The sequence below is a fragment of the Streptomyces sp. 2A115 genome (assembly GCF_052245575.1).
Classification (GTDB): Bacteria; Actinomycetota; Actinomycetes; order Streptomycetales; family Streptomycetaceae; genus Streptomyces.
The window spans coordinates 286,207-336,066 of record NZ_JBQQCG010000002.1 but is presented as its reverse complement, the minus strand read 5'-3'; the positions used below and the strand labels follow the sequence as shown (position 1 = coordinate 336,066).

At 69.4% G+C, this 49,860-nt stretch carries 46 protein-coding genes and 4 pseudogenes (1 of these 50 only partly in view); 34 read left to right on the top strand and 16 right to left on the bottom strand.

The features are described 5' to 3' along the window. Window positions 1-783 precede the first annotated feature (783 nt). From ACTWQR_RS03085 to ACTWQR_RS03075, 3 genes are all read left to right on the top strand, one after another. Window positions 784-1,833, top strand: coding sequence for a sugar ABC transporter substrate-binding protein (locus tag ACTWQR_RS03085; RefSeq protein ID WP_443225288.1), 1,050 nt, complete (start codon window positions 784-786; stop codon window positions 1,831-1,833). 91 nt (window positions 1,834-1,924) lie between these two features. Beyond that, window positions 1,925-3,040, top strand: coding sequence for an ABC transporter permease (locus tag ACTWQR_RS03080; protein WP_443225287.1), 1,116 nt, complete (start codon window positions 1,925-1,927; stop codon window positions 3,038-3,040). 47 nt (window positions 3,041-3,087) lie between these two features. Then, window positions 3,088-3,891, top strand: a complete 804-nt coding sequence (locus ACTWQR_RS03075; RefSeq protein ID WP_443225286.1) for an ATP-binding cassette domain-containing protein — start codon at window positions 3,088-3,090, stop codon at window positions 3,889-3,891. A 48-nt stretch (window positions 3,892-3,939) separates the two neighbouring features. Here the strand turns inward: ACTWQR_RS03075 and ACTWQR_RS03070 are convergent, their stop codons facing one another. Further along, window positions 3,940-4,935, bottom strand: coding sequence for a LacI family DNA-binding transcriptional regulator (locus tag ACTWQR_RS03070; protein ID WP_443225301.1), 996 nt, complete (start codon window positions 4,933-4,935; stop codon window positions 3,940-3,942). Window positions 4,936-5,166: 231 nt separating this feature from the next. On the opposite strand from ACTWQR_RS03070, the pseudogene ACTWQR_RS03065 reads away from it, so the two are divergent. From ACTWQR_RS03065 to ACTWQR_RS03035, 7 genes and pseudogenes are all read left to right on the top strand, one after another. Beyond that, window positions 5,167-5,353, top strand: a pseudogene (locus ACTWQR_RS03065) (PfkB family carbohydrate kinase); the annotation flags it as partial. A 192-nt stretch (window positions 5,354-5,545) separates the two neighbouring features. Next, on the top strand, window positions 5,546-6,418 hold the full coding sequence (locus ACTWQR_RS03060; protein ID WP_443225300.1) for a Cgl0159 family (beta/alpha)8-fold protein: 873 nt from the start codon (window positions 5,546-5,548) through the stop codon (window positions 6,416-6,418). Next, window positions 6,415-6,612 carry a 5-deoxy-glucuronate isomerase gene (locus ACTWQR_RS03055; RefSeq protein ID WP_443225285.1) on the top strand — a complete coding sequence of 66 codons (198 nt, stop codon included), beginning with the start codon at window positions 6,415-6,417 and terminating at the stop codon, window positions 6,610-6,612. Before ACTWQR_RS03060 ends, ACTWQR_RS03055 begins: the two co-directional genes overlap by 4 nt. 92 nt (window positions 6,613-6,704) lie before the next feature. Beyond that, entirely contained in the window at window positions 6,705-7,655 is a 951-nt protein-coding gene (locus ACTWQR_RS03050) for a TIM barrel protein (protein ID WP_443225284.1), read from the top strand. A 9-nt stretch (window positions 7,656-7,664) separates the two neighbouring features. After that, window positions 7,665-9,098 (top strand): sugar porter family MFS transporter, encoded by a 1,434-nt coding sequence (locus ACTWQR_RS03045; RefSeq protein WP_443225283.1) that lies wholly within the window; start codon window positions 7,665-7,667, stop codon window positions 9,096-9,098. 72 nt (window positions 9,099-9,170) lie between these two features. Then, window positions 9,171-10,208: a Gfo/Idh/MocA family oxidoreductase gene (locus ACTWQR_RS03040; protein WP_443225282.1), complete on the top strand. Its 1,038-nt coding sequence runs from the start codon at window positions 9,171-9,173 to the stop codon at window positions 10,206-10,208. Beyond that, on the top strand, window positions 10,205-11,074 hold the full coding sequence (locus ACTWQR_RS03035) for a sugar phosphate isomerase/epimerase family protein (protein ID WP_443225281.1): 870 nt from the start codon (window positions 10,205-10,207) through the stop codon (window positions 11,072-11,074). The genes ACTWQR_RS03040 and ACTWQR_RS03035 overlap by 4 nt, the downstream gene beginning before the upstream one ends. Window positions 11,075-11,512: 438 nt before the next feature. On the opposite strand, the gene ACTWQR_RS03030 is transcribed toward ACTWQR_RS03035, so the two are convergent. After that, window positions 11,513-12,364: a LysR family transcriptional regulator gene (locus ACTWQR_RS03030; RefSeq protein WP_443225280.1), complete on the bottom strand. Its 852-nt coding sequence runs from the start codon at window positions 12,362-12,364 to the stop codon at window positions 11,513-11,515. A gap of 82 nt (window positions 12,365-12,446) precedes the next feature. Between ACTWQR_RS03030 and ACTWQR_RS03025 the strand changes: the two genes are divergently transcribed. Further along, window positions 12,447-12,941, top strand: coding sequence for a cupin domain-containing protein (locus ACTWQR_RS03025; protein ID WP_443225279.1), 495 nt, complete (start codon window positions 12,447-12,449; stop codon window positions 12,939-12,941). A 174-nt stretch (window positions 12,942-13,115) separates the two neighbouring features. Beyond that, window positions 13,116-13,484, top strand: coding sequence for a DoxX family protein (locus ACTWQR_RS03020; protein WP_443225278.1), 369 nt, complete (start codon window positions 13,116-13,118; stop codon window positions 13,482-13,484). A 245-nt stretch (window positions 13,485-13,729) separates the two neighbouring features. Here the strand turns inward: ACTWQR_RS03020 and ACTWQR_RS03015 are convergent, their stop codons facing one another. The 3 genes from ACTWQR_RS03015 to ACTWQR_RS03005 are packed head-to-tail and all read right to left on the bottom strand — an operon-like array spanning window position 13,730 to window position 16,316. Next, window positions 13,730-14,422 carry a 3-oxoacid CoA-transferase subunit B gene (locus ACTWQR_RS03015; protein ID WP_443225277.1) on the bottom strand — a complete coding sequence of 231 codons (693 nt, stop codon included), beginning with the start codon at window positions 14,420-14,422 and terminating at the stop codon, window positions 13,730-13,732. Further along, complete coding sequence (locus ACTWQR_RS03010) at window positions 14,419-15,114, bottom strand: 3-oxoacid CoA-transferase subunit A (protein ID WP_443225276.1); 696 nt, start codon at window positions 15,112-15,114, stop codon at window positions 14,419-14,421. The genes ACTWQR_RS03015 and ACTWQR_RS03010 overlap by 4 nt, the downstream gene beginning before the upstream one ends. Continuing rightward, window positions 15,111-16,316, bottom strand: a complete 1,206-nt coding sequence (locus ACTWQR_RS03005) for a thiolase family protein (protein WP_443225275.1) — start codon at window positions 16,314-16,316, stop codon at window positions 15,111-15,113. The genes ACTWQR_RS03010 and ACTWQR_RS03005 overlap by 4 nt, the downstream gene beginning before the upstream one ends. 71 nt (window positions 16,317-16,387) lie before the next feature. On the opposite strand from ACTWQR_RS03005, the gene ACTWQR_RS03000 reads away from it, so the two are divergent. Then, complete coding sequence (locus ACTWQR_RS03000; RefSeq protein WP_443225274.1) at window positions 16,388-17,269, top strand: LysR substrate-binding domain-containing protein; 882 nt, start codon at window positions 16,388-16,390, stop codon at window positions 17,267-17,269. A 378-nt stretch (window positions 17,270-17,647) separates the two neighbouring features. Here ACTWQR_RS03000 and dgoD read toward each other — a convergent pair whose 3' ends face one another. The 3 genes from dgoD to ACTWQR_RS02985 all read right to left on the bottom strand — a co-directional run bounded on the left by dgoD (window position 17,648) and on the right by ACTWQR_RS02985 (window position 20,808). After that, window positions 17,648-18,793: a galactonate dehydratase gene (gene dgoD / locus ACTWQR_RS02995; RefSeq protein ID WP_443225273.1), complete on the bottom strand. Its 1,146-nt coding sequence runs from the start codon at window positions 18,791-18,793 to the stop codon at window positions 17,648-17,650. A 213-nt stretch (window positions 18,794-19,006) separates the two neighbouring features. After that, complete coding sequence (locus ACTWQR_RS02990; RefSeq protein WP_443225272.1) at window positions 19,007-19,771, bottom strand: SDR family NAD(P)-dependent oxidoreductase; 765 nt, start codon at window positions 19,769-19,771, stop codon at window positions 19,007-19,009. Further along, entirely contained in the window at window positions 19,768-20,808 is a 1,041-nt protein-coding gene (locus tag ACTWQR_RS02985) for a LacI family DNA-binding transcriptional regulator (protein ID WP_443225271.1), read from the bottom strand. Before ACTWQR_RS02985 ends, ACTWQR_RS02990 begins: the two co-directional genes overlap by 4 nt. 554 nt (window positions 20,809-21,362) lie before the next feature. Here ACTWQR_RS02985 and ACTWQR_RS02980 point away from each other — a divergent pair. The 8 genes from ACTWQR_RS02980 to ACTWQR_RS02945 all read left to right on the top strand — a co-directional run bounded on the left by ACTWQR_RS02980 (window position 21,363) and on the right by ACTWQR_RS02945 (window position 30,390). Continuing rightward, window positions 21,363-22,715 carry an extracellular solute-binding protein gene (locus ACTWQR_RS02980; protein WP_443225270.1) on the top strand — a complete coding sequence of 451 codons (1,353 nt, stop codon included), beginning with the start codon at window positions 21,363-21,365 and terminating at the stop codon, window positions 22,713-22,715. Beyond that, window positions 22,712-23,755 (top strand): carbohydrate ABC transporter permease, encoded by a 1,044-nt coding sequence (locus ACTWQR_RS02975; protein ID WP_443225269.1) that lies wholly within the window; start codon window positions 22,712-22,714, stop codon window positions 23,753-23,755. The genes ACTWQR_RS02980 and ACTWQR_RS02975 overlap by 4 nt, the downstream gene beginning before the upstream one ends. Beyond that, a complete protein-coding gene (locus ACTWQR_RS02970; protein ID WP_443225268.1) occupies window positions 23,755-24,576 on the top strand; it encodes a carbohydrate ABC transporter permease in 822 nt (273 codons plus the stop codon). Before ACTWQR_RS02975 ends, ACTWQR_RS02970 begins: the two co-directional genes overlap by 1 nt. 156 nt (window positions 24,577-24,732) lie before the next feature. Next, window positions 24,733-25,428 carry a bifunctional 4-hydroxy-2-oxoglutarate aldolase/2-dehydro-3-deoxy-phosphogluconate aldolase gene (locus tag ACTWQR_RS02965; protein ID WP_443225267.1) on the top strand — a complete coding sequence of 232 codons (696 nt, stop codon included), beginning with the start codon at window positions 24,733-24,735 and terminating at the stop codon, window positions 25,426-25,428. Further along, on the top strand, window positions 25,425-26,384 hold the full coding sequence (locus ACTWQR_RS02960) for a sugar kinase (RefSeq protein ID WP_443225266.1): 960 nt from the start codon (window positions 25,425-25,427) through the stop codon (window positions 26,382-26,384). The genes ACTWQR_RS02965 and ACTWQR_RS02960 overlap by 4 nt, the downstream gene beginning before the upstream one ends. A gap of 262 nt (window positions 26,385-26,646) precedes the next feature. Next, the gene (locus tag ACTWQR_RS02955; RefSeq protein ID WP_443225265.1) at window positions 26,647-27,720 is read left to right on the top strand and encodes a lactonase family protein; all 1,074 of its coding nucleotides are present in this window, start codon (window positions 26,647-26,649) and stop codon (window positions 27,718-27,720) included. A 69-nt stretch (window positions 27,721-27,789) separates the two neighbouring features. After that, window positions 27,790-29,322: an arabinosylfuranosidase ArfA gene (arfA, locus tag ACTWQR_RS02950; protein WP_443225264.1), complete on the top strand. Its 1,533-nt coding sequence runs from the start codon at window positions 27,790-27,792 to the stop codon at window positions 29,320-29,322. A gap of 114 nt (window positions 29,323-29,436) precedes the next feature. Continuing rightward, window positions 29,437-30,390, top strand: a complete 954-nt coding sequence (locus ACTWQR_RS02945; RefSeq protein ID WP_443225263.1) for a glycosyl hydrolase — start codon at window positions 29,437-29,439, stop codon at window positions 30,388-30,390. A gap of 264 nt (window positions 30,391-30,654) precedes the next feature. Here ACTWQR_RS02945 and ACTWQR_RS02940 read toward each other — a convergent pair whose 3' ends face one another. After that, window positions 30,655-31,875, bottom strand: coding sequence for an alginate lyase family protein (locus tag ACTWQR_RS02940; RefSeq protein WP_443225262.1), 1,221 nt, complete (start codon window positions 31,873-31,875; stop codon window positions 30,655-30,657). A 361-nt stretch (window positions 31,876-32,236) separates the two neighbouring features. Between ACTWQR_RS02940 and ACTWQR_RS02935 the strand changes: the two genes are divergently transcribed. Next, window positions 32,237-33,088: a maleylpyruvate isomerase family mycothiol-dependent enzyme gene (locus tag ACTWQR_RS02935; RefSeq protein WP_443225261.1), complete on the top strand. Its 852-nt coding sequence runs from the start codon at window positions 32,237-32,239 to the stop codon at window positions 33,086-33,088. A gap of 263 nt (window positions 33,089-33,351) precedes the next feature. Continuing rightward, window positions 33,352-33,654, top strand: coding sequence for a hypothetical protein (locus ACTWQR_RS02930; protein ID WP_443225260.1), 303 nt, complete (start codon window positions 33,352-33,354; stop codon window positions 33,652-33,654). A gap of 267 nt (window positions 33,655-33,921) precedes the next feature. Here ACTWQR_RS02930 and ACTWQR_RS02925 read toward each other — a convergent pair whose 3' ends face one another. Together ACTWQR_RS02925 and ACTWQR_RS02920 are read right to left on the bottom strand one after the other, a co-directional pair. Further along, window positions 33,922-34,515: a hypothetical protein gene (locus ACTWQR_RS02925; protein WP_443225259.1), complete on the bottom strand. Its 594-nt coding sequence runs from the start codon at window positions 34,513-34,515 to the stop codon at window positions 33,922-33,924. Window positions 34,516-35,050: 535 nt separating this feature from the next. Next, entirely contained in the window at window positions 35,051-35,551 is a 501-nt protein-coding gene (locus ACTWQR_RS02920; protein ID WP_443225258.1) for a cytochrome P450, read from the bottom strand. Window positions 35,552-35,906: 355 nt separating this feature from the next. Here ACTWQR_RS02920 and ACTWQR_RS02915 point away from each other — a divergent pair, with 355 nt between their 5' ends. Both ACTWQR_RS02915 and ACTWQR_RS02910 read left to right on the top strand, forming a co-directional pair. Then, window positions 35,907-36,314 (top strand): YciI family protein, encoded by a 408-nt coding sequence (locus tag ACTWQR_RS02915; RefSeq protein ID WP_443225257.1) that lies wholly within the window; start codon window positions 35,907-35,909, stop codon window positions 36,312-36,314. A gap of 17 nt (window positions 36,315-36,331) precedes the next feature. Next, the gene (locus ACTWQR_RS02910; protein ID WP_443225299.1) at window positions 36,332-37,477 is read left to right on the top strand and encodes an RNA polymerase sigma factor; all 1,146 of its coding nucleotides are present in this window, start codon (window positions 36,332-36,334) and stop codon (window positions 37,475-37,477) included. A 218-nt stretch (window positions 37,478-37,695) separates the two neighbouring features. On the opposite strand, the gene ACTWQR_RS02905 is transcribed toward ACTWQR_RS02910, so the two are convergent. Together ACTWQR_RS02905 and ACTWQR_RS02900 are read right to left on the bottom strand one after the other, a co-directional pair. Beyond that, complete coding sequence (locus ACTWQR_RS02905) at window positions 37,696-37,821, bottom strand: hypothetical protein (protein WP_443225256.1); 126 nt, start codon at window positions 37,819-37,821, stop codon at window positions 37,696-37,698. Window positions 37,822-37,825: 4 nt separating this feature from the next. Next, window positions 37,826-38,425, bottom strand: a complete 600-nt coding sequence (locus ACTWQR_RS02900) for a helix-turn-helix domain-containing protein (protein WP_443225255.1) — start codon at window positions 38,423-38,425, stop codon at window positions 37,826-37,828. Between the two features lie 96 nt (window positions 38,426-38,521). Here ACTWQR_RS02900 and ACTWQR_RS02895 point away from each other — a divergent pair, with 96 nt between their 5' ends. Together ACTWQR_RS02895 and ACTWQR_RS02890 are read left to right on the top strand one after the other, a co-directional pair. Next, window positions 38,522-39,574: an NAD(P)/FAD-dependent oxidoreductase gene (locus ACTWQR_RS02895; protein WP_443225254.1), complete on the top strand. Its 1,053-nt coding sequence runs from the start codon at window positions 38,522-38,524 to the stop codon at window positions 39,572-39,574. Between the two features lie 133 nt (window positions 39,575-39,707). Then, window positions 39,708-41,309, top strand: a complete 1,602-nt coding sequence (locus tag ACTWQR_RS02890; RefSeq protein WP_443225253.1) for an MFS transporter — start codon at window positions 39,708-39,710, stop codon at window positions 41,307-41,309. Between the two features lie 273 nt (window positions 41,310-41,582). Here the strand turns inward: ACTWQR_RS02890 and ACTWQR_RS02885 are convergent, their stop codons facing one another. Continuing rightward, complete coding sequence (locus ACTWQR_RS02885) at window positions 41,583-41,879, bottom strand: hypothetical protein (protein ID WP_443225252.1); 297 nt, start codon at window positions 41,877-41,879, stop codon at window positions 41,583-41,585. 1,247 nt (window positions 41,880-43,126) lie between these two features. Between ACTWQR_RS02885 and ACTWQR_RS02880 the strand changes: the two are divergent. From ACTWQR_RS02880 to ACTWQR_RS02865, 4 genes and pseudogenes are all read left to right on the top strand, one after another. After that, window positions 43,127-43,565, top strand: a pseudogene (locus tag ACTWQR_RS02880) (beta-galactosidase); the annotation flags it as partial. A 173-nt stretch (window positions 43,566-43,738) separates the two neighbouring features. Beyond that, window positions 43,739-44,944 carry an MFS transporter gene (locus tag ACTWQR_RS02875; protein ID WP_443225251.1) on the top strand — a complete coding sequence of 402 codons (1,206 nt, stop codon included), beginning with the start codon at window positions 43,739-43,741 and terminating at the stop codon, window positions 44,942-44,944. 337 nt (window positions 44,945-45,281) lie between these two features. Next, window positions 45,282-46,136: pseudogene (locus tag ACTWQR_RS02870) on the top strand (FAD-dependent monooxygenase); the annotation flags it as partial. Further along, a pseudogene (locus ACTWQR_RS02865) lies at window positions 46,121-46,441 on the top strand (short-chain dehydrogenase/reductase); the annotation flags it as partial. The pseudogenes ACTWQR_RS02870 and ACTWQR_RS02865, both read left to right, overlap by 16 nt. Before the next feature lie 106 nt (window positions 46,442-46,547). Here ACTWQR_RS02865 and ACTWQR_RS02860 read toward each other — a convergent pair. After that, window positions 46,548-46,790 carry a DUF5302 domain-containing protein gene (locus ACTWQR_RS02860; RefSeq protein WP_443225250.1) on the bottom strand — a complete coding sequence of 81 codons (243 nt, stop codon included), beginning with the start codon at window positions 46,788-46,790 and terminating at the stop codon, window positions 46,548-46,550. Between the two features lie 433 nt (window positions 46,791-47,223). Then, a complete protein-coding gene (locus tag ACTWQR_RS02855; RefSeq protein ID WP_443225249.1) occupies window positions 47,224-47,919 on the bottom strand; it encodes an alpha/beta fold hydrolase in 696 nt (231 codons plus the stop codon). Window positions 47,920-48,015: 96 nt separating this feature from the next. Between ACTWQR_RS02855 and ACTWQR_RS02850 the strand changes: the two genes are divergently transcribed. From ACTWQR_RS02850 to ACTWQR_RS02840, 3 genes are all read left to right on the top strand, one after another. Beyond that, window positions 48,016-48,441 carry a hypothetical protein gene (locus ACTWQR_RS02850; protein ID WP_443225248.1) on the top strand — a complete coding sequence of 142 codons (426 nt, stop codon included), beginning with the start codon at window positions 48,016-48,018 and terminating at the stop codon, window positions 48,439-48,441. A gap of 404 nt (window positions 48,442-48,845) precedes the next feature. Next, window positions 48,846-49,013, top strand: a complete 168-nt coding sequence (locus ACTWQR_RS02845; RefSeq protein WP_443225247.1) for a hypothetical protein — start codon at window positions 48,846-48,848, stop codon at window positions 49,011-49,013. Between the two features lie 221 nt (window positions 49,014-49,234). After that, a protein-coding gene (locus ACTWQR_RS02840) for a methyltransferase (protein ID WP_443225246.1) crosses the window boundary here: on the top strand, window positions 49,235-49,860 show its 5' portion. Its footprint extends 37 nt past the window's final position; only the first 626 of its 663 coding nucleotides appear in the window; the start codon lies at window positions 49,235-49,237; its stop codon lies beyond the right edge, outside the window.

Genomic DNA, 49,860 nt, shown 5'->3' with positions numbered 1-49,860 from the left:
GCCCTCTGCGGAGCCGCTGCTGCTGTGTGCGGAGAAAAAGTTGGGTGGCCGGGGTGAGTTGAACTCTCCTGTGTGCCTCGCCCCGACCCATGGGCCTGGCCTCTCACGCATTCGGCAACCGTGCCGAAGTCGGACACCAGGAGTGAGCCGTCCGGAACGTCCGTACGCAGGTCGCGCGCCAAGCCCCTGGGATTGAGACGTTCGGGCTCCTCACGGGCGACCTCATGCCGGTCGCGTCGTCGGCGGGCCCGGCATGCACGGCAGGGCAACAGCACGCATCCACCGTCGCGACGCCGCGGGCGGTCGCAAGGAGGAAGCTAGAGCGCTCTACACGATTCCGTCACTACTGGAAGGTAGAGCGCTCTAGGCGACCAAGTCAAGAGGCATGGTAGAGCGCTCTACTTGCGGGATTTCGTGGATTTTCTAGAGCGCTCCAGATCAACTGCCAAAAGAGTGCGAGATGCAACTATCTCCCGAGGATAGACAGCCATTGACCTGCAGAAACAGCGCTTCCCTTGGCTCTCGAGGAAGGGATTCCCATGCGCTCTCAGCAGGTCGTGCCCGTGCACGTTCGGCATTGCATTGGCCTCGGACCGAAGATGATGTCTGGACATTCTATTGACACCTCCCGTCATGCGGGCGTTACATCTGCGCCACGAGGTCGGCCGCCCGCGCCGATCGGAGGCCCCAGGCCTCATCCGTCCCACACCGCTCGAGGACTCCTCGGCCGATCCCGCATGCCTTGATGCGGGTCCGCGGTGCCCTCGAAGGAGAGGTAAGACCGTGCCGCATGCAACGCCTTCGCCCCGAAGAGCCCGCCGGGTCACCGGCTGGCGCGCCCTCGCTCTCGTCCCCGCCCTGGCTCTGGTCGCGGTCGGCTGCTCCAACAGCACCGACGACTCGTCCTCGGGATCCTCGAAGGGGACCTCGCTGAAGTCCGGCCTCGGTAGTGAGGCCAAGGACCGCAAGCTCACGTTTCTGCTGGCCCAGGACCCCGGCGACCCGTTCTGGACCACCATCGCGCAGGGCGCCAAGGATGCCGCGCATCTGCTCCACATCGACCTGAACATGCAGACCAGTTCGGGCGACCAGAGCAAGTACAACGACCTGATCGGCAGCGCCGTCGCCGACAAGCCGGCCGCGCTGGCCGTCGTACTCGACGACCCGAACAAGTACACCGAGAACGTCTGCGCCGCCAAGAAGGCCGGCATCCCCGTGATGACCTACAACATCACCCAGGCGGGCAAGGCCGGTGACTGCGTCCTCGGCTTCGTCGGGCAGGACTTCGAGCAGGTCGGCTTCCTGCTCGGCCAACGCCTCCTCGCCGACAACCCCGACATCGGCAAGGACGACACCGTCCTCACGCCTGTCGAGTTCCCGGACCAGGTCTACGCGGTGCAGCGCCACGCCGGTGTGAAGCGCGCGCTGGACGAGGTGGGTGCGAAGACCGAGCTTCTCGGTACGGGCATCGAGGACTCCGCGGCACTGGACAAGATCACGCAGTACCTGCTCGGCCACAAGGACACCGCTGCCATCGTCCCCCTCGGCGGGACCCCGCACCGCAACGTGGTCAAGGCCATGGAGGACTCCGGTGCGAAGGTTCCCGTCGTGGGCTTCGACCTGGCTCCGCAGATCATCTCCGGCATCAAGTCCGGCGCCATCACGGCCGCGGCCGACCAGCAGGGTTACGTCCAGGGATTCCAGACGGTCATGCAGCTGGGCATGCTCCTGGACTTCGGTCTCAGCCCGGCCAGCATCAACTCCGGTGGCAGCGGTCTGGTCGACAAGGACAACGTCGGTGTCGCCGAAAAGCTTGCGGGCAAGGTTCGCTGACGCTCCGTCATATTGCGTCCACCGATGACCGGTTCGGGGCGGCCCGCCGACTGCGGGCCGTCCCGCCCCACCGAAGAAAGGCAGTACGACCATGAGTGAGCGGAGCGGTCAGGTGACCGCCGAGAGCGCCACGACGGAAGGCGCCGCAGTCGCCGTGGAGGACGACGCGGCCGCGGGCGGCGCCACTGTCCACAAGCACACACTGGCGGACTCGGCGCCGGCCACCGCCGCAGGCCGGCTGGCCGAGCGGCTGCGCCAGCTGCGTGGGCGCGGCGCGCTGGAGATCGGCATCATCTTCGTCCTGATGCAGATCGGCTGCATCACCTACTACCTGATCGACCCGAACGCCTTTCCCTACCTGGAGAAGGCCAACTTCAACGTCCTCAGCCAGAGCATCCCGGTACTGGCGATCCTGGCCATCGGAGCCGGAATCCTCATCATCGCCGGCGAGTTCGACCTCTCGCTGGGCGCCAACTTCACCTTCTGCGCGCTGGTGTTCACCCGGTGGTATGCCGACGGCTCGAGCCCTTGGATGGCCACGGGCATGGCCATGCTCACCGGTGTCTCGATCGCGCTGGTCAACGGCATCCTCACCACCAAGGCCAAGATTCCCTCGTTCATCGTGACGCTCGGCATGATGATGTTCTGGGAAGGCGCCGCGCTCTTCTACAACGGCACCACGGCCACCCTGATGGTGCCGAGCGAGACGATGAAACAGGTCTTCACCGGCGACCTCGGCTTCTTCCGCGGCCAGGTGCTGTGGATGCTCGGCCTGGGAGTCGTCTTCTGGCTCCTGATCCACCGCCACCGCGTGGGCAACCACATCTTCGCCGTCGGCGGCAATCCCGCCGCCGCCCGCGCCATCTCCATCAACCCGGTCCGGGTCAAGCTCATCGCGTTCGGCATCCTCGGCTTCTGCGTGGCTCTCGCCGCCATCCTCACCGCCGTCCGTACCGGTTCCGTGCAGCCCGGCTCCGGCCGCGGTCTGGAGCTGCGGGCGATCGCGGCGGCCGTCGTCGGCGGCGTCGCCCTGTCCGGCGGACGCGGCAGCGTGCTCGGCATGGTCCTCGGTGCGGCCCTCATCCTCACCGTGCAGGACATCCTGCTCCTCGGCGGCGCCCCGGGCTTCTACCTGGACCTCTTCGTGGGCCTGATCATCGTCGGCGCGGCCATCTTCAACCGCATGTTCGAGGGGAAGGCGGAATGAGCGCCGCCCCGCCCGCCGCCCAGCCCGCCGGAAACGGAGCAACCGCCATGTCCCCCACCGCCACCAACGAGCGCACCGGCGAGGTCCTGCTGGAACTGTCCGGCATCACCAAGCGGTACGGCCCGAACACCGTCCTCGACGACGTCAGCTTCACCATCCACCAGGGCGAGGTCGTCGGGCTGCTCGGTGACAACGGCGCCGGCAAGTCGACGCTGGTCAAGACCATGTCCGGGGTCGTGCTCGCCGAGGAGGGCGAGTACCGCTGGCGCGGCGAGAAGCTGGGCACGATCAACCGCCAGGAGACCGAGAAGCGCGGCGTCGAAACGATCTTCCAGGACTCCGCCCTGGTGCCGTCGATGACGATCACCCGCAACATCTTCATGGGCCGCGAGATCACCAACCCGATCGGGCTGATGAGGCTCCGGAAGATGGACGAGATCGCCGCGCAGATCCTCGACAGTGTGGTCACCATCGAGGGCATCAAGAGCCCCAACCAGCTGGTCGGTTCGCTCTCCGGCGGTCAGCAGCAGGCGGTGGCGATCGCCCGTGCGGTGCACTTCAAGCGCAGTCTGCTGATCCTCGACGAGCCGACCAGCGCCCTGGCCGTACGCGCGACCGAGGCGCTGCTCAACTACCTTCTGCAGCTCAAGCAGGAGGGCGTCAGCTCGGTGCTGGTCACGCACAACCTGCACCACGCCTTCCAGGTCTGCGACCGGCACATCGTGATGAACCACGGTCGCAAGATCCTCGATGTACGCCGCGAGGACACCAGCGTCGAGGAACTCACCGCGGCCGTGGTCGAGGGCCCCGAAGGGCTGCGTCGATACAGCGAGGGCAAGCCTCTGGCCTGAGGCAGTCCGCCACCGCCCGACCGGGCTCCCGGGAACGTCCGAGCCCGATCACTCGCCCCTTGGCGGTCCACTGGTCCCTCGTACGACCAGTTTCGGATCCAACACCGCCTCCCGCGGCTCCAACTCCGGGTTCTCCAGGCGCTCCACGGCGAACCGCACCGCGTACTCGGCGATGAGTACCGCGTCCTGACGGACCGTCGTCAGGCCGATCGGCATCACATGGGAGAGGTGACTGTCGTCGTAGCCGACGACGGACACCTCGCCGGGGATGTCGATGCCCGCCCGGGTGAAGGTCATCAACAGGCCCATCGCGCAACGGTCGTTGCCCGCGAGGACCGCCGTGGGCGGAGGCAGCCCCCGGTCGCACTCGGCGAGCAGCAGACGGCCCGCCTCGATGCCGGCGTCCTCGTCGTGGGCGCCCGGGATCACCCGGATCTCGTCGGCGAGGCCGTGCCGGCGCATCGCGTCGCGGTAGGCGCGGCGACGCTCCACCGACCCGGGCTGCCGGCCACCGTCGATGTGCACGATGCGCCGGTGGCCCAGTTCGACGAGGTGGTCCATGGCCTGTCGTACGCCCTTGTTCTCGGCCGAGTGGACACTGTCGACGTAGGCGCCCGTCACCCGGCGGCCCACCGAGACGGCGACCGTGCGGTGCCCGAGGGCGTCCAGCTCGGCGGCGTCGGATCCCGGGCCCAGCAGGATCAGCGCCCCGCAGCGGTGGCTGAGCAATGCCTCGATCGACTTGGCCTCGTCGCGGCCGGGGGCGTTGGCGGAGAGCAGGACCTCGTAGCCGAGGCGCTCGGCCTCCGGGTAGATGCCCTCGACGAGGTCCGCCTGAAAGGTCTGGTGCACGGTGAGCATCACGCCGAGCGTGCGGCTGCGTCCGCGGGCGAGAAGTCTGGCCGCGCTGTCGGGGCTGTAGCCGATCTCGGCTGCGACGCGCAGTACCCGGTCCCGGGTGTCCTGGCTCGCTCCCGGTTTGTTCCGGAAGATGATCGACACCAGAGCCCGGGACACCCCTGCCCGTGCGGCCACATCCGCCATGGTGGGCCGCTGCTTGCCCGACACATCCACCTGTGAACCCGTCCTCCCGCGCCTGCCCCGGCCCAACGGACGGCCAGGAAATCTTTCGGCAACAACCTATTGACATGACATTTGGACAGGGGTCATCGTACTCGCACTAGAGCGCGCTAGTAGAGCGCAACAGCGATCATCGGTTCGTAACAGTTCTTCTGTCGTCTCCTGGATCTCCGGAGTGAAGGGAAAACCAGCGTGATGCCGTTCGAAGTGCTGACCCTGGGCCGCGTGGGAGTGGACATCTATCCGCTCCAGACAGGCGTGGGCCTGGCGGACGTCACCTCGTTCGGGCAAGTACCTGGGTGGCAGTCCGACCAACGTCGCTGTCGCCGCCGCCCGCCACGGACACAGCTCGGCCATGATCACCAAGACCGGCGCGGACCCCTGTCCGGCTGGGACACCCGCCGCACGGTGTCCTTCGCCCACGCGGCCGGTGCTCTGGTCGCGGGACTGCTGGCGTGCTCCAACGCGATGCCGACCGAGGCCGAGGCCGAGGTCGAGGTCGAGGCCAAGCTCCGCGAGGCCGTGGGCCGCCCGCCCCACGACGACGAATCTGCCCCGAAGCGAGAGGTGCGACGTGCAGTCTGACAAGGTGAGCCGGATCGTGGGCACCAGGGTCACGGACCCCGGTGCCATCGCGACGGCGGCTGCCCGGCGGATCAGGGCGACGTCGCCCCTCGGCGAACACGGCAAGGCGATGATCATCGCCGCCGACCACCCGGCGCGCGGCGCCAACACGGTGGGCTCCGACTCCTCCGCGATGGCCGACCGCTTCGAGCTGCTCGACCGCATGTGCACCGCGCTGGAGCGCCCGGGCGTCACCGGCGTCCTCGCCACCGCCGACATCCTCGAAGACCTGCTCCTGCTGGGCGTCCTCGACGGCAAGAGCGTCTTCGGCTCCATGAACCGGGCCGGGCTCGCGGGCTCGGTCTTCGAGATCGACGACCGGTTCACCGCCTACGACGCCGCGACCATCGCCGCGATGGGCTTCGACGGCGGCAAGATGCTCACCCGCATCGCACTCGACGACCCGGCGACCCCGTCGATCCTGGAGAACACCGCCCGGGCGGTGGACGAGCTGAACGACCGGCAGCTCATCGCGATGATCGAGCCATTCCTGTCCTCCTGGCAGGACGGGAAGATCCGCAACGACCTCTCCCCCGACGCCGTCATCAAGTCCATCACCATCGCCTCAGGCCTCGGCCGGCGCACCGCCTACACCTGGCTCAAGCTGCCGGTCGTCAACGACATGGAGCGAGTTCTCGCCTCCTCGACCCTGCCGGCGCTGCTCCTCGGCGGCGAAGTGAAGGACCCGGCGGCGGCGTTCGCATCCTGGGCCAAGGCCCTCAAGCAGCCCACCGCGCAGGGGCTGGTCGTCGGCCGCTCCCTGCTCTACCCCTCGGACGGTGACGTGGCCGGCGCCGTGGACCGGGCGGTGAGCCTGCTGTGAGCAAGTACCACCTGCCGACGGCTCCGCCCTACTTCGACATCGCCACTCCGAACGAGAACGCGCACGACGGCTTCGCCCACCAACGCGTGTACGGCACGCAGAACCGTCCCATCGACGTCCTCGCCGAGGTCCGCTCCGATGATGCCGTTCTCATCCCGCACGGCTGCCACTTCAACTTATCGACCTCCAGCTGAACCCCCGCAAAGGCAGTAACAGCCCCCACCCCACGCAGAAGAACTCCGCCGGCAAAGGGCATCTCCGTCCCCGTCTTCGAAGGATTTTGACCATGGCAATGGCGCCATCCCCACTCCGCACCGTCGCTGGCAACCTGTGCCTGGGCTCGGCCCCCGATTCCTGGGGCATCTGGTTCCCCGAGGACGAGCACCAGGTGCCGTACACCCGCTTCCTCGACGAGCTCGCGCAGGCCGGCTATGAGTGGCTGGAACTCGGACCGTACGGCTATCTCCCCACCGAACCGTCCGTACTGGCCGAGGAGTTGGCCGTACGCGGCCTGAAGGTCTCCGGCGGCACCGCCTTCGGCGCGCTGCACCGTCCCGAGGCCTGGGACGGGATGCTCGCGCATGTCCGGCAGGTCGCCGAGCTGACCGCCGCCGCGGGCGCCCACCATCTCGTTCTCATCCCGCCCATGTACCGGGACGAGAAGACCGGCGCGTTCACCGAGTCTCCTGAGCTGACCGCCCCGCAGTGGGCGGGCTTCGGACAGGCCGCCGACCGCCTCGGGAAGCTGCTGCTCGACGAGTACGACGTACGGCTCGTCCTCCACCCGCACGCCGACAGCCACATCCAGACGCAGCCGGAGATCGAGCGGCTGCTCAACGAGTCGGACAGCCGCTACACGAACCTCTGCCTGGACACGGGACATGTCGCGTACGGCGGCGGTGACAACCTCGATCTGATCCGCCGGTTCGGCGAGCGCGTCGGATACGTCCACATCAAGCAGATGGACCCGATGGTGCTGGCCCAGGTCGCCGCCGAGAACCTGTCGTTCGGCGAGGCCGTCAAGCGCGGCGTGTGCGTGACACCTCCCGCCGGGGTGCCCGACCCCGCCTCCGTGGTCGACGAACTCGCCCGCCTCGAAGCCGAGTTGTTCGTGATCGTCGAGCAGGACCTGTACCCGTGCGCTCCCGACGTGCCGCTCCCCATCGCCGTACGGACGCGTGAGCACCTGGCCGGCTGCGGCCTCTCCGGGACCCGACGCCCCCACAACCACCGGTAGGAGGCGGCCATGGACGTCAGGGACGACGCGGCACAGCCACGCACCGCTCCATCCACGCTGATCGACGACGCGCCTCCGGCGGTCTCGCGGCGGCTGCGGCTCATCACGATCATCGCCACCTTCGGCGGTCTGCTCTTCGGCTACGACACCGGGGTCATCAACGGCGCGCTGCCGTACATGACCGACGACCTGGGCCTGACCCCCTTCACGGAGGGGATGGTCACCAGCTCCCTGCTGCTCGGCGCCGCGCTCGGCGCGGTCGTCGGCGGCCGCCTCTCGGACGCCCGCGGCAGGCGGCGCAACATCCTGCTGCTGGCGGTGCTGTTCTTCATCGGCGCTCTCGGCTGCACGCTCGCCCCGACCACCGCGGTGATGGTGGTGGCGCGGTTCGTGCTCGGCCTCGCGGTCGGCGGCGCTTCGGTGACCGTGCCCGTCTACCTCGCGGAGATCTCGCCCGCCGAGCGGCGCGGCGCGCTGGTCACCCGCAACGAACTCATGATCGTCAGCGGACAGTTGCTGGCCTTCACCTCCAACGCGATCATCGCCGACGTGGGCGGCGAGTCCGGCGGCGTCTGGCGCTACATGCTGGTCATCGCGACCATCCCGGCCGTCGTCCTGTGGTTCGGCATGCTGGTGATGCCGGAGAGCCCTCGCTGGCTGGCCTCCAAGGGCCGGTTCAACGAGGCCTTCGAGGTGCTGAAGCAGGTCAGGTCCCAGCAGCGGGCCGAGGCCGAGCTGAGCGAGGTCTCCGCGCTCGCCGTCAAGGACGATCAGGCGAAGCTCGGCGGCTGGCACGACATGAGGTCCACGCCATGGGTGCGCAGGCTGATGTTCATCGGCTTCGGCATCGCGATCGTGCAGCAGATCACCGGCGTCAACACGATCATGTACTACGGCACGCAGATCCTCACCGACGCCGGGTTCGCCGCGGACAGCGCGCTGACGGCGAACATCGCGAACGGTGTGATCTCGGTCCTCGCCACCTTCGTCGGTATCTGGCTGCTCGGCCGGGTCAACCGCCGACCGATGCTGATGACCGGTCAGATCGGTACCACCAGCGCCCTGTTGATGATCGGCATCTTCTCGCTGGCGCTGCCCTCGGGCGACGGCCGCGCCTACGCCGTACTCGCCATGACCGTCACCTTCCTCGCCTTCCAGCAGGGCGCGATCTCGCCGGTCACCTGGCTCATGCTGTCGGAGATCTTCCCGATGCGGATGCGTGCCTTCGGGATGGGCGTCGCGGCGGTGGTGCTGTGGCTGACCAACTTCGCGATCGGGCTGGTCTTCCCCTCGCTGGTCGACGGGATCGGTATCTCCGCCACGTTCTTCCTCTTCGTGGCGGCGGGCGTCCTCTCGATCACCTTCGTGAAGCTGTACGTCCCCGAGACGCGCGGCCGCACGCTGGAGAACCTCGAGACGGAACTCCGGGCCCGCTACTCCTGAACGCTCCCCCATGTCCCCACGCTCCCGGGCCGGCGATGGCACGGAAACCGGGAGCCGTAGAAAGGAAACCCAATGACTGTGCGCGTAGGGGTCATCGGCGCCGGCTGGATCGGCCAGGAACACATCCGCCGGCTCACCGACACCGTCACCGGAGCCAAGGTCACCGCCGTCACCGACATCAACACCGCGCGCGCCGAGGAGGCGGCGGCCCGCGTCGGCGCCCGGGTACTCGCGGACGGCGCCGATCTGATCGCGGCGGAGGACGTAGACGCGGTGCTCGTCACGTCCTGGGGCCCCACCCATGCCGAGCACGTACTGAACGCGATCGCCGCCGGAAAGCCGGTGTTCTGCGAGAAGCCCCTGGCGACGACGCCCGAGGACTGTCTCCGCATCGTGGAGGCCGAGCGCGCGCACGGCCGCCGCCTGGTCCAGGTCGGCTTCATGCGCCGCTACGACGCGGGCTACCGCCAGCTGAAGCAGGTGCTGGCCTCCGGCGATATCGGCGCCCCGCTGATCGTGCACTGCGCGCACCGCAACCCGACCGTCCCGGAGTCGTACACCTCCCGGATGGCCGCACAGGACACGGCGGTCCACGAGATCGACGTACTGCGCTGGCTCCTCGACGACGAGATCGTCTCCGCGCAGGTGCTGAAGCCACGTGCCACGACCAACCGTTTCCCGCATCTGTCGGACCCGCAGATCATGCTCTTCGAGACCGCGAACGGGGTCCGCATCGACCTGGAGGTCTTCGTCAACTGCCAGTACGGATACGACATCCAGTGCGAGACCGTCGGCGAGACGGGCCTGGTGCGGCTGCCCGACCCGGCCGCGGTCGCCGTGCGCACCGAGGGGGTGAGCGGCTCGGCGGTGCTGCGGGACTGGAAGGACCGGTTCACGGACGCCTTCGACACCGAGTTCCGCGAGTGGATCGCGGGCATCGCGGCCGGCGAGGAGCCTACCGGACCGTCCGCCTGGGATGGCTACGCGGCCACCGTCATCACCGACGCGGCCGTCCGGTCCCTGGAGTCGGACAGCCTGGTCGTGACCGTCGACATGAAGCCCCGACCCGCGTTCTACGCGGGCAGGGCCACCGCAGGAGGTGTCGCGTGAAGATCGCCCTCGACCCGTACATGTTCCGCGCCCTGCCCATCGACGAGATGGTGCGCACGGTCGCCGAACTCGGCTACGAATACATCGAGTTGTCGCCACGCGAGGACTTCATGCCGTTCTTCCTGCATCCCAGGGCGGACGACGAGCGGGTGGCGGAGCTCAAGAACTCCCTGCGTACGCACGGCGTGCAGCTGTCCTCCGTACTCCCGCTCTACAAGTGGTCCTCGCCGGACGAGACCGAGCGGCAGGCCGCCGTCCGGTACTGGAAGCGGATGATCGAGATCGCCGCGGACCTCGAATGTCCGCTGATGAACTCGGAGTTCAACGGCCGCCCCGAGCGCGCGGCCGAGAGCGAGGCGGCGTTCTGGCGCTCACTGGAGGAGTTGCTGCCGTTCTTCGAGCGGGAGGGCATCGCGCTGAACCTGGAGGCGCACCCGGACGACTTCTGCGAGGAGAACACCCCGGCCGTGGACCTGGTCCGCGGCATCAACAAGCCCTGGGTGAACTACCTTTACTGCGCCCCGCACTCCTTCCACCTCTCCGGTGCCTCGGACGTCGGCGCGGACATCGCGGCGATGATGCGCTACGCGGGCGACAAGCTGCAGCACGTACACATCGCGGACTCCTTCAACCACAAGGGCTCCAGCGGCCTGCGCTACATCCTCAACCCGCCCGGCACCACCGCCCGCATCCACCAGCACCTGGACATCGGACAGGGCGAGGTCGACTGGGACGCCTTCTTCGGCACCCTGCGCGAGCTGAACTTCGACGGGGTCGCCACCGCCTGCGTCTTCGCCTGGGAGGAACGCGCCCGGGAATCCTCGGCGTTCATGCTCGACCACATCCGCAAGGGACTTGCCGCGTGAAGCTCGGCATCTGCGTACGGCGATCCTGCACGAGCAGCGGCTGACCGACGCCCTTCTCCGTCGGCGGCCTTCCCGTAACGACGCAGTTCTGCTCCCGGGCTGATCACGGAGCTGCTGGGTGCTCAGCTTGGCGAGCGACGGCGCCTGACCGGCCAGATGGGGCGGGAGCCGTTGGTTCCGATCACGGCCGGTTCCTGTCCCGCAACCGGGGAAGGATCATCTCCCACGGGAGAGACTCTTTTCAAAGGGCCGTCGCATCGCACGTCAGCCCCAACTCGTGAACGCCCCGACGCCTCAACGCTGCTTCACCCTGACTCTGCCGACGGAGGCCTCCGTGACCAGCGGCATGAACGCGATCGCGCACGCCCTCACCCGAGCGGTGTCGAGGACGACGCGGGTGACGTCGGCTGATCGTACTCGGTGCCGGCCGTGAGGCACTCAGTCGCGGTAGGCGGCCGTCGCGATCTGGACGAACGACTGGAGCAGCGGGTTCGCGTCGCCCTCGTTCCACGCTGCCACCACGCGGCTCGGCGCCATGTCGGTCAGCGGTACCGCGGCCAGCTCCTCGGGTTGGTCGTGGCCGAGCGGGGTCAGCCCGACCGTGCCGTTCCAGAGCACGGCCTGGAGACACTCCTGGACGGCGCTCACCACCGGACCCTCGCGAGGCTCGCCGCCGTTCCAGTACGACTGCCAGATCGGGTCGGTGCCGTCCGGGAACTGGAACCAGCGCCGGTCGGCCAGGTCGGCCAGTTTCAGGTGGTCGCGACGGGCCAGCGGATCGTCGACGCGCAGCACCGCGCCCACCGGGTCGGCGCGTAGCTCGTGCACCGTCAGGCCGGTCTCGTCGAATGGTCCCCGGGTGAGGGCGACGTCGACCAGTCCGGCGCGCAGCCCGCAGGTCGGATCGGCAAGGTCGGTCTCGCGGATGCGGACCTCGATGCCCGGGTGCCGCCGGCGGTACGCGGCGGCCAGCCGCATTGCGCCTTGGTCGGTGCTGTCGCCCAGGATGCCGACGGTGATGGTCGCGGCGCCGGCCGCCACGGCCACGCGTACGCGTACCCGGTCGGCCTGGTCGAGCAGGGTACGTGCCTCGTCCAGCAGCGCCGCCCCAGCCGGGGTGAGCGTGACGCCTGCGGCGGAGCGGTGCAACAGAGTGGCACCGAGGTCGCTCTCCAGCTGCTTGATCGCCCGGCTGAGCGGCGGCTGACTCATGTGCAGCCTGGCGGCGGCCCGGCCGAAGTGGTGTTCCTCGGCGACTGCCACGAAATAGCGCAGCGTGCGTAGCTCCATGACCGGCGACGATACCCGTACGGTATCGACACCACCCAATCGGTCTTGGACGGCCGTGGTGTCCGGGCCGTGGAATTGGACCATGACAGACGAACCGATGACCAGCGAAGAGATAGCCGACCCCGCCGTATCGGTGGTCGGTCCGGGCGACGGTGAGACGATCCTTCTGGGCACGACGCGACTGCGCATCCTCGAAGACGGCAGCACCACCGGGCACCGTCTCGGGATCGGCGAGACCATTCTCGCCCCGCATACAGACGGACCACCGCAACACCGCCACGCCCAGCACGACGAGGGTTTCTACGTCATCTCAGGCACGGTGCGGTTCACGGTCGGACAGAAGACGTATGACGCGGCCGCGGGCACGCTCGTGATGATCCCGCCCGGAGCCCCGCACACCTTCGCCAACCTGAGCGACCAACCGGCCGTCATGCTCAGCACTTTCACGCCCGACCTGTACGTGCAGTACTTCCGAGATCTGCAGCACATGATCGCCGGCGGCCAGGAACTCACCGCACAGGCCAGCATCCAAACGATGAGCCGCTACGCCACTGAGCCCGCGACCGACTTCGCCTAGAAGCCGGACGGATGACGCCGCCCGGCTGCTGCCATCGGGGATACGTACGGCCGAGGCAGCTGCTCCTACATCTCAAGGCCCCTGATCGCTTACACAGGCGTGTGCCTTCCGTAGATGCCGCGATGGCGAGGCGCGATGTGTGGTCACTTACAACTGTAACCGTGGATGGGAATCATGATCGTCGCGTATTGGATCGTCGCCGGTGTACTCGCTCTCTTCTACCTCTACGGGGGCGGGCTGAAGGTGGTCCGGACCCGTGAGCAGCTCCAGCCGATGATGGCCTGGGTGGACCGCACGCCGATGCCGGCCGTCAGGACCATCGGGGTGCTCGAAGTGCTTGGCGCGATCGGGCTGGTCCTGCCACCGCTGACCGGCATCGCGCCCTGGCTGGCCCTGGCAGCGGCTATCGGTTTCGTGCTCCTGCAGATCGGCGCGACCACAGTCCACTTGAGCCGCAGAGACCACCAAATAGCCCTCAACATCGCGCTCCTTCTCACCGCGGCCGTGACCATCTGGCTGGCAACAACAGAGCTGGTGACTTGAGCCATGCTCATGACCTGCGGATCGGGCTTGGGAGGGCCTACCGTCCCGAGTGATCGCGCTGGACGGCCTTGGGACTCGCCACCGCATTTGACTCGTTCCAACGAACGGCGGTGCAGATCCCCACGTCGCCCGACGCCCTGCTGATCGGCCTGCCTCGACCGGCACACCACCGATCACCACGAAGAATCCTCCCCCGCACCGGCAGCATGATCAACCCTCGAAGGGCTTCCGGAGCCGACCACTGGCTAAGACAGCGTGATGCCGAGTCGCTCCGCCAGTTCGTGGGCGCCGACGCCGTACGTCTCCCGGATCCGTACCCCGTCGGGACCGACGTCGAAGACCCCGCAGTCGGTGTAGACGCGGCTGACGCAGCCGACGCCGGTGAGCGGGTAGGTGCACTGCGGCACGAGCTTCGGTTCACCGGAGCGGGTGAAGAGCGTCATCATCACGTAGACGTCCTTGGCGCCGATGGCCAGGTCCATGGCGCCGCCGACGGCAGGGATGTCGTCGGGCTTACCGGTGGTCCAGTTGGCGAGGTCACCGTTGAAGGCGACCTGGTAGGCCCCGAGGACGCATACATCGAGGTGCCCGCCGCGCATCATCGCGAACGAGTCGGCGTGGTGGAAGTACGCCGCCCCCGGAAGCTCGGTCACGGGGACCTTGCCGGCGTTGGTCAGGTCGGGGTCGACCGCGTCGCCCTCGGCCTTCGGACCCATGTTGAGCATGCCGTTCTCGGTGTGCAGCACCACCCCGGAACCGGCCGGCAGACGGTCGGCGATCTTGGTGGGCTGCCCGATACCGAGGTTGACGAAGGCGCCGGCCGGGATGTCGCGTGCGATGACGGCGGCCAGTTCGTCCATCGAGAGCCGGTGTTCGGCGCTCCTGGGCGCCCCGGCGTACGCCTGGCCGCTCGACGTGGTGGTTGGTGTGGTGGTCATCGGGCCCCCTGCACGGTGTAGTGGCGGGCCTTCACCTGGACGACCCGGTCGACGTAGATGGACGGGGTGACGACGGCCTCGGGGTCGAGCGTTCCGGGCTCGACGACCTCGTCGACCTGGACAATGGTCGTCGTCGCGGCCGTGGCCATGACCGGTCCGAAGTTGCGGGCCGTCTTGCGGTAGACGAGGTTGCCCATCGCGTCCGCGACGTGCGCGCCGATCAGCGCGTAGTCGCCCTTGATGGGGTACTCCAGCAGGTACTTCCGGCCGTCGATCTCACGCTCCTCCTTGCCCTCGGCCAGCGGCGTGCCGACCGCGGTCGGGCAGTAGAACGCGCCGATACCGGCACCGGCCGCGCGCATCCGCTCGGCGAGGTTGCCCTGCGGCACCACCTCCAGCTCGATCTTCCCCTCGCGGTAGAGGCCGTCGAAGACCCAGGAGTCGGCCTGGCGCGGAAAGGAGCAGAGCACCTTGCGCACCCGGCCGGCGGCCAGCAGCGCGGCCAGCCCGACGTCACCGTTGCCGGCGTTGTTGGACACGATCGTGAGGTCCTTCGCACCCTGCCGGATGAGCGCGTCGATCAGATCGAACGGCATGCCCGCCAAGCCGAAGCCGCCGACGAGGACAGTGGATCCGTCCTCGATCCCGGCGACCGCGGCGTCGGTGCTCTCGACGATCTCCGCCCGGCTCACTGGGCCGAATCCGTGACGTCGCAGTTCTCGAGTACGACGGCCAGCCCCTGACCGACCCCGATGCAGATCGCGGCGACGCCGTAGCGCTGCTTCGTCTCGCGCAGCACCTTGGCCAGCGTGGCGAGGATGCGGCCGCCCGAGGCGCCCAGCGGATGCCCGATCGCGATGGCGCCGCCCTTCTGGTTGACGATGGCGGGATCGATCTTCCACGCGTCGAGGCAGGCGAGCGACTGCACGGCGAAGGCCTCGTTGAGCTCGACAGCGCCTACCTGGCCCCAGCCGATCCCGGCGCGGGCCAGCGCGCGGTTCGCGGCCTCGACCGGGGCGTAACCGAAGGCCTGCGGCTCCAGCGCCATCACGCCGCGGCCGGCGATACGGGCGATCGGGTCGGCCCCGATCGTGGCCGCGGCCCTCTCACTGCCCAACAGCACCGCGGAGGCACCGTCGTTGAGCGGGCTGGCGTTGCCCGCGGTGATGGTGCCACCCCGCTCCGGCGTGCGGAAGACCGGCTTGAGCCCGGCCAGCACCTCCGGCGTGGATCCGGCTCGGATGCCCTCGTCCCGGGTCAGGCCGACGCCTTCGACCGCCACCACCAAGTCGTCGTAGAAGCCCGACTCCCACGCTGCGTGGGCGAGTTGGTGGGAGCGGGCGGAGAACTCGTCCTGCCGCTCACGGGAGATGTTGAAGCGCTCCTGGAGCTGCTCGTTGGCCTCGCCGAGGCTGACGGTCCACTCCTTCGGCATCCGCGGGTTGACCAGCCGCCAGCCGAGCGTGGTCGAGACCGCGGTGACATCGCCGACCGGGAACGGCTTCGCCGGCTTGGGCAGCACCCACGGCGCACGCGTCATCGACTCCACACCGCCGGTCAACACCACCTCGGCATCACCGGACTCGATCGTGCGACTGGCCGTCATCGCCGCGTCGAGGCTTGAGCCGCAGAGCCGGTTGAGGGTGGTGCCGGGCACGCTCACCGGAAGCCCGGCGAGCAGCGCCGCCATGCGGCCGACGTTGCGGTTCTCCTCGCCGGCGCCATTGGCGTTGCCCCACACCACGTCGTCGATCGCGGAGTGGTCGAGGCTCGGCACCTTGGCGAGCGTCGAGGTGATTGCGGCAGCGGCGAGGTCGTCGGGGCGGACGCCGGCCAGCGCGCCGTTGAAACGGCCGAACGGCGTCCGTGTCGCGGCGTAGATGAAAGCACTCATGGCAGTGACGCTAATCCCGGGCCACGATATTCTGAAGTACGCATATTCGAGCCAATTGATACGGACGACGTATGGATCTGCGTCACCTGCGGTACTTCGTGGCGGTGGCCGAGGAGCGCCACTTCGGTCGCGCCGCCGAGCGGCTCCACATGGCCCAGCCGCCGCTCTCCACGCAGATCCGCCAGCTGGAGGCCGAACTCGGCGTCGAACTGCTGCAGCGCACCACACGCCGCGTCGACCTCACCGAGGCCGGCCGGGCCTACCTCGAGCGGGCGCGCGCGATCCTCGCCGACGTCGACGAGGCCGCCCATCACACACGGCTCGTCGCCGCCGGCGCGGTGGGCCACCTCGCGATCGGGTGTGTGGGCTCGGCCACGTACAGCCTCCTGCCCGCACTGTCGCGACGGCTCACGGAGGAGCTTCCCGGCGTCGACTTCGCCTTCCGCGGCGAGATGCTCGCGCCCGACCAGGTCGAGGCGCTGCGCACCGGCGCGATCGACGTCGCGCTGCTGCGCCCTCCGGCGGCCGACCTCTCCCTCACCGTGCACACCCTGCGCCGGGACCGGCTCGTCGTCGCCGTACCGGTCGAGCACCCCCTCGCCCGCCGGAAACGTCTACGGGCGGCGGACCTGGCCGGTGCCGATCTGATCGTGCACTCCGCCGACCGCCGGTCGGTGATGTACGACGTGGTGCTGGGCCTCCTGCGCGACGCCGGCGTCGAGCCGCACATCCGCCACGAGGTCGGCGAGACCTCCACGCTGGTCACGCTCGTTGCCGGCGGCCTCGGTGTCGCGGTCGTGCCCGAGCCCGTGACCGCGCTGGCGCTCGACGGAGTCGCCTACCGACCGCTGTCCGGGGCCGACGCACGCGTGGAGCTGGCCGTGGCCCACCGCGCGGACCGCTCCGAGCCGCACCTGGCGCGCACCGTGGGGATCATCCGGGCGATGTTCTGAGACGTCCAGCGACGCCGGACAAGACCCCCGCTCGGCGCGACAACACTGCCTGGCGACGTCGGGCGGCGCAGTCGGCGCCCGATATAGGCGTCGGGATAGGCGTCGGGCCGGACCGCCGACGCCATCGGCTTGCCGGGACGCACGTAGTCAGTGGCGTCGGCGTCGAACGGCCTGTACCCGCAGGCGTGTTCGGCGACAGGACACTGTCGACGCACACCCTCCCCCCCTCACACCCTCCCCCGTCATGCCCTCCCCTCATGTGTGTGCCGGCGACCGGCCTTCTCGCAGCGTCCTCGACCGCGGCCCCGGGACCTGATGGGCGGACGCTGCGGGGCCGGACTCGGCTTCACGTGACCGTCCGTGCGGGTCTGTCGCCGACTACCAGGAGGCCAGCGAGCCGTCCGTGTTGCGCCAGACCGGGTTGCGCCAGCGGTGGCCGCGTTCGGCGGCGGCCCGGACGGCGTCCTCGTCGATGGTGATGCCGAGGCCGGGGGCGGTGGGGCGGTCGATATAGCCGTCGCGGAAGGTGAAGGGCGTGGTGTCGGCGAGGTAGTCCAGCAGTCCGCTGCTGTCGCCGTAGCCGATGCCGAGCGCCTGTTCCTGGATGAGGAAGTTGGGGATCGCGAAGTCGAGTTGCAGGCTGGCCGCGAGGGCGATCGGGCCGAGCGGGCAGTGCGGGGCCACCATGACGTCGTACGCCTCCGCCATCGTGGCGATCCGGCGGGTCTCGGAGATGCCTCCGGCGTGGCTGATGTCCGGCTGGGCCACGGCGATGCCGTCCGACAGCACGTCGCGGAAGTCCCAGCGGGAGTAGAGCCGTTCGCCGGTGGCGATGGGGATCGAGGTGGAGCGCACCACGGCGCCGAGGTCGCGGGAGAACTCCGGCAGCACGGGCTCTTCGACGAAGAGCGGCAGGAGCGGCTCCAGGAACGGCAGTACACGGCGGGACATCGCCCCGCTGAACCGGCCGTGGAAGTCGAGTGCCAGGTCACGCTCCGGGCCGATGGCTTCGCGGACCGCGGTCACCCCGTCCACGATGGCGTTGATCGCGGCGGGCGTGGCGAGAGGCTCCAGCTGGGCGCAGGGGTTGAGCTTGACCGCCGTCATGCCCTTGGCGACCTGCGCGGCCGCCGATTCGGCCAGTTCCTCCGGGGTCTCACCGCCAACCCATCCGTAGACGCGCACCCGGTCGCGGACATGGCCACCGAGGAGCTGGTGGACCGGGACGCCGTGGGTCTTGCCCGCGATGTCCCACAGTGCCTGGTCGATGCCGGCCAGGGCGCTGTTCAGGACGACACCGCCCCGGTAGAAGCCGCTCTTGGCGAGCACCTGCCAGTGCTCCTCGATGCGGGCGGGGTCCTGACCGACCAGGTAGTCGAACATCTCCTCGACACAGCGGGCGACGGTCTGGGCTTTGCCCTCGACTATGGGCTCGCCCCAGCCGGAGATGCCCTCGTCGGTGTCGACGCGGAGGAAGAGCCAGCGCGGTTCGACGAGGAAGAGTTCGTATCCAGTGATCTTCACGGTGCGGACCTCCGGGTCCTGGTGCACGGCCCGGGGGCCGATGGGTGCGGGTGTATGGGTGTGGGTGTCGGACGGGTGCGGGTGTCGGACGGGTGCGGGTGTCGGACGGGTGCGGGTGTGGGATGGATAAGGGCGTCGGAGGATGAGGGTTGGTCGGGGGCCGGGTGGTGCTCGCGGGCCGTTGCGCTTCAGCCAGTCGGCCAGTCGGCTCGGCTATTCCTGGGAGCTGATGCTGCGCCCGCCGTCCACGAGCAGGTTCTGGCCGGTGATGAAGGAGGCGTCCTCGGAGGCGAAGAAGGCCACGGCGGCCGCGATGTCCTCCGGGGTGCCGAGCCTGCCGGCGGGTGTCCGCGCGACGGTCTCGGCCCGGTATTCCGGCGACGACTGTGCCCACAGGCCCGTGACCACGGCGCCCGGCAGGACGGCGTTGAACCTGATCCGCCCGCCGTACTCGACGGCGAGCTGGCGCACCAGGGCGCCGATGCCGCCCTTGGCCGCCGCGTACGCGGGAAAGCCGCGGAAGCCGAGGGCCGCGTGCACGGACGAGGTGATCACCACCGCGCCCCGGGCGGCACCGAGCAGGGGGACCGCTGCGCGGACGCCGTAGAACACCGAGTCGAGGGAGAGCCGCAGCTGGTCGTGCCAGGCGGCGTCGTCCAGTTCGTGCGCCGCCCCGGGGAGGTTCCGGCCGGCGTTGAGGTGCAGTACGTCGAGGTGTCCGGTCCAGGACTCCACCTCTTCGACGGCCGCGGCCCACTCGCCGGGCGAGGTGGCGTCGAGCCCGCGGTCCCGGGCCTGTCCGCCCCCGGCGCGGATCTCCTCGGCCACCCGATGGGCGCCCTTGGCGTCCACATCGGTGACGAGGACGGAGGCCCCTTCCGCGGCGAGGCGGTGAGCGGTGGCCTCTCCGATGCCGGAGGCCGCCGCGGTGAGCAGGGCCGTGCGGCCCGTGAAGCGTGTGAGTCCGGCGGTGGTCATGGCGTTCCTGTCGGTCTTGCTGTGGAGCCGCGCAGCACCAGCCGCGGCTCGGTCGGTACGAGGACGTCGCCCGTCGGTGTCCCCTCGATGGCGGCCACCAGGGCGTCCACGGCCGCGGTCCCCAGTTCGTACAGGGGCATCGCCACGGTGGTCAGCGGAGGGTGGAGGTGGGCGGCGACGGGCAGGTCGTCGTTGCCGACCACGGAGATGTCCTCGGGTATCCGCAGGCCGAGGCCGCGGATCGCCGCCATGGCGCCTATCGCCTGGGCGAGCGAGCTGGTGTAGAGCGCGGTGACCGGTGGGCGCGCGGCGCCGTCGGCGGAGCCCAGCAGCTCCAGCGTCGCGGACACTCCGCCGTCCTCGGTGAAGTCCCCGGACGCGACCGGTGCGGCGGACAGCCCGAGTTTCTCGGCGTGCCGAAGGAAGGCCTCCTTGCGGACCTCACCCGGAGTGATGCCGGGCGGGCCCGCGACATGGCCGACCGCCCGGTGGCCGAGGCCGTGGAGGTGGTCGAGGGCGGTGACGCTGGAACGGGCCACGTCCATGGTGACGTTGCGGCCGGAGTCCTCCACCGAGCGGTTCAGGAAGACATGCGGGACCGGGCTGCGGTCCAGGGTGTCCAGCAGTGGGTGACCGGGGCGTGCGGAGGCGATGAGCAGCCCGTCGACCCGGCCCTCCTGCACCAGGTCGTTGAAGGACCCGTCGGCTTCCTGCCCGTCGAAGTCCTCGGCCAGCAGGGACATGTACCCCAGTTCGCGGGCCCGTTGGTAGGCGCCGCGGGAGATGGTGACGTACGTGGGGTTGGCGAGGGAGGGGACCAGCAGCGCCAGGGCGTGTGTGCTGGCGCCGGCCAGCGCACGCGCGCCGGAGTGGGGACGGTAGCCCAGTGCCTCGGCGGCCTCGTGGACGCGTCGCCGGGTCTCCGGCCGGACGGACAGGTCCTGGCGGCCGTTGAGCACCTTGGACACGGTGGCCTTGGAGACTCCCGCCACCTGTGCCACGTCCACCAGCCTTGCCCTGACGGGCTGTTCCGTCACCTGGATCCCCTCTCCCCGCCGCACCCGCCGTGCCGCCTCGGTTGTCCGGGCGGTGTGGTGGGTGCTGACCTCTTGACACCTTCTGGCGCCGCAACTTAACGTTCGCCGAAGTTTCAGTCAACCGGTTTCCTCAGACGGAAATAAGCGATACGTCTGAGCAGAGCCAAAGAAACCGGTCAATTCACCCATATGTAATACGTCGGCAAGAGTTGACGATGGGTGAGGTATGCCTTGAAGCGTTCCGAAAGGTTCGTTGCGGACGCGACCACAGTCGCCACCGCTGTCTCGCGGCACCGATGCCGGCACCCCCGTACGGAACGGGTGTCCGCTCGGTGCCGGGCATCCCTCCCTACCGCTGAGCGAGCCCGGCGCTGCTTTCTCCCCAGGCCCTGTCGCCGAACTCCCGTCTGCCCTCCGGGCGGACGACGGAGTTCGAGGACAGGACCTCCCGGACCTCGCTTCCGCCCCCCGGCGGCAGCCTCGTGTTCCTGCCCCCGCGGTAGCCCCCGCATGCCGCACCACCGCGCTCCACCCCGCACGAAAGGCCCTCCAGCATGCCCATCTCGACCACGGGTTCCTTCGACCGACGACGGTTCCTCACCGTCTCCGCCAGTGCCGCGCTCGCCGCGACCGCGCTGCCCGCATGCGCCAGTTCCGTCAAGGACGACAGCAGCGGCGGCTCCGGGGGCGGCAAGACGACGCTCACCGTCATGACGGTGGACAACGAGTGGGACAAGAAGGCCCTCAAGGCCGCCGAGCAGGCGCTGGGGATGACCCTCAACATCATCATCGCCGACCCCACCAAGCTCAACGCCATGCTGGCCGCCAAGAACCCGCCGGACGTGGTGCGCGGCTTCGGCGCCACGGAGACGCCGTACTTCGCCGCCCGCGGACTGATGACCGACCTGGACCCGTACTTCGCCAAGAGCGAGGTGCTCAAGCCCGCCGACCTCGACCCGGTCAACGACGTGTGGCGCTACGACGGGCAGAACCAGGGAGCAGGACCGCGCTTCGGCATGGCCAAGGACTACTCCCAGGACTCCATGTTCTGGTACCGCACCGACCTGTTCGACGCCGCGAAACTGGACCACCCCGGCACCGAGCCCCTGTCCCACGACGAGTGGCTGGACCTCGGCAAGCGGCTGGTCAAGCGCAGGCTCGGCAAGGTGAAGGTGTACGGGCTGAACGCCACCGGCATGGGCGTCTTCCCCCAGCTCATGGGCATGACGGCGTCGGCCGGCGGAAGCGTGTTCGCCGAGGACCTGGCCACGGTGGACTTCTCCTCGCCCGAGGCGCTCAAGGCACTGAAGTGGTACCTGGAATACGCCCAGGCCGACATCGGCCCGAACGTCGTCAACCCCAACCCGGACGCCTGGGACGGACCGACGTACCAGGCCAACCGAATGGCGATGAGCACCAACGGCTACTGGTTCGGCGGGCTGATCGGCGGCGACCCCAAGCTGGCGAAGGTCTCCCGCTTCGCGCCCGCGCCGCAGCTCGGCAGCGAGCGGATCAGCCCCTGCTTCGGTGCCACCGGCTTCTGGATACCCCGGGACGCCAAGAACAAGGACGCGGCCTGGAAGTTCTTCGAGTGGTACTTCGGCGGCAAGCCCGCCCAGGAGCGGGCGGCCAGCGGCTGGGGCATCCCCTCCCTGAAGTCGCTGCACTCGCGGATGCCGCAGACCAACGCATTCCAGAAGCAGGCGTTCGAGCTGCAGCAGCGGGAACTCGACTCCTTCAAGGTGCTGAACTTCACGCCGTACGCCCAGCAGGCCGCCCTGGAGGGCGTGATCACCAAGGTGCTGCCGGGCGCCGTCCGGTCCAAGACGTCCGCGGGCAAGGTCGCCGACGAGCTCAACACCCGCATGAACGAGCAGCTCGCCAAGGGCAAGGAGCTCGTGAAGTGAGCACGGGCCAGCTCATCGAGCCGGCCGACGCACCGGGCGCGCCGCTTCCCACCCGGGAGGCGGCCGCCCGGCCGGCCGGCTCGCGCCGGGCCCGCGAACCCCGCTCGCTGGAGTCACGCCGGGCCTTCGCCTTCTACGTGTTCGCGGGCCCCTGGCTGCTGGGCTTCCTGACGCTGACGGCCTTCCCGCTGGGGTACGCGCTGTGGCTCAGCTTCACCAACGCGGACGGGCTCTCCGACAACGCGCGCTTCGTGGGCCTGGACAACTACCGGGAGGTCTTCTCCGACCCGGAGACGATGGCCTCCCTGGCCCGCACCGGAGTGTTCACCGCGATCACGGTGCCCCTGACGATCGCGGCGGGGCTGCTGCTCGCGGTGCTGGTGAACCAGCCGATACGAGCCCGCGGACTGTTCCGCACCCTGCTGTACCTGCCCGCGGTCGTGCCGCCGGTCGGAGCCGCTCTCACCTTCAAGCTGATCTTCGACCGGGACGCGGGGGCGGCCAACGGCGTCCTCGACGCCTTCCAGATCAACGGCGTGAGCTGGCTGGCGGATCCCTACGCCCGCTGGGTGCTGATCTCGCTGACGCTGTGGGGCGCGGGCAATGTCATGATCATCTCGCTGGCGGGGCTGCAGGAGATCCCGAAGGAGTTCCACGACGCCGCGCGGATGGACGGGGCCAGTGCCTGGCAGTCCTTCACCCGGATCACCCTGCCGCTGCTCTCCCCCGTGATCTTCTTCCAGGTCATCACCGGGATCATCGCCGCCGTACAGACCTTCCTGCCGCTGCTGATCTCCCTCGACCCCACCCCCAAGGGCGTCACGGCCGTGCCCGAGGGCAACTACCTTTACATGATCAACGTGTTCGCCCAGTACTTCTCCAACGGCCGCTACGGCTATGCCTCCGCGCTGTTGTGGGTGCTCTTCCTGATCATCATCGTGATCACCTTCCTCGTCTTCAAACTCAGCAAGGGCGCGGTCTTCTACTCCGTGGAACCGGAGCCCGCGAAGAAGAAGCCCCGCACGATCGGAGGCAAGTGATGGTGTTCACCCGACGCAGCGGCATCTACATGATCCTGGTGGGGATCCTCGTCCTCTTCCTCAGCCCCTTCGGCTGGCTGCTGATCACCGCGCTCAAGGACCCCTCCGAGCTGAGCGTCCTCCCCATCCACTGGTGGCCGCACCACCCCAGCCTGGGCAACTTCCGGGACGCCCTGACCCACATCGAATATCTCGGCTACGTCCGCAACTCACTGACGATCGCCGTCATCTACTCGGTACTGGTGACCTTCGCCTCGGCCTGGGCGGGGTACGGCTTCGCCCGGCTGAACGCACCGGGCAAGCGGCTCATCTTCGGCGTACTGCTGTCGACGATGATGCTGCCGCAGATCCTCACCCTCATCCCGACCTACCTGGTGTTCGCCAAACTCCACCTGACCAACACCTACATGCCATGGGTGCTGTGGGGAATGTGCGGCGCCCCGTACCTGATCTTCCTGTTCCGGCAGTTCTTCTCGAACATGCCCAAGGAACTGGAGGAGGCGGCGATCGTCGACGGCTGCGGTCAGATCCGCATTTTCCTGCGCATCTTCCTGCCGCAGTCCTGGCCGGTCATCGCGACCAGCCTGATCCTCTCGTTCAGCTGGACCTGGGGCGACTACGTCGCGCCCGCGCTGCTGCTGGACGACTCCCGCACCACGCTCGCGGTCAAGCTCGCCTACGGCTATGTCAACCAGCACGGCGGACAGCTGTGGAATCTCGTCGCGGCCGGTGCCGTCATGTACGTCATCCCCGTGCTGGTGCTCTTCCTGATCGTGCAGCGCGGATTTGTCACGGGTGTCGCCACCTCCGGGCTGAAATGACCCCGATCTCACGACCCCAAATGATCCCGGCCTCAGGACTCAAATGATTCCCTTAGCCATCCCGTCAGTGATCCGTTCGCCAACGCCGCTTCTCGCAAAGGAACTTCTCATGACACACACCCTGGGCACCCCCAAGTCCCTTGGGGCGGTGGAGTCATGACGGAGCGTCCCGCGCTCACTCCGCAGCTGGGCCGTACTCGGGTGATGGCCATCCTGCGGTCGGCCGACGCGACGGGCCTGCCCGCCGTGGCCCGGGCGCTCGCGGACGGCGGCATCACCTGCCTGGAGGTCACCCTCACCACCTCGGGCGCGCTCGACGCACTGGCCCGTATCCGGGACGAACTCGGGCCCGAGGTGGCGGTCGGCGCCGGCACGGTCATCATCGCCGGGCAGGCCCGGGACGCGCTGGCGGCCGGGGCCGAGTTCCTGGTGGCTCCCGTCGTGGACACCGAGGTGATCCGCCGCGCGGCGGACAGCGGCATCCCGTGCTACCCGGGCGCCTGGACGCCGACCGAGGTGTCCACCGCCTGGCAGGCCGGCGCCGCCGCCGTCAAGCTCTTCCCGGCGAGCACCGGCGGCCCCGCACACCTGCGGCAGCTGCGGGCCCCGCTGCCGGACATCCCGCTCGTCGCCGTCGGCGGAGTCGGCATCGACCAGGCGCGGGACTACCTCGACGCGGGCGCCCGCGCCGTGGGCATCGGCTCCCCGCTGCTGCGCGGAGCGGACCGCGAGCCCACACCGGAGAACCTGGATTCCCTCACGGCAAGGGCCCGCGCGCTGCTGGAAGCGATCCGGGCGACGTCGCAAGCCACGTCCCAAGTCCCGTCCCGTCCCCAGGAGGTGAGCTCGTGAACCGCCCTTCCGAGGACGGTTATCTGGTGACGGTCGGAGAGGCCCTCGCGGTCCTGGCCGCACCGGATCCCGGCCCGCTGGCCCTGGGCACCGCTCTGCGTCTCGGCCTCGCCGGCGCGGAGTCGAACGTCGCCGTGGCGGTCAGTCGGCTCGGCGGATCCGCCACCTGGATCGGCCGCGTCAGCGAGGACGAACTCGGCGAGCTCATCCTCCGCGAGCTGCGCGCGGAAGGGGTCACCACAGCCGTCGCACGCGACCCCGCCCCCACCTCGCTCCTGCTGAGGGAACGCCGTACGGCCACGCACAGCCGTACGCGCTACTACCGCACCCACACCGCGGGTTCCCGGCTGTCCGCCGAGGACATCCCCGAGCACCTGGTCGCCGGAGCGGCGGTCCTGCACATCACCGGGATCACACCGGCTCTGGGGGAGGGGCCGTCCAAGGCCGTCACCCGGGCGGTGGACATCGCCGTCGACGCCGGAGTGCCGGTCTCACTGGACATCAACTTCCGCTCCCTGCTGTGGAGCGAGGCGGAGGCCAGGCGCACGTTGGGTCCCCTGCTGTGCAGGAGCGACCTGGTCTTCGCGGGACCGCACGAGGCCCGGATCGCGGTGCCCGACGCCGAGAAACCGGAGGAGCTCGCCAAGAGCATCTGCGACCTCGGGCCCGGCGGAGCCGTGATCAAACTGGGCGCCGAGGGCGCGTACGCCCTCCTCGACGGCCAGGAATACCGGCAGCCCGCCGTGCCCGTCACCGTGCAGGACTCCGTGGGGGCGGGAGACGCGTTCGTCGGCGGATATCTCGCGGAACTGCTCGCGGGCGAACCGCCGGAACAGCGGCTGCGGACAGCGGCCCTGCTCGGCGCCTTCGCGGTCAGCACCACGGGCGACTGGGAGGGCCTGCCCAGGCGCTCCGAGCTGAACCTGCTCGACCACCACGACGACGTCGTCCGCTGACCGCACGGCCCTGGGGCCTGTGTCGGAAGCGGCGCCTGCCGGGCGACGCCTGGCACGCTCCCCCACTGCCTTAAGGGCGTGGGAGATGCCCCCACTCGCCGCACCGGGCGAAAGCCCAAGTACGTCCAGTACGAGGGCTTCCACCCGGCACGCCGAGAGCACGCACCAGACGCCGCCCGGCCCGTCCTCCGGGCGGACGACGCCACTTCCGACACAGACCCTCCCACCACCCCGCCCGCTCAAGGAACTCCCGGGAACTCCCATGCCAACGCCCGCCTCCCCCGACGCGGTTCACGTCCTCACCGGCTCCTACACACCGGACTCCGGTGGCGACGGTTCCGGCCTCGCCGCCCTGCGCCTCGATCCGGCGACAGGCCATCTGGCGTACGAGAGCCAGGTGCCGCCCTTGCCCGTCAGCGGGGCCTCCTTCCTGGCCGCGCACCCCTCCCTGGACGTCGTCTACAGCACGAACGAGGGCGAAGCCGGAACCGTCAGCGCCGTCACCCGGCGCGGTGACGGCGTACTGGCCCCGCTGGGAGACCCGGTCAGCACCGGCGGCGCCAACCCGTGCCATCTCGCCGTCCACCCGGGCGGAGACTGGCTGCTGACCGCGAACTACGGCAGTGACACCGCGCCCGGCAGCGTGTCCGTGCACCGGCTCGGACCGGACGGGCGGCTACTGGAGCTGACCGACGTCGCCGTCCACGAAGGGTCGGGCCCGGTCGCCGGACGGCAGGAGGGCAGCCATGCCCACCAGGTCCTCGTCGACCCGGCGGGCCGTTCCGTCCTGGCCACCGACCTGGGCGCGGACGCCGTGTTCACGTACCGGCTCGGCCCTCGGGCCGGAACCCTCGAACGGACGGCGGTGAGCCCGCTGCGCGCCGGCTCCGGCCCCCGCCATCTCGCCTTCGCACCCGGCGGGGAGCTGGTGTTCAGCGCGGACGAGCTGTCCTCGACCCTCACCTGCCACCGGTACGACGCCGGCACGGGCACCCTCACGGCCACCGCCACGGTTCCCGCCACAGCGGCCCGCGACCTCGTCAACCAGCCCGGCGGGATCGTCGCCTCACCCTGTGGGCGCTTCGTCTGGGTGACCAACCGCGGCGCGGACACAGTGGCCGCGTTCAGGGTCACAGGCACCACGCTGGAGCCGATCGGCGAGACACCCAGCGGTGGGACCTGGCCCCGCGGCCTGACCCTGACGGCCGGTCACCTGCTGGTCGCCAACCAGCACAGCGGAACGCTCGCCGCGCTGCGCGTACTCGACTCAGGAGCCCTGGAACAGCCCGCCCCGGCGGCATCCGTTCCCTCGGTCGTCTGCGCACTCGCCCTCTGACAAGCCCCATACCTCCCGCCCGCAACTTCCCTGACGTACGCCATGAGTCGTACGCCTTGAAAGGCACCCATGTCCCACCCCAGCACCACCCCCGCCGCCGCACGGTTCACCCTCGACTCGGCCTTCGGCATCGGCGACGTCCACCCGCGCTTGTACGGGTCGTTCGTCGAGCACCTCGGCCGCTGCGTCTACACCGGCATCTACGAACCCGGCCACCCGGCGGCCGACGCCGACGGACTGCGTCAGGACGTCCTGGAGCTGATCCGGGAGCTGGGCGTCACCACCGTGCGCTACCCGGGCGGCAATTTCGTCTCCGGCTACCGCTGGGAGGACTCCGTCGGACCGCGCGAGGAGCGGCCCACCAGGCTGGACCTCGCGTGGCGGTCCACCGAGACCAACGAGTTCGGCCTCGGCGAGTTCATGGACTTCTGCGCCAAGACCGGCATGGAGCCCATGATGGCCGTCAACCTCGGCACCCGCGGGGTGGAGGACGCCGTACGGCTCCTGGAGTACTCCAACCACCCGGGCGGCACCGAGCTGTCCGACCGCCGTATCGCCCACGGTGCCAAGGAGCCGTACGGCATCAAGATGTGGTGCCTTGGCAACGAGATGGACGGCCCTTGGCAGATCGGGCACAAGACGGCGGAGGAGTACGGGCGGCTCGCCGCCGAGACCGCCCGTGCCATGAGGATGGTCGAGCCCGACCTGGAACTGGTCGCCTGCGGCAGCTCGGGCTCGGGCATATCCACCTTCGCCGCCTGGGAGGCGACCGTCCTGGAGGCCGCCTACGACCAGGTCGACCACGTCTCCCTGCACGCCTACTACGAGGAGACCGACGGCGACCGCGACTCCTTCCTGGCCTCCGCCGTCGACATGGAGCACTTCATCGAGTCGGTCGTCGCCACCTGCGACCACGTCCGCGCACGGCTGAAGGCGAAGAAGCGGATCAACCTCTCCTTCGACGAGTGGAACGTCTGGTACATGAGTCGCAGTGAGGCCGCCACTCCGCCGGACTGGGACAAGGCGCCCCGGCTGCTGGAGGACAGCTACTCGGTCACCGACGCCGTGGTCTTCGGCTCGATGGTCATCGCCCTGCTGCGGCATGCCGACCGGGTCACCGCCGCCTCGCTGGCCCAGCTCGTCAACGTCATCGCGCCGATCATGACCGAGCCGGGCGGCCAGGCCTGGCGGCAGACCACGTTCTTCCCGTTCGCCCAAGCCGCCCAGTACGGGCGTGGCCGGGTGCTGCGTGTCGAGGCGGACAGCCCCATGTACACCACCGCCAAGTTCGGCGAGGTGCCTCTGCTGCACGCCACCGCCGTCACCGACGACGAGACCGGCGAGGTCACCGTCTTCGCCGTCAACCGCGGCCAGACTTCGGCCCTCCCGCTGGTGATCGACCTGCGCGGGGTCGAGGCCCGCGCCGTGGAGGAGCACCTGGTGCTGGCCGACGCCGACCCCGAGGCACGCAATACCCTCGACCAGCCGGACCGCGTCACCCCGCACTCCGCCACCGGCACCACCCTCACAGACGGAGTCCTGCGCGCCGAACTCGAGCCCCTGTCCTGGAACATGATCCGGCTGACAGGCCGGCAGGACTGACCACTCCGACGTACCGACTGCCCATGGGCCGCTGCCACCGCCGTCGTCCACGTCGGGGACACCGGCTCATGGGCCCGCATGCGGCGCCAGCACACTCACGCCTGGGAAGAACCGATGACAACCGTTGCCCGACCCCTGTTCCGAGACCCCATGCACGACGGCGCGACCGACCCCACTGTCATCTGGAACCGGCAGGCCGGCGAGTGGTGGATGTTCTACACGAGCCGACGCGCCGACGCGCCGCCGATGAACGACGTGAGCTGGATACACGGGACCGACATCGGGATCGCGTCCTCCGCGGACGGCGGAGCCACCTGGCTGTACCGGGGAATCACCGAAGGGCTGGACATCGAGCCCGGGCGGCATACCTACTGGGCGCCTGAGATCGTCGATGACGGAACCGAGTACCACATGTTCGTCAGCGTGATCCGCGGTGTTCCGACCCAGTGGGCGGGCCATGCACGCGTCATCCGTCACTACACGAGCCACGACCTCGTCTCATGGACCTACCGTTCCACCTTGTCACTCTCGTCCGAGAGAGTGATCGACGCCTGCGTCCTGCGGCTCCCCACAGGCGGCTATCGCATGTGGTACAAGGACGAGGCCGATCATGCGCACACCTACGCGGCGGACAGCGACGATCTTGCGCGGTGGACCGTCCGGGGGCCCGCCGTCGAGTGCTCGGAACACGAAGGCCCGAACGTCTTCGAGCTCGGCGGCAGCTACTGGATGCTCGTAGACGAATGGCATGGACAGCGGGTACTTCACTCACGGGACCTGGAGACATGGGAACCGCGGGGACTCATCCTCGATCGTCCTGGGCAGGGCCCGGACGACGGAGGGCACGGCTACCACGCCGATGTCGTCACCAGCGAACTCGGCGCGTTCATCTTCTATTTCTCGCACCCCGGGCGATCCGACGACAGCCCCGGCCACCACAGCGGCCACGACGACCGCCGGAGCTCGATCCAGGTCGCCCGACTGCGGGTGAGCGGAGACACCCTCGTGTGCGACCGCGACGAACCCCTCGAGGCCCCCATCCTCCCTCTCGAAGGACCTGACCGGTGACACGGGAGGCCGTGCGGTTCCCGCCCTGACGCCGGATCGCCGTTCGGTTCGAAGCGGTCGGCCCTGCAACCACCGTCCGGCTGCGCGAAGTGCGCCTGGAGGGATCGGGCGCGCCATCGCCGAACGACTGGGCGTGGACGGCGCCGGCCTCATCGTCAACCACCTCTCCGATCGCGAGACGGCCGGCAAGGTCGGTCCGAGTGGCGGACCGTCAATGAGGCGCAGTTGTACGAACTCCCCCTCCGCCGATGGCGGGTTCTTGTCTCACTCCGCGTCGTAGCCGGCCTGACCGCGGCGGCGGAGCAGGAGGAGGCCCCCGGCGACGGCCGTGATGCCGGTCGCGGCCGTCCAGAGCGGGAGGTCGGACGAGCCCGTGGCGGCCAGGTCGTCGCCCGACGCGCCCTGGACGCCAGGAGACGAGGAGGGAGGGCGGGAGGAGTCCGACATCCCGGCAGAGCCGGACGAGTCGGTCGAGCCGGAGGCAACTGACGCGGCGGACGCCGAGGGCGATGCCGTGGTCCCGCCAGCGGTGGCCTTGTCCCGGGTGAACGCCAGTGTGCCGAAGCCGAGTTGGTCGTAGCCGCCGCTGTTGGGGCCGTAGTCTCCGCCGCCGCCCTCGGGGGCCGTCTTGGCGGCGATCCGCGTGAGGTACGACGCCGACAGGCCCCGCCGCTTGGTGTAGTGGTTGGCGATCATCGCCCAGATCGGCCGGGTCATCGCCGGGTCCACGGCCGCGGCGTCGGTCGCCGTCTCGGTCCCCGACCAGCCGTTGATCGCGCCCTTCTCACGCGTGTTCTCGGTGTACGCCACGTCACCACCCATGCTCCACTTGGCGACGTACTGCGCACCCTTGAGGAAGCGGCTGTCGTCGTAGCCGTACAGGTCGATGCCCTGGTTCCAGGCCATCTCGCAGAAGGTGCCCATCAGACCGACGCCGAGCAGCGCGTGCCCCTGGTCGCGGCCGGCCTCCAACCACTCGGCGAGCCCGTCGTCGTGCACGACCGGGATGGCGTTCCTGATCGACCCCAGGCCCACGCCGTGCTTGAAGTACTCGACGACGCGGTCGACCATGGTCTTGTCGTCGCAGAAGATGCCGATGGCCAGGACGCACGCCATGTTGCACAGATCCCAGTTGGTCCAGTAGTTGGTGACGACCGCGCCGTTGTGGTTGGCGAGGAAGTCCTCGCTGAGCGGGTAGAAGACCTCAAGCAGCATCTTCTGGAACCGCTCCAGCTCGAAGTCGTCGTGGTCGCGGACGAGTTCGGCGGCGTTGGCGATCTGGTAGCCGTACAGGCCGGCGGCCAGGAACCGGTCGGCGCTGCCCGCAAGACTCGTCAGCTTGGCCGACCAGTACTGGTGCCGTCGCTCCTCCTGTCCAACGACGCGCTCGTGCTGGACCAGCCGGTTCCGCTGGCAGGCCTCGTCGACGGCCTCGCCGAGAACCATGTGCCAGGGCATACGCAGCAGCTCCTCGCCCTTCGCCACGCCGTCCCCGGAGACGCCTGAAAGGCGGCGAACAACGTCGGCTGTCCCGTCTCATCAGATCGTGCATCGTGCGGAGAACGGGCCACTGACCCGGGGGTGACAGGGTGAAGTGGGATGTCTGGCAGCCCTGACGGGGCGTCCCGGAGGCTGTGTCACCGGTGCCGAGGCTGCATCTCATCGATCATGAGGAAGTCCATGCGTGCTGAGCTGAACTGTGTCAGGAACAGGCGATGTCTGCTTCCGGAGTTCTCATGGAAGGCGGCAGTTTCCAGGCTGTTGGCGATCTGACATCGCTCGTGTGTCGGCGACGGGTCGTCAAATAGCGTGGTGGGCGGTGGCGACCTCGTGGTCCACTCTCTCGATGGACTGGACTTGGCTGGGACCGCCGCTGGACGTCCGACCGCTGTTCCCGGTCGAGCGGGGTGCCCTTGTCGACCTGCTCGCCGCGCTCGGGCCCGACGAGTGGTCCCGCGCGACCGTCTGCCCTGGTTGGGCCGTGCGCGATGTCGCCGGTCACATCCTGCACGACTACGTTCGGCGCCTGTCCGCAGACCGTGACAGGCACCCCGGACCGGACTTCGGCCCTGATGAGACCCTGGCGGCCTTCCTGACCCGGACCAACGAGGACTTCGTCCGAACAGCTCGGCAGATCAGCCCTCGGTTGATGATTGACCTGCTGGCTCACTTGGGAACGCAGTTGGACACTGAATGGTGGAGCCGGGAGATGGGCGGTCACGCGGGGGTGGACGTCTCCTGGGCGGCTCCCGGGGTGGCGGCACCGGTCTGGCTGGACAGCGCCCGCGAATACTCGGAGTTGTGGGTCCATCAGCAGCAGATCCGCGACGCCGTCGGTCGTCCCGGCGCCACCGAACCGCGACTGCTCCACCCGGTCCTCGATACCTTCATGCGGGCTCTGCCCCAGACCCTGCACCGAACCTCGGCGCCGGTGGGCACGACGGTCCGCGTCCGGGTGCCTGGCTCCGCCGGTGGCCAGTGGGCCGTAGCGCGCCACATGGACCGCTGGGCCCTGGCCCACGACGCGCCTGCTGTGGTGGCAGCAGAAGTGGAGATCGACGCGGACACCCTGTGGCGGCTGGCCACCCGCGGCATCACGGTACAGACAGCCCACAACCGCGCGACAACGCGCGGGGACACGACTCTGTCGAGCGCTGTGTTGAACATCGTCTCCATCGTCTGGGAACCGAGCGCCTGAGCAGGAGCAACTGCCTCCCGCCAGCCTCCAGCGACTGCTCAACCGCAGCGCCGGGCTGCCCCGGCGGGCAACTGGGGCTGTCTCGCCCGTGCGGTGAGGCGAACAGGCCGGTGCGAACGACGGCTCCGGGACAGGCAACCAGCTGCATCCGTGCCTCGGACGGACGGTGGGGGTCACTGGGGGGGTGGGTCTACGCATGATCGCTCGGAAGGCAGCCGACCCGAACGAGTCCTCGCCCAGCGCGTCGAGTCGCCGGTTCCTCCATGGCACTGGCCGATGACCGTATGAGCTGGTCGTTCGCCGCCGAAACCAGTGAAGTACCGCTTCGCCAGAAGCACTTCGGGCAGCGTCCCAAGTCGCGCTGTCGTCCCCAAGGCGCCGACGTTGGTACGGGTGGCAGACGCCGAGGCATCGCGTGGATCAGCGAGGACACGCTCCGGCCGGCCAGGGCCGCCCTGCGCGGTGGTGTGGTTCGCGGCGACAACGGGCCGCCGGTGCGTAGCCGGATGCGCAGTGCGGGCCGCGGTATCGGCCACCGTGGCGGCGTCGGCGTCCGGCGTACCTGACTCCTACTTCGGCACGTGCCGCGACGGCGGAACCGCCGGGACCATCCACCACCTGCTCCGTCGACAGGCCAGCGAGATGCGCAGGCGGCGAGAGGCGCCCACCGCCATCGTCCTCGACTCGCAGACCGTGCGTCCGTCGTCGGCCCGGTGGCCGTGCCGCGCAGGGACCAGACCTGACCGTCGCCGAAGTTCTCACATGGGTCGCCACGGCCACACCACCCAGGATCAGCTTCTTCTTGTCGTTGTCACCGGTGTGCGCGACAGCGGCTAGCCATGCCCGTGCCCGTGCTCCGACTTCCCGTGGTGCGGCTTGGCCGGGTGCTCCGGATAGGCAGGCTTCGCCGGGTGCTCCGGGTAAGCAGGCTTCGCCGGGTGCTCCGGATAGGCAGGCTTCGCCGGGTGCTCCGGGTAAGCAGGCTTCGCCGGGTGCTCCGGATAGGCAGGCTTCGCCGGGTGCTCCGGATAGGCAGGCTTCGCCGGGTGCTCCGGATAGGCAGGCTTCGCCGGGTGCTCCGGGTAAGCAGGCTTCGCCGGGTGCTCCGGGTAAGCAGGCTTCGCCGGGTGCTCCGGGTAAGCAGGCTTCGCCGGGTGCTCCGGGTAAGCAGGCTTCGCCGGGTGCTCCGGGTAAGCAGGCTTCGCCGGGTACTCCGGATAGGCAGGCTTCGCCGGGTGCTCCGGGTAAGCAGGCTTCGCCGGGTGCTCCGGGTAAGCAGGCTTCGCCGGGTACTCCGGGTAAGCAGGCTTCGCCGGGTACTCCGGATAGGCAGGCTTCGCCGGGTGCGGCGGGTGTGGAGTGGTGTGGACCTGAGCGTAGGCGGTTCCCGCGTTCGCCAGCAGGGCTGGGGCGAGCGCGGCAGCCATGGCGGCTGACGCCAGAACAGATCGCCATCGCGGCGATGTCGTCATTGTCTCCACTCTCCTCGACTTGTTCAGGGCTTCGTGACGGCTGGTCAACACAAAGCGGGACAGTGGAATACATAGGAAATCGGGTGATATGAATAACGCCGCAGCGGCCATAAGTCACCGGATGGCGTATCGCGGGACGCCAGTTGGCGGCCCGGGAGCAAGTCACGTGCGCCCGTCGGGCGGGACAGGGAGTGGAGGATCCAGTGCCCCAGGCAGCGTCGGCCCGTCACGCAGGCAGTTCGGGGCAGCTCACAGCGTGGAGACCGTGAAGACCCAGCCCCGTAGCGAAGAACGTGCGCACCTGCATCGCGTCCGCACCCGTCAACCGGGTATGGCCTCCTGGCGTTCGAGCTGCCGCTGCCTCACCACCCCCACGTACGCGCTGCCCGTCCTCCGACCGTTCCCGGTATTGACCCGCTTCAGGTGCATGGCGGTACCAAGGCTGCGGGGGTGGGGCCATCGGGACGGACGGTGATGCCGTACGTCGCCTTCATGGGGATGGAGGAGAAGGCCAGAGCGTGGACCGGCGCAGGTGTTCGAGCAGGACGGTCGATTCACGGAGCGCGAATTGCAGACCGAGGCAGGCGCGGGGACCGATACCGATGGGGAAGTACGCGCCCGGGTGGGCAGGTCTGCCGTCCGGGGTGGTGAAGCGCCGGGGGTCGAAGTGCTCTGGGTCTGGCCACAGTTCGGGGTCGCGGTGCGTGAGGTACGGGCAGATCAGGATGTGGGTGCCCGCCTCGACGTCGGAACCGGCGAGGGTGTCGTCCTCGGTGGCGTGGCGGGGCAGGATCCAGGCGGACGGATGGAGCCGGAGCGTCTCGTGGACCAGCGCCTGGATGGCCTGGCGGCGTCGCGCCGAGCCTTCGCCTCCGGCGGCGAGCGCTTGTTCGCGGGCGGCGGGGTGCCGGTCGAGGAGCAGCAGGACCCGGCGCAGAGCGTCACCCGCGATCCCTGCACCACCAGAGCCTGTCCATTGCCATCGTCGCACCACCAGAGCCTGTCCACTGCCATCGTCCAGATCACGGGTGAGGCCTTGGACGTGCATCCCCCCACTCCGGACAACTCAACGGTCCGAGCACACCACGACGCGCCAGGACCACACGAATGTGTCGCACGCGGGGCCTTCTCTTGGTTCAGTTGCCTGGTTGCCGCTGACCTTGGAAGGTCTCGCTCCGTCTGGCCCTCCCGTCATGCCGTGGACCCGGACACCGCGAGACGGCTCGCCCAGGCTCATTCACGTGAGCCAAAAAAAATTGGCCGGCGATGTCGAGAACCCGTGACCGGCTCCGTCCCTGCAGTGAACGCGACCACAATGGGTCGCACCAGCACCGAGGAGAAACACGATGGCCAAGTACCTGTTGCTCAAGCACTACCGCGGCGCCCCGGCTGCGGTCAACGACGTGCCCATGGACCGGTGGACGCCGGAGGAGATCTCGGCCCACATGCAGTACATGCAGGACTTCGCCGACCGGCTGGAGAAGTCCGGCGAGTTCGTCGACGGTCAGGCACTCGCTCCCGAGGGGACGTTCGTCCGGTACGACGGCGAGGGGCGCCCGCCGGTCACCGACGGCCCGTTCGCCGAGACCAAGGACCTCATCGCCGGCTGGATGGTGATCGACGTCGACAGCTACGAGCGCGCCGTCGAGCTGGCCGGGGAGCTGTCGGCCGCCCCCGGAGCGGGCGGGAAGCCGATCCACGAGTGGCTCGAGCTGCGCCCGTTCTACGGCGTGTCGCCCACCATCACGGAGTGACCCCTGACGTGAACGAGGTGAACGAGGTCCTGCTCCGGAGCCTCACACCGAGCGTGCTGGGGATCCTCGTCCGCCGCGGAGCCGACTTCGCGGCGGCCGAGGACGCCGTGCAGGACGCGCTGGTGGAGGCGGTTCGCGTCTGGCCGGCCGACCCGCCGCGGGATGCGAAGGGCTGGCTGGTCACCGTGGCCTGGCGCAAGTTCCTCGACGCGACCCGGGCGGACACCGCCCGCCGCAGGCGTGAGGACCTCGTCGACGAGGAGCCGGCGCCCGGGCCCGCGCCTGCGGTGGACGACACGCTCCAGCTCTACTTCCTATGCGCCCACCCGTCGTTGACGCCGTCGTCCGCGGTCGCGCTCACGCTGCGCGCCGTCGGCGGGCTGACCACCCGCCAGATCGCCCAGGCCTATCTGGTGCCCGAGGCGACCATGGCGCAACGCATCAGCCGGGCCAAGCGCACCGTCTCCGGCGTGCGGTTCGACCAGCCCGGCGATGTCGCCACCGTGCTGCGCGTCCTCTACCTGGTCTTCAACGAGGGCTACTCCGGCGACGTCGACCTCGCCGCCGAAGCCATCCGGCTCACCCGGCAGCTCGCGGCCGCGATCGACCACCCGGAGGTGGCGGGGCTGCTCGCCCTCATGCTGCTCCACCACGCCCGGCGCGCCGCCCGCACCGCCCCCGACGGCAGCCTGGTACCGCTCGCCGAACAGGACCGCGGCCGTTGGGACACGGGGTTGATCGCCGAGGGCGTCGAGATCCTTCAGGCGGCCCTCGCCCGCGACCGGCTGGGCGAGTTCCAGGCCCAGGCCGCCATCGCGGCACTCCACGCCGACGCGCCCGCGGCCGAGGAGACCGACTGGGTGCAGATCGTCGAGTGGTACGACGAACTCGCGCGCCTGACCGACAGCCCGGTCGTCCGGCTCAACCGCGCGGTGGCCGTCGGCGAGGCCGACGGACCGCGCGCCGGCTTGGCGGCGCTCGCGGCGCTGGACGACTCACTGCCCCGCCACACCGCGGTGGCGGCGTACCTCCACGAGCGCGACGGCGACCTGACGACCGCGGCACGGCTGTACACCGAGGCGGCCCAGAAGGCACCCAACCTCGCCGAACGCGCCCACCTGACACGCCAGGCCGCCCGGCTCAACGCCCGTCGGGGTCGCTGACGGATCGCACTCGGATTTTCCCACGCCACTCGGCGGGGCCCCATGGCCACTGCGGTCGCCTTGCGTGAACGCGGCACCCCGCAATGCGGAGTTGACGCGGCACCGGCACACATCTCGGCGAGGAGCTCGTGCGCGTCGTCCTCGGCGACCTGCGCGTGCGGGCCCTGGCGCGGGAGGGCGCGGGTGAGTCCGTGGCAAGAAGTGTTCAGGAGCGATTCCTACTCCGGGCACCACCGCAGCAGCGGGTCGTCGGGCGCCAGGTTCAGACAGCGGTGCGCCGCCGCCAGGTACTCGCGCTCGGCCCGGTGCCCGGATGCGTCCCGGCTGGACTGCGGAACACGCAAACGGTCACGGTGACGTTGACGGAGGGTTCGCTTTCCCGACGTCCTCGCCTCGCTGGTGGCCGCGGCGGGCGTCGCGGTCGAAGATGCCCAGGATCTCGCACGGTCCGCCCTCGGCGCCGATGGCGTGCGGGAGCATCGTGGGGAACTCCGCCGCTTGGTTGGTCTCGATCCGGAAGCGCCGGTTGCCCAGGAGCAGGATCGCGGTGCCGGAGAGGACGACGAGCCATTCGCGGCCCGGGTGGGCGCGCATGCGCGAGGGATTGTCGGGCGGCGGGTCGGTCATGCGCTGGCGTACGACGGTCATGCCGGGTTCTGCCTTGATGGGCCAGCGCATCAGCCCGTGGGTTCCGTCGATCATCGGGTTGGAGACGACGTCGTCCGTGGCGCTCTCGACCAGTTGGTCGAGGGAGGTGTCCAGGGCGCGGGCGAGGGTGACGAGCTGGTCCAGGGCCAGGCGGCGCTGACCGTTCTCGATGCGGCTGAGCGTGGACTGGCTGACCTGGGCGCGAGCGGCCAGCTCCTCCAGGGACCAGCCCTGGGCCACACGCAGGGCACGGATGCGTTTGCGTACCAGGCTGTCCAGCTCACCATTGTCTTGCGTCATAGGCAACATCGTATGCCTTATCGGCAAGGTGCGGTTAGCGTCGTTCGTGTTCGGCCCCACAACGACTGGGGGCCGCGGCGCAAAGGGGACGACGACATGCCTGCGACGACCACGGCACGCGCGACCGAGGAGCTGCCGGGCGAGACCGTCGACGCCGTGGTGATCGGCGGCGGCGCCGCCGGACTGAACGGCGCGCTGATGCTGGCCCGTTCCCGCCGCTCGGTCGTCGTGATCGACAGCGGCACCCCGCGCAACGCGCCCGCCGAGGGCGTGCACGGGCTGCTCGGCCTGGACGGCACTCCCCCGGCCGAGTTGCTGGAACGGGGCCGTGAAGAAGTCCGCCGCTACGGCGGCACGGTGAAGACCGGCGAGGTGATTGAGGCCGCTGCGGCTGATCCGTCCGCTGACGGGGATCCGCGCTTCACTGTCACCCTGGCCAGTGGGGGCACCCCCGCCGACGAGGGCGTAGCCGGCAGGGGAGGCACCACCCTGCACGCGCGCCGCCTCCTGGTCGCCACCGGCCTGCGGGACGTTCTGCCCGACGTCCCCGGGCTGGCCGAGCACTGGGGGCACAGCGTGGTGCACTGCCCCTACTGTCACGGGTGGGAGGTACGCGACGAGCCCATCGGTGTCCTGGCCGTGGGCCCGGCTTCCGTCCACCACGCGCTGCTGTTCCGCCAGTTGACCGACGACCTGGTGTACTTCACCCGCGGCACCCGACTCGACGAGGACACCAGAGCGCGCTTCGCCGCCCGCGGCATCCGTATCGTCGGCACCCCCGTCGACCAGGTCGTAACAGCCGAGGGCGGCGGTGTCGCGGGCGTGCGTCTGGCGGACGGACAGCTCGTGCCCCGGCGCGTCCTCGCCGTCACGACCACCATGCAGGCGCGCACCGAGGGCCTGGAGGATCTGGGCCTGCCGATGCGGGACCTGCCCGGCGGGATGGGCCACCACTTCACCACCGGCATGGCCGGCACCACCGAGGTCGCGGGCGTGTGGGTCGCCGGCAACGCCACCGACCTGACCGCCCAGGTCGGCGCCTGTGCCGCAGCCGGCGCCCTGGCCGGCGCCCACATGAATGCCGACCTGGCCATCGCTGACACCGAGACGGCCCTCGCCACCGCGCAGCGCCGCATCACCCGCGCCTGACCGCCCGCGCGCTCACCGGCCCCGCAGCCCGCCGCACACCAGCCGCGTACACCCCTGGCGCTTCGGCTTTTGACCCGGCGCCGACACCCGCGCGCCCTGTGCCGATATCCGCATGCCTTGTTGAGAGGAATCCATGAGTACGAACCAGCCTCCCCAGGTGAGTGCTGAGCCGAGCGGCGCTCCTGGCGAGGGCGTGCCCGACGCACGTCAGCGTCGCATGATCCTGATCGCCGTCTGTATCGCGTTGATGGCCGTCATCGCCTCGGTGTCCGGGCTCAACGTCGCCCAGGCCAACCTCGCCGTCGCCTTCGACGCCTCGCAGAGCACGGTCCTGTGGATCATCAACATTTACACGCTCAGCCTGGCCGCACTCCTGTTGCCGCTCGGCTCGATCGGCGACCGCTTCGGCCGCAAGCCCATGCTGCTCACCGGCCTGACCATCTTCGGCGTCGCCAGTGCGGCGGCAGGTCTGGCCCCGTCGACTGAGGTCATGCTCGCCGCTCGCCTGTTCAGCGGAGTTGGCGCGGCGATGATCATGCCCATCACGCTCGCAGTCATCACCTCGACCTTCCCCAAGGAGGAACGGGGACAGGCGATCGGCGTGTGGACCGGTGTGGCCGGCGGTGGCGGCATCCTGGGCATGTTTCTCTCGGCCGCCCTGGTCGATGTGGTGAGCTGGCGGTGGCTGTTCGTCCTGCCCGTCGCACTCGTCATGGTGGCCCTCGCCATGGCGCTGCGATCCGTCCCCAACTCCCGCGAGACGTCCGGGCACGCTTTTGACACCGTCGGCGCGCTGACGTCCGTCGTCGCGGTCGTGGGGCTCATCTTCGTCCTCCAGGAAGGGCCCGAGCGAGGCTGGACCGCCCCGGCGACCCTGCTCAGCCTGGTCGTGGGTGTCATCGCCACCATCGGCTTCGTGGCGTGGGAACTGCGCCGCCGGGATGGTGCGCTCCTGGACGTGCGCCTGTTCGGCGAGCCCGCTCTGGCCGGCGGCTCGATCACGCTCCTGGCGGTCTTCGGGGTCCAGGCGGGTATCTTCGTGGTCCTCTTCCCGTTCTTCCAGACCGTCCTCGGCTGGTCGGGACTGCTGGCCACCCTGGCGCTGATGCCCATGGCCGTGCTAATGATGACGGCCTCCGGCCTCGCCCCACGGCTGGCCGCGCGTATCGGCCCCCGAGCGACCATGGCCACAGGCATCCTCCTGGCGGGTGCCGGTCTCGCGCTCATGGCCGCCGACGTCTCCGTCGACGGCGGCTACCTGTCCGTCCTTCCCGGCATGCTCGCCATGGGCACCGGCATGGGCCTGTCGATGACGCCCTCCACCGAGGCCATCACCAGCGCCCTCCCGCGAGAGCGCCAGGGTGTCGCGTCCGCACTCAACGACGTCACCCGGGAATTCGGCACCGCGCTCGGCGTCGCCCTGCTCGGAGCGCTCCTGTCCTCCGGCTACCGCAACGCCATCGACTCCCGACTCACCGATGTTCCCCAGGCTCCCGCCGACACCGCACGCGGTGGAGTCGCCAACGCCCTCGACGCCGCGAACCAGGCCGGCCCCCATGCGCAGACGCTGATCCGTGCCGCGCAGGAGTCGTTCGTCGACGGCTGGCAGCGCGCCATGTGGGCAGGAGTCGCCGTTATGGGCGCCGTCTTTCTCTATGTCCTCGCCCGAGGACCACAGCACCCCACTCGCACACCAGCGAACGAACCGGAACCAGGCGACGCGGCCGCTCCGTAAGCCCGGACCACCGCGAGAAGCACCGTCCGTACATCATCAGCGGGCGTGCTTTCGGGGACGGTCAGTCGCCCGCGATCTCTCACAGCGGCGGTGGAACCGGCCGACCGAGAAACACGGCGAGCCGATCGATGGCCGGAGCGGTCTCCTAGACAGGTTGCGGCTCGGCGAATCGTCCCGCTCGAAACTGGGGTGAGAGGAGGAAGAGACAGTATTCGACCAGGTGGCCGGCGAAGATCAGGGCGCCTGCCTTGTGGTCTGTGCCGGTCGGGCGGATCAGCAGGTGACGACCTTGCCGTACGAACCCCGGCCCCAGTTCCACTCCCACTGCTCACCGGGCTGGTACGTGAGGCAGGGAGAGTCGGAACCCCAGTCGATGACAACCTTCAGGTGCATCGCCTCACCGCAGTTGTTGGTGACCTTCACGTACTTCCGATGCTTGATGACGTCCCGCTTGACGCAAGCCGGAGCCGTACCCGCCTCGGCCGCCGTTGCCGTGGGGGCCACGGCAAGGCCGCTGCCCAGGACTGCTGTGGCGAGGATGCCAAGGGCGGCGCTCTTGTGGAACTTCATGACGCGGTTTCCTTTCGTCTGGCGCACTCGGTGTGCGGGGTGGGCGGCGGGGAGTTCGATCGCGCCGCCCGGTGTGATGCTGCGACTGTGTCGGGGCTTGGATACCTACCGCCACACAACTCGCCCCGGTTGAGGCCCATCTGGGAGGTCCCAGACCCTGACCTGCTGGGATGCGGGCGCGGGTGACGCAATCGTGGGATGTGTCCCGGGCCTGGAACTGAACAACGGCCCTTCCCGCTCGCCCGAGCGACGCCTTCCTCGCCGCGCGTGTAGCCGGTGCGGTGTTCGCTCGGAATGGTCAGTGCTTGCGGGGCCTCGCGTACCGACAGGGTCCCGGGGTCGCCGGTTCAGCGGCGTGCGCGGAAGTGGGGGTAAGCAGGGCGCGAGCGCGGCGAAGGCGGCGACCACGACGGCCGGGTGGGGTGCACAGGGTTTCCTCTCGGAGATCACGGACAGGTTGTGACCTTCGTAGTGGGCCTGACCGCGGCTCACCCAGCGCTTCGCGGTCGGTTAACCCGGCCGGGCGATAAGTCATACCGGCATCGTCGACCAGGAATTCCCGAGGCCAGTGCGCCTCGTGGGCTGTTGTCCGGTCCCTCGTCGGCTGCCGGCGAGCCGGTTGTCGAGGGGCGAACTCTCTTAGGTCCCGGGCCTCTTGATGGATTCGGCGTCAGCCAGCGGTGTCCCAGACTTCCTGGAGGTGGTCCGGCGGGCGCGCGCGGCGGAGTCGGTCGGCGACAACGGGGACATCCACGATGCCATCGCCCTCGCCGATCTACGAGCGGGACGGTGTGCCGTGTGTGCGGTTGCAGCCAACTGGCGGGATGGCCGAATAGCCACCGCCGATCGAGGCCGAGCCGGTGGCGGTGTCCGACATGGTGCACGCCGTGCCGGCTATCGGCCCCGCGCGCCGCGGCTGCCACAGGCGTTCGGGACGCTTCCGGTCAGCACACCCTGCCTTGAAGTTGCCCTCTTGCTGTATGCGCTTGAAGTACTCGGCGCGAACGGCCGGGTCAGCTTCCCCGGTGCCGGTGTAGCGGTGGTCATGAGCCAGGTGCGGTGAGTCCGCCTCCTTGCGTCCACGGTGCCCTCACTTTCGTCCAAGCGTCGTCGGTCTTTGTCCATGGACTGATCCGCCGCCAGGAATGAGGGTGAGCCCATGAGTGAATTCAGGGTCGGGGACAGGGACTTCCGGGTGCACGAGGAGCACTGGGGTCGCCGCCTGGCGATGCTGCGGGTGATCGTGCGCCCGGGGCCTTACAGAGATCCTTGAGTGCGGCGCCTCGGTGAACCTCTACACGGCACACGGCGGTACGAACTCGGGGCTCGGCGGGCGCCAACCAGGGCGGCAGCGCCCTGCACGACGAGCCAATGCACCCGGCCGTCACGTCGTACGACTACGAGTACGAGTACGAGTACGAGTACGACTACGACGCGCCGACGACGAATGCGGGCGCCCCACCGAGAAGTTCTGACGCTTTCGGGAGATCCCCGCGGAGTACGCGGACGGGGCCCTGCCGGACGTCCCACCGGCACCCGCGGCCTCACCTCGGTGAGGCCGCCACGGCAGCGCTCACCGCGTGGCACAGATGCCGCCCGTCCGCCTTCGAGGACTGGGACCTCGACCACGGCCTGGTGCGCTACTCCGCGGAGATCCCGGGCGGTCCCAGCGAGCCGTACCCGCTGCTCTTGACTGATAGCCACTTTCCGTTGTTTTCCAGGCCTATCCCAATGAGGACGAAACCCGGAAATCACCGCGCCCGCATTCCACTTGAAAGCGCCCGGAAAGGCCCGACAGGGAGATGAGAGACGGCAACCCCAGGCTTATTTTGCATAGGCGCCTGGTCGAAAGGCGACGGATGCCGAGTGGACTTATCGCCCTGGCACTCGGCGGATTCGGCATCGGACTGACCGAGTTCCTGATCGCCGGGCTGCTGCCGCAGGTGGCGTCGAGTTTCTCGGTGTCCGAGGCGGCCGCGGGCTGGCTGATCTCCGGGTACGCGTTGAGTGTCGCGATCGGCGCCATCGCGCTGACCGCGGCGACGGCCCGGCTCCCCCGGAAAGCGGTCCTGGTGGGCCTGGTGGCGTTGTTCGTCATCGGCAACCTGTTGTCCGCACTCGCGCCTAGCTATCCGGTGATGTTGCTCGGACGGATCGTCGCGGCACTGTGCCACGGCTCGTTCTTCGGTATCGGCTCGCTGGTCGCCCGAAGTCTTGTCGCGCCGGAGAAGAAGTCCCGCGCGGTGGCGGTCATGTTCGCCGGGCTGACGGTCGCGAACGTGCTGGGCGTGCCGTTCGGGGCGTTGGTCGGTGAGCGCTGGGGTTGGAGGGCGGCCTTCTGGGCGGTCACCGCAATCGGCGTGCTGGCGCTCGCGGGAATCGTGGCCCTCGTCCCCGGCTCGGCGGGAGAGGCGGGGCCGGCGACAGCGACGGGCCGATCGAACCCGGTACCGCCCAGTGGCTTGGGGGACCAGTTCCGTGCGTTCCGGTCCTGGCAGGTCTGGCTGACGCTGACGGCCACCGCGCTCAGCTATGGCGGGATGTTCGGCGCTTTCAGCTACATCGCCTACACGTTCACCGAGGTCGGCGGCTTCTCCCCGGCGGATGTCCCCTGGTTGTTGATGGTGTACGGCGTCGGTCTGGTCGTCGGGAACCTGATCGGCGGGCGAGCGGCCGATCGTGACCGTGACCGCACCCTGGTCCGTGCCTTGGTCGGCCTCACCATCATCCTGGCCGTGTTCGGTCTGCTGGCCGGCAGCGCCACCGCGTCGGTGATACTGGTGTTTCTGATGGGGCTGTTCGGATTCGCCAGCGTGCCCGGCATGATCACTCGCGTCACCGACTTCGCCCACGGAGCGGCACTGGCCGCCAGCGCCAATGTGTCGGCGTCCAACCTCGGCAACGCCCTTGGCGCCTGGCTCGGGGGTCTGGCCATCACCGCGGGCCTCGGCTACACGGCGCCGCTCTACGTCGGGGCCGGTCTCGTCCTGGCCTCCGTCATCGTCATGGCCGTTGCCGCACACCAAACCAGGTCACCCGCGCAGCAGACTGACCACTGCATGTGAGTCTGCGCAAGCCGGCGGATCTCCTGATCGCCGAGGGGAAGGAAAAGCAAGGAGAGCAACTACTCCTTGCCACTCTCAACCTATAGCGCACCAGGGGGCTTGCGGCAAGGCTCGGGTCGTGCCGCAGAATGGTCGGCCAAGGCCAGAACCCGCGGAAATGACGCATTCGCAAAATACGAGCGGTTTCGTCGATGAATGGGTCGCACGGAACGTCGAACCGCTGATGGGCCTCGCGGAGCGATTGCGAGAACTCGGCGCGGAGGTGCGGGTGTGTGTGCCGTCGGGCTGCGCGGAGCGGCTGGCCGAAAGTCAGTCTTGTTTCAGTGAGGGGGGTTTGATGATTGACGTGATCGTGGTCGGCGGCGGACCGACCGGCTTGATGCTGGCCTGTGAGTTACGGCTGGCCGGAGTGCACGTGGTCGTGCTGGAGAAGTTGACCGAGCCGACCGGGGAGTCCCGCGGGCGCGGCCTGCACGCGCGCAGCGTCGAGATGATGGACCAGCGCGGCCTGCTGGACCGGTTCCTCGCGGTCAGTGAGAAGTTCCAGGTCGGCGGTTTCTTCGGCGGCATCCGCAAGCCGTGGCCGGACCGGTTGGACACAGCGCACCCGTACGGCCTCTCCACCCTGCAACCGGTCACCGAGCGGCTGCTCTGCGAGCGTGCCCTCGAACTCGGTGCCGAGATCCGGCGCGGCTGCGAAGTGGTCGGGCTGAGCCAGCACGAGGACGGGGTGACCGTCGAGCCGGCTGACGGCACGCACCTGCGCTCGCGCTATCTCGTCGGGTGCGACGGCGGCCGCAGTGTGGTGCGCAAGGGGCTCGGCGTCGCTTTCCTCGGCGAGCCCGCCAAGGTCGAGACGCTGCTGGGCGATATGGAGATGACCGAGGATCCGGCGACGGTCGCCGCCGTAGTCGAGGAAGTCCGCAAGACCCAACTGCGGTTCGGCACGATCCCCAACGGGGACGGGACGTACCGCGTGGTCGTACCCGCCGACGGCGTGGCCGAGGACCGTGCGACCGCGCCGACCCTCGAGGAGTTCAAGCAGCAGCTGCGGGCGGTCGCGGGCACCGACTTCGGCGTGCACTCGCCGCGCTGGCTGTCCCGGTTCGGCGACGCCAGTCGGCAGGCGGAGCGCTATCGGGTCGGCCGGGTGCTGCTGGCCGGCGATGTGGATCCGTTGAGCCCGGCTACTTCCGCACCGAACTCCTCGTCGACGGTTCCACCACCTGGCCCGAGCTGTCCATCGACGACTACGCCCCGCGCACGGCCCCGAGGATCGAGGGCATGAAGAGCATGAACGGCAAGCAGCCCGGCGACCCCGCCAAGCTCGCCCGCGCCCTGCTCACCATCGCCGACCAGGACAAGCCACTGCAGCGCTTCGTCGCGGGCGCGGACGCCATCGAGGCCACCGAGGCCAAGGCGAAGGAACTCCTCGCCCAGGCCGAAGCCTCCCGCGAACTGGGCGGCAACCTGGCCTACGACGACACCCACGCCTGAGCGACCCGCCCAGCAGAGAGCCGGACTGACCGGCCGATCTGGCAGTGCTGCCGACCGAACCGCCGGGCCGTGCCCTGCCGAGTCCCTTCCGGCGGCAGCTTTGGACTCAGCCGCCGCTCTTGCGCCGGAACGACCGCTGACTCGCAGCCGGGCCGTGCGCCCCTCGGACCTTCGACGCGTCGGGGTTCGCGGCAAGAGCGGCCGCGTCCGCCTGCATGCCCCGCTTGCGCGCCAGGGCCTCCCGAAACTTGCGCTTCAACTCATCCTGGCCGTCATCGTCGGATACCGGGGCAGGCCCCTCGACGTCGGCCGACTCCGAACCATCTTGCGCTGGAGACTCTGCAGTCATGGTGACCTCCTGGGTTCGGGCAGTGGGAAGCACAGCTTGTCATGAATCATAGTGTCGGTGACCAGTTGGTCCTCCAGTCCCGGCGGGCGGCCGCGAAAGCGGGCGAGGCCTGCCCGCCCGCCTGGGGCGACTCGTCGTGGAGGTCGTGGCGACGTCGATGAGGACCTTGCCGTGGCCGGTTGCCCGGCGGCGTCGGGACGGAGAGCGAGAGGGACCCACCCTGCGCCCACCCGGGTCCCACCCGGAAGACCTACGGGCGCGGTGGCCTCGCCCCCTTCATCGCATCAATTCCTGACGATCGGTTGAGGCAGGTCAGGCTGCGAGGGGCTCGGGGCGTTCGACGAGGTGGCCGCGTTCGAAGCGGGCTCCGGCGCGGACCGGGGCGACGACGAGTGTGCGTTGACGGCCGGCCGGCCGTGGCCCGAGCCGGCGATCAGCCGTGAATGGTGTTGAGGACGGCAGCGAGTTTTCCGGGCGCACTGATCATTGCCATGTGACCGGTGTCGAGATCGATGACGTCTGGCCGAAGCAGCGCGATGGATCGTTGCTGGAGTTCCTCGACGTAGCACTGGTCCCGCGTGAGGTGCACATACGTCCGGGGAATCTGGCGTCTGTAGCCGCTCAGGTCCACGGTCTCGCGCAGCAAAGCGGCCGAGTCGTCGGCCAGCCGGTCCAGGGTGGAGGCGGTGGTCGCCTCGTCCATGTCGTTGCACAGCATCGCGGCGGCGCCCTCGCGGGTCTGGTGGTAGACACCGTCGACAATGGACTGCTCAACCAGATCCCGCACTCCGGGATCGATCTGGTCAAGCACCCGGGATCCGTCCGCCGGGACCACGGCCGACACGAGGACGACGTGTCGGATCCGGTCAGGTATGAGGTCCAGTACGCGCGGGATCGTGACTCCCGCGAAGGAGTGACCGACCAGTACAACGTCCCGCAGGTCCTTTGCCTCGACGTCCTCCCGGACGGCATCGGCGCAGTCCGCGAGGGTGACCTTGCCCAAGTCGACTTCGGCTCTGGTCCCGCGCCCTGGAAGGTCGACCGCAAGCGCTTCCGCTCCTAGGTGCGGTATCAACTCGTCCCAGCTGTTCGCGCCGAAACTTGCGCCGTGGATGAGAACGAACGCCATGGTCGACCTCCTTGTCGATGACTTCAGCCGAACCTTAATTGAATTCAATTCCATTGGGGAGTCTTGTGGCAGAGCAAAGAACGGCAGGGAAGACGTGTGAGCCGGGCCCATGCCCCGGCGGACAGCATGGGGACAGCATTCCGCAGCAGGTTCGCCGAGGACTACGACGACTCGCGGAACCGGTCCGGGACAGATCGGCGCCGCGGGCTGGTGCTCGACGCGACGATCGTCCGCACGGTGCTCGTGCCCGCGGCCATGGCGCTGACGGGGCGCGCGACCTGGTGGCTGCCCCGCCGGCCGACCATCGGCTACCCCGCTTCGGCGTCGAGGCCGCCCACCGGCCCCCTCACCCCCAGCCGGTGCTCGCTCCTGTGCACGGGAGCAGCTGAAGCCACTCCCCCAACGACCCGCAGCACTCCTCAGCGACGCCAGACGCAGTCCATCGGCAAGGCGCCGTGCGAGGGCGGCGCCGCCGGGATGACAGGCGTCGCCGAGCAGCAGGCGACCACCTCGGAGGAGTAGGCAGCAGCACAGCACGCCTTGAGTTCAACGTCTGCCGTGCCGAGCGGTCCGGCGTGCTGCTCGTTCCACTCGTTCCGCCGGTTCATCGCGTGCCCTCCTCCGCTGGGGTACCGGCGGTCTTGGATCCGTAGAGGTGTCGGCGAGGCGGCCGACGCGCGGAAGGGCATTGGGCACTACGTCGGCGACGGGAACACCGGACATCGCCGCGCCGGCCTGTCGCGGTAGCAGGCCGCCCGCCGGCGCGAGCGTATGACCGACCATGAAACCCATCAGTCACATGTGTATCGGCCTCGGCGTTTCGGCCATGGGGTCGCTCGGATCGACCGCGCGACTCAAGGGTGGATGCACTCCGCACGTTGAGCCGCCGCGCCCCCTGTACGGAATCCACTCCGTCCAAAACATGTGTGTTCGATATCGCCGTCGAGGTCGTTGACTCCGGTGGCGCCGCCTCGATCACAACGACCGTGCGGGAGATGTCCCGTGACCTCAGCCACTACCAAGACCTCAGCCATTACCAGGATGCGCAGGCCATCGCCCAGCCGCCTGCCGAGATTATGTACTCGTGGCAGTAGTCCGTGAACCCGTTCGGTGCCGACCGGGCTGTCGAGTGTGGGCCGCGTGCCATCTGGGACGAGATCCAGGACATCGCCGCCTGCTGGCGGGCCGCGGGCGAACCCGCCGCGTACCGGCTGGAGTTCGGGGCGGACGGTGAGCAGTGGGCCGGCGCCGGACACGGCCGCGACACCCTGGTCTGGTCACTGATCGATCCGCGCCCGCCGTACGAGGGAGACCAATGGCGAACCATCCAACAGATCCCACGGCAGGCCCGACTGCGGGCCTGCGCCAAGAGGAGTTGCTGTTCGGGTCTCCGGACCAGGAGTACGCACGCTACCGGCCGAGTGTGCCCGAGCCGGTAGCGTGGCTGCCGGCCGACACGATGACGGGCGTGTCCACACCGACGTCGCTGGATGTGGGCGCGGGCACCGACCAGGTCGCCGCCCTGCCGCCCGCGCGGCCCCGCCTGGTACGCGCAGAGCTGATCAACCCGAGCAAGGCCCAACTCGACGCGGCCACCAACGTCCTGCGCCCGCTGCTGGAACAGTGCACCGCAGCCCTCCACGCCGTGCCGGCCGAACGCTTCGATCCTCAAGTGCCCACATCCCACGCAGACATGATCACGTGTTGCCGAGCCTCTCACCGGGTGGACCGCCCCGCGGTGTCGGCGATGGCGGACCGGGTGGCCGGGCCGCACGCGACCGTGGCGATCACGGGCGACGGCAGTCTGTGGACGCTCGACGCCGCGGGGGCCACCGCGCTCCAGACCCTGATCCAGTCCCACCTCGGCCCGGCACGCCGCGTCGGCACGCGCGGCCCATATGCCGAGCCTGACCGGCAGCTGACCGAGCAGGTCGCCCTCAC

Coding starts and splice junctions, on each gene's coding strand:
- ACTWQR_RS02915 (WP_443225257.1), top strand. CDS start 35,907: ATGGCCAAGTACCTGTTGCTCAAGCACTACCGCGGCGCCCCGGCTGCG.
- ACTWQR_RS03075 (WP_443225286.1), top strand. CDS start 3,088: ATGTCCCCCACCGCCACCAACGAGCGCACCGGCGAGGTCCTGCTGGAA.
- ACTWQR_RS02895 (WP_443225254.1), top strand. CDS start 38,522: ATGCCTGCGACGACCACGGCACGCGCGACCGAGGAGCTGCCGGGCGAG.
- ACTWQR_RS02945 (WP_443225263.1), top strand. CDS start 29,437: ATGACAACCGTTGCCCGACCCCTGTTCCGAGACCCCATGCACGACGGC.
- ACTWQR_RS02965 (WP_443225267.1), top strand. CDS start 24,733: ATGACGGAGCGTCCCGCGCTCACTCCGCAGCTGGGCCGTACTCGGGTG.
- ACTWQR_RS02935 (WP_443225261.1), top strand. CDS start 32,237: ATGGACTGGACTTGGCTGGGACCGCCGCTGGACGTCCGACCGCTGTTC.
- ACTWQR_RS03015 (WP_443225277.1), bottom strand. CDS start 14,422: ATGACCACCACACCAACCACCACGTCGAGCGGCCAGGCGTACGCCGGG.
- ACTWQR_RS02980 (WP_443225270.1), top strand. CDS start 21,363: ATGCCCATCTCGACCACGGGTTCCTTCGACCGACGACGGTTCCTCACC.
- ACTWQR_RS02885 (WP_443225252.1), bottom strand. CDS start 41,879: ATGAAGTTCCACAAGAGCGCCGCCCTTGGCATCCTCGCCACAGCAGTC.
- ACTWQR_RS02890 (WP_443225253.1), top strand. CDS start 39,708: ATGAGTACGAACCAGCCTCCCCAGGTGAGTGCTGAGCCGAGCGGCGCT.
- ACTWQR_RS02925 (WP_443225259.1), bottom strand. CDS start 34,515: ATGGCTGCCGCGCTCGCCCCAGCCCTGCTGGCGAACGCGGGAACCGCC.
- ACTWQR_RS03000 (WP_443225274.1), top strand. CDS start 16,388: ATGGATCTGCGTCACCTGCGGTACTTCGTGGCGGTGGCCGAGGAGCGC.
- ACTWQR_RS03025 (WP_443225279.1), top strand. CDS start 12,447: ATGACAGACGAACCGATGACCAGCGAAGAGATAGCCGACCCCGCCGTA.
- ACTWQR_RS02930 (WP_443225260.1), top strand. CDS start 33,352: ATGGCACTGGCCGATGACCGTATGAGCTGGTCGTTCGCCGCCGAAACC.
- ACTWQR_RS02970 (WP_443225268.1), top strand. CDS start 23,755: ATGGTGTTCACCCGACGCAGCGGCATCTACATGATCCTGGTGGGGATC.
- ACTWQR_RS03045 (WP_443225283.1), top strand. CDS start 7,665: ATGGACGTCAGGGACGACGCGGCACAGCCACGCACCGCTCCATCCACG.
- ACTWQR_RS02955 (WP_443225265.1), top strand. CDS start 26,647: ATGCCAACGCCCGCCTCCCCCGACGCGGTTCACGTCCTCACCGGCTCC.
- ACTWQR_RS02860 (WP_443225250.1), bottom strand. CDS start 46,790: ATGACTGCAGAGTCTCCAGCGCAAGATGGTTCGGAGTCGGCCGACGTC.
- ACTWQR_RS03040 (WP_443225282.1), top strand. CDS start 9,171: ATGACTGTGCGCGTAGGGGTCATCGGCGCCGGCTGGATCGGCCAGGAA.
- ACTWQR_RS02875 (WP_443225251.1), top strand. CDS start 43,739: ATGCCGAGTGGACTTATCGCCCTGGCACTCGGCGGATTCGGCATCGGA.
- ACTWQR_RS02990 (WP_443225272.1), bottom strand. CDS start 19,771: ATGACCACCGCCGGACTCACACGCTTCACGGGCCGCACGGCCCTGCTC.
- ACTWQR_RS02900 (WP_443225255.1), bottom strand. CDS start 38,425: ATGACGCAAGACAATGGTGAGCTGGACAGCCTGGTACGCAAACGCATC.
- arfA (WP_443225264.1), top strand. CDS start 27,790: ATGTCCCACCCCAGCACCACCCCCGCCGCCGCACGGTTCACCCTCGAC.
- ACTWQR_RS03050 (WP_443225284.1), top strand. CDS start 6,705: ATGGCAATGGCGCCATCCCCACTCCGCACCGTCGCTGGCAACCTGTGC.
- ACTWQR_RS03020 (WP_443225278.1), top strand. CDS start 13,116: ATGATCGTCGCGTATTGGATCGTCGCCGGTGTACTCGCTCTCTTCTAC.
- ACTWQR_RS03080 (WP_443225287.1), top strand. CDS start 1,925: ATGAGTGAGCGGAGCGGTCAGGTGACCGCCGAGAGCGCCACGACGGAA.
- ACTWQR_RS03070 (WP_443225301.1), bottom strand. CDS start 4,935: ATGGCGGATGTGGCCGCACGGGCAGGGGTGTCCCGGGCTCTGGTGTCG.
- ACTWQR_RS02855 (WP_443225249.1), bottom strand. CDS start 47,919: ATGGCGTTCGTTCTCATCCACGGCGCAAGTTTCGGCGCGAACAGCTGG.
- ACTWQR_RS03030 (WP_443225280.1), bottom strand. CDS start 12,364: ATGGAGCTACGCACGCTGCGCTATTTCGTGGCAGTCGCCGAGGAACAC.
- ACTWQR_RS03005 (WP_443225275.1), bottom strand. CDS start 16,316: ATGAGTGCTTTCATCTACGCCGCGACACGGACGCCGTTCGGCCGTTTC.